General features: G+C 71.5%; 53 protein-coding genes, 1 pseudogene and 1 riboswitch (1 of these 55 running past the window's edge). Of the genes and pseudogenes, 25 read left to right on the top strand and 29 right to left on the bottom strand.

Features of this window, described 5'->3' with window-relative positions:
- Positions 1-123, top strand: partial view of a cupin domain-containing protein gene (locus ABN273_RS45635; RefSeq protein ID WP_349455839.1) — the 3' end only. It extends 240 nt beyond the left edge of the window; 123 of the gene's 363 nt are visible here — the last part of the coding sequence; its start codon lies beyond the left edge, outside the window; its stop codon occupies positions 121-123.
- Between the two features lie 56 nt (positions 124-179).
- Here ABN273_RS45635 and ABN273_RS45630 read toward each other — a convergent pair whose 3' ends face one another.
- Both ABN273_RS45630 and ABN273_RS45625 read right to left on the bottom strand, forming a co-directional pair.
- A complete protein-coding gene (locus tag ABN273_RS45630; protein WP_349455838.1) occupies positions 180-1,607 on the bottom strand; it encodes an N-acetylmuramoyl-L-alanine amidase in 1,428 nt (475 codons plus the stop codon).
- Positions 1,608-1,613: 6 nt separating this feature from the next.
- Positions 1,614-2,615: a M23 family metallopeptidase gene (locus tag ABN273_RS45625; RefSeq protein WP_349455837.1), complete on the bottom strand. Its 1,002-nt coding sequence runs from the start codon at positions 2,613-2,615 to the stop codon at positions 1,614-1,616.
- Positions 2,616-2,824: 209 nt separating this feature from the next.
- Between ABN273_RS45625 and ABN273_RS45620 the strand changes: the two genes are divergently transcribed.
- Positions 2,825-5,728, top strand: coding sequence for an AfsR/SARP family transcriptional regulator (locus ABN273_RS45620; RefSeq protein ID WP_349455836.1), 2,904 nt, complete (start codon positions 2,825-2,827; stop codon positions 5,726-5,728).
- Positions 5,729-5,738: 10 nt separating this feature from the next.
- Here the strand turns inward: ABN273_RS45620 and tenA are convergent, their stop codons facing one another.
- Positions 5,739-6,422 (bottom strand): thiaminase II, encoded by a 684-nt coding sequence (tenA, locus tag ABN273_RS45615; protein ID WP_349455835.1) that lies wholly within the window; start codon positions 6,420-6,422, stop codon positions 5,739-5,741.
- A riboswitch (TPP riboswitch) is annotated at positions 6,414-6,509 on the bottom strand. (Overlaps the previous gene by 9 nt.)
- Before the next feature lie 106 nt (positions 6,510-6,615).
- Positions 6,616-7,020 (bottom strand): RidA family protein, encoded by a 405-nt coding sequence (locus ABN273_RS45610; RefSeq protein ID WP_285775450.1) that lies wholly within the window; start codon positions 7,018-7,020, stop codon positions 6,616-6,618.
- A 128-nt stretch (positions 7,021-7,148) separates the two neighbouring features.
- Here ABN273_RS45610 and ABN273_RS45605 point away from each other — a divergent pair, with 128 nt between their 5' ends.
- Positions 7,149-7,529, top strand: a complete 381-nt coding sequence (locus ABN273_RS45605) for a winged helix-turn-helix transcriptional regulator (protein WP_349455834.1) — start codon at positions 7,149-7,151, stop codon at positions 7,527-7,529.
- 47 nt (positions 7,530-7,576) lie between these two features.
- Here the strand turns inward: ABN273_RS45605 and ABN273_RS45600 are convergent, their stop codons facing one another.
- Together ABN273_RS45600 and ABN273_RS45595 are read right to left on the bottom strand one after the other, a co-directional pair.
- Positions 7,577-8,728 carry an MFS transporter gene (locus ABN273_RS45600; RefSeq protein WP_349455833.1) on the bottom strand — a complete coding sequence of 384 codons (1,152 nt, stop codon included), beginning with the start codon at positions 8,726-8,728 and terminating at the stop codon, positions 7,577-7,579.
- 162 nt (positions 8,729-8,890) lie between these two features.
- A complete protein-coding gene (locus ABN273_RS45595; RefSeq protein WP_349455832.1) occupies positions 8,891-10,657 on the bottom strand; it encodes a hypothetical protein in 1,767 nt (588 codons plus the stop codon).
- Between the two features lie 209 nt (positions 10,658-10,866).
- Between ABN273_RS45595 and ABN273_RS45590 the strand changes: the two genes are divergently transcribed.
- On the top strand, positions 10,867-11,010 hold the full coding sequence (locus tag ABN273_RS45590; RefSeq protein WP_349455831.1) for a hypothetical protein: 144 nt from the start codon (positions 10,867-10,869) through the stop codon (positions 11,008-11,010).
- A 57-nt stretch (positions 11,011-11,067) separates the two neighbouring features.
- The gene (locus ABN273_RS45585) at positions 11,068-11,544 is read left to right on the top strand and encodes a MarR family winged helix-turn-helix transcriptional regulator (RefSeq protein ID WP_349455830.1); all 477 of its coding nucleotides are present in this window, start codon (positions 11,068-11,070) and stop codon (positions 11,542-11,544) included.
- 139 nt (positions 11,545-11,683) lie between these two features.
- Here the strand turns inward: ABN273_RS45585 and ABN273_RS45580 are convergent, their stop codons facing one another.
- The 4 genes from ABN273_RS45580 to ABN273_RS45565 form a co-directional block, all read right to left on the bottom strand.
- Positions 11,684-11,923, bottom strand: coding sequence for a hypothetical protein (locus tag ABN273_RS45580; protein ID WP_349455829.1), 240 nt, complete (start codon positions 11,921-11,923; stop codon positions 11,684-11,686).
- 207 nt (positions 11,924-12,130) lie between these two features.
- Positions 12,131-13,576: an aldehyde dehydrogenase gene (locus ABN273_RS45575; protein WP_349455828.1), complete on the bottom strand. Its 1,446-nt coding sequence runs from the start codon at positions 13,574-13,576 to the stop codon at positions 12,131-12,133.
- 19 nt (positions 13,577-13,595) lie between these two features.
- Complete coding sequence (locus ABN273_RS45570) at positions 13,596-14,696, bottom strand: NAD(P)-dependent alcohol dehydrogenase (protein ID WP_349455827.1); 1,101 nt, start codon at positions 14,694-14,696, stop codon at positions 13,596-13,598.
- A gap of 66 nt (positions 14,697-14,762) precedes the next feature.
- Entirely contained in the window at positions 14,763-16,433 is a 1,671-nt protein-coding gene (locus ABN273_RS45565) for a sigma-54-dependent Fis family transcriptional regulator (protein ID WP_349455826.1), read from the bottom strand.
- A gap of 95 nt (positions 16,434-16,528) precedes the next feature.
- On the opposite strand from ABN273_RS45565, the gene ABN273_RS45560 reads away from it, so the two are divergent.
- Genes ABN273_RS45560 through boxB form a run of 3 tightly spaced genes read left to right on the top strand, consistent with a single transcriptional unit; the run spans position 16,529 to position 20,434 of the window.
- The gene (locus ABN273_RS45560; protein ID WP_349455825.1) at positions 16,529-17,392 is read left to right on the top strand and encodes a 3-hydroxyacyl-CoA dehydrogenase family protein; all 864 of its coding nucleotides are present in this window, start codon (positions 16,529-16,531) and stop codon (positions 17,390-17,392) included.
- The gene (gene paaZ, locus ABN273_RS45555; protein ID WP_349455824.1) at positions 17,389-18,927 is read left to right on the top strand and encodes a phenylacetic acid degradation bifunctional protein PaaZ; all 1,539 of its coding nucleotides are present in this window, start codon (positions 17,389-17,391) and stop codon (positions 18,925-18,927) included. The genes ABN273_RS45560 and paaZ overlap by 4 nt, the downstream gene beginning before the upstream one ends.
- A 28-nt stretch (positions 18,928-18,955) precedes the next feature.
- Positions 18,956-20,434 carry a benzoyl-CoA 2,3-epoxidase subunit BoxB gene (boxB, locus tag ABN273_RS45550; protein ID WP_349455823.1) on the top strand — a complete coding sequence of 493 codons (1,479 nt, stop codon included), beginning with the start codon at positions 18,956-18,958 and terminating at the stop codon, positions 20,432-20,434.
- On the opposite strand, the gene ABN273_RS45545 is transcribed toward boxB, so the two are convergent.
- Complete coding sequence (locus ABN273_RS45545; protein ID WP_349455822.1) at positions 20,431-21,312, bottom strand: PaaX family transcriptional regulator; 882 nt, start codon at positions 21,310-21,312, stop codon at positions 20,431-20,433. The two genes, boxB and ABN273_RS45545, sit on opposite strands and share 4 nt — an antisense overlap.
- A gap of 214 nt (positions 21,313-21,526) precedes the next feature.
- On the opposite strand from ABN273_RS45545, the gene boxC reads away from it, so the two are divergent.
- Genes boxC through ABN273_RS45510 form a run of 7 tightly spaced genes read left to right on the top strand, consistent with a single transcriptional unit; the run spans position 21,527 to position 28,015 of the window.
- Positions 21,527-23,173 (top strand): 2,3-epoxybenzoyl-CoA dihydrolase, encoded by a 1,647-nt coding sequence (boxC, locus tag ABN273_RS45540; protein WP_349455821.1) that lies wholly within the window; start codon positions 21,527-21,529, stop codon positions 23,171-23,173.
- A gap of 1 nt (position 23,174) precedes the next feature.
- Positions 23,175-24,758 (top strand): benzoate-CoA ligase family protein, encoded by a 1,584-nt coding sequence (locus ABN273_RS45535; protein WP_349455820.1) that lies wholly within the window; start codon positions 23,175-23,177, stop codon positions 24,756-24,758.
- Complete coding sequence (locus ABN273_RS45530; protein WP_349455819.1) at positions 24,755-25,744, top strand: NAD(P)/FAD-dependent oxidoreductase; 990 nt, start codon at positions 24,755-24,757, stop codon at positions 25,742-25,744. Before ABN273_RS45535 ends, ABN273_RS45530 begins: the two co-directional genes overlap by 4 nt.
- A gap of 11 nt (positions 25,745-25,755) precedes the next feature.
- A complete protein-coding gene (fdxA, locus tag ABN273_RS45525) occupies positions 25,756-26,085 on the top strand; it encodes a ferredoxin (protein WP_349455818.1) in 330 nt (109 codons plus the stop codon).
- Between the two features lie 5 nt (positions 26,086-26,090).
- Positions 26,091-26,939, top strand: coding sequence for an amidohydrolase family protein (locus tag ABN273_RS45520; protein ID WP_349455817.1), 849 nt, complete (start codon positions 26,091-26,093; stop codon positions 26,937-26,939).
- 3 nt (positions 26,940-26,942) lie between these two features.
- Positions 26,943-27,470 carry a gamma carbonic anhydrase family protein gene (locus ABN273_RS45515; RefSeq protein ID WP_349455816.1) on the top strand — a complete coding sequence of 176 codons (528 nt, stop codon included), beginning with the start codon at positions 26,943-26,945 and terminating at the stop codon, positions 27,468-27,470.
- A gap of 11 nt (positions 27,471-27,481) precedes the next feature.
- The gene (locus ABN273_RS45510; RefSeq protein WP_349455815.1) at positions 27,482-28,015 is read left to right on the top strand and encodes a DUF6158 family protein; all 534 of its coding nucleotides are present in this window, start codon (positions 27,482-27,484) and stop codon (positions 28,013-28,015) included.
- A 23-nt stretch (positions 28,016-28,038) separates the two neighbouring features.
- On the opposite strand, the gene ABN273_RS45505 is transcribed toward ABN273_RS45510, so the two are convergent.
- From ABN273_RS45505 to ABN273_RS45495, 3 genes are all read right to left on the bottom strand, one after another.
- Positions 28,039-28,773 (bottom strand): enoyl-CoA hydratase/isomerase family protein, encoded by a 735-nt coding sequence (locus tag ABN273_RS45505; RefSeq protein WP_349455814.1) that lies wholly within the window; start codon positions 28,771-28,773, stop codon positions 28,039-28,041.
- Positions 28,774-28,960: 187 nt separating this feature from the next.
- On the bottom strand, positions 28,961-29,839 hold the full coding sequence (locus tag ABN273_RS45500) for an ABC transporter ATP-binding protein (RefSeq protein ID WP_349455813.1): 879 nt from the start codon (positions 29,837-29,839) through the stop codon (positions 28,961-28,963).
- A 12-nt stretch (positions 29,840-29,851) separates the two neighbouring features.
- Positions 29,852-30,472, bottom strand: coding sequence for a TetR/AcrR family transcriptional regulator (locus tag ABN273_RS45495; protein WP_349455812.1), 621 nt, complete (start codon positions 30,470-30,472; stop codon positions 29,852-29,854).
- A 160-nt stretch (positions 30,473-30,632) separates the two neighbouring features.
- Between ABN273_RS45495 and manA the strand changes: the two genes are divergently transcribed.
- Positions 30,633-31,805 (top strand): mannose-6-phosphate isomerase, class I, encoded by a 1,173-nt coding sequence (gene manA, locus ABN273_RS45490; protein WP_349455811.1) that lies wholly within the window; start codon positions 30,633-30,635, stop codon positions 31,803-31,805.
- A gap of 55 nt (positions 31,806-31,860) precedes the next feature.
- On the top strand, positions 31,861-32,259 hold the full coding sequence (locus ABN273_RS45485) for a flavin reductase family protein (RefSeq protein WP_349455810.1): 399 nt from the start codon (positions 31,861-31,863) through the stop codon (positions 32,257-32,259).
- Positions 32,260-32,280: 21 nt separating this feature from the next.
- Here the strand turns inward: ABN273_RS45485 and ABN273_RS45480 are convergent, their stop codons facing one another.
- Positions 32,281-33,885, bottom strand: coding sequence for an FAD-dependent oxidoreductase (locus ABN273_RS45480; RefSeq protein WP_349455809.1), 1,605 nt, complete (start codon positions 33,883-33,885; stop codon positions 32,281-32,283).
- Between the two features lie 94 nt (positions 33,886-33,979).
- On the opposite strand from ABN273_RS45480, the gene ABN273_RS45475 reads away from it, so the two are divergent.
- Positions 33,980-34,558, top strand: a complete 579-nt coding sequence (locus tag ABN273_RS45475; protein ID WP_349455808.1) for a helix-turn-helix domain-containing protein — start codon at positions 33,980-33,982, stop codon at positions 34,556-34,558.
- A gap of 132 nt (positions 34,559-34,690) precedes the next feature.
- Here ABN273_RS45475 and ABN273_RS45470 read toward each other — a convergent pair whose 3' ends face one another.
- From ABN273_RS45470 to ABN273_RS45435, 8 genes are all read right to left on the bottom strand, one after another.
- The gene (locus ABN273_RS45470) at positions 34,691-36,112 is read right to left on the bottom strand and encodes a serine hydrolase domain-containing protein (RefSeq protein WP_349455807.1); all 1,422 of its coding nucleotides are present in this window, start codon (positions 36,110-36,112) and stop codon (positions 34,691-34,693) included.
- 214 nt (positions 36,113-36,326) lie between these two features.
- Positions 36,327-36,803, bottom strand: a complete 477-nt coding sequence (locus tag ABN273_RS45465) for a VOC family protein (RefSeq protein WP_349455806.1) — start codon at positions 36,801-36,803, stop codon at positions 36,327-36,329.
- Positions 36,804-36,906: 103 nt separating this feature from the next.
- Positions 36,907-37,800, bottom strand: a complete 894-nt coding sequence (locus ABN273_RS45460) for an ABC transporter permease (protein ID WP_349455805.1) — start codon at positions 37,798-37,800, stop codon at positions 36,907-36,909.
- Entirely contained in the window at positions 37,797-38,390 is a 594-nt protein-coding gene (locus tag ABN273_RS45455; protein ID WP_349455804.1) for a TetR/AcrR family transcriptional regulator, read from the bottom strand. Before ABN273_RS45455 ends, ABN273_RS45460 begins: the two co-directional genes overlap by 4 nt.
- 63 nt (positions 38,391-38,453) lie before the next feature.
- Positions 38,454-39,281, bottom strand: a complete 828-nt coding sequence (locus tag ABN273_RS45450; protein ID WP_349455803.1) for a hypothetical protein — start codon at positions 39,279-39,281, stop codon at positions 38,454-38,456.
- A 130-nt stretch (positions 39,282-39,411) separates the two neighbouring features.
- Positions 39,412-42,363 (bottom strand): pyridoxamine 5'-phosphate oxidase family protein, encoded by a 2,952-nt coding sequence (locus ABN273_RS45445; protein WP_349455802.1) that lies wholly within the window; start codon positions 42,361-42,363, stop codon positions 39,412-39,414.
- 86 nt (positions 42,364-42,449) lie between these two features.
- On the bottom strand, positions 42,450-43,571 hold the full coding sequence (locus tag ABN273_RS45440) for an esterase-like activity of phytase family protein (protein WP_349455801.1): 1,122 nt from the start codon (positions 43,569-43,571) through the stop codon (positions 42,450-42,452).
- 155 nt (positions 43,572-43,726) lie between these two features.
- Complete coding sequence (locus ABN273_RS45435; protein ID WP_349455800.1) at positions 43,727-44,560, bottom strand: putative protein N(5)-glutamine methyltransferase; 834 nt, start codon at positions 44,558-44,560, stop codon at positions 43,727-43,729.
- Positions 44,561-44,792: 232 nt separating this feature from the next.
- Here ABN273_RS45435 and ABN273_RS45430 point away from each other — a divergent pair, with 232 nt between their 5' ends.
- Positions 44,793-45,656, top strand: coding sequence for an SMP-30/gluconolactonase/LRE family protein (locus ABN273_RS45430; protein WP_349455799.1), 864 nt, complete (start codon positions 44,793-44,795; stop codon positions 45,654-45,656).
- 4 nt (positions 45,657-45,660) lie between these two features.
- Here ABN273_RS45430 and ABN273_RS45425 read toward each other — a convergent pair whose 3' ends face one another.
- Positions 45,661-46,152 carry a DinB family protein gene (locus ABN273_RS45425; RefSeq protein WP_349455798.1) on the bottom strand — a complete coding sequence of 164 codons (492 nt, stop codon included), beginning with the start codon at positions 46,150-46,152 and terminating at the stop codon, positions 45,661-45,663.
- A 78-nt stretch (positions 46,153-46,230) separates the two neighbouring features.
- Here ABN273_RS45425 and ABN273_RS45420 point away from each other — a divergent pair, with 78 nt between their 5' ends.
- The 4 genes from ABN273_RS45420 to clpX all read left to right on the top strand — a co-directional run bounded on the left by ABN273_RS45420 (position 46,231) and on the right by clpX (position 49,995).
- Complete coding sequence (locus tag ABN273_RS45420; protein ID WP_349455797.1) at positions 46,231-46,836, top strand: TetR/AcrR family transcriptional regulator; 606 nt, start codon at positions 46,231-46,233, stop codon at positions 46,834-46,836.
- Positions 46,820-47,326 (top strand): FBP domain-containing protein, encoded by a 507-nt coding sequence (locus ABN273_RS45415; protein WP_349455796.1) that lies wholly within the window; start codon positions 46,820-46,822, stop codon positions 47,324-47,326. Before ABN273_RS45420 ends, ABN273_RS45415 begins: the two co-directional genes overlap by 17 nt.
- Positions 47,327-47,591: 265 nt before the next feature.
- Positions 47,592-48,755, top strand: a complete 1,164-nt coding sequence (locus ABN273_RS45410) for a cytochrome P450 family protein (RefSeq protein WP_349455794.1) — start codon at positions 47,592-47,594, stop codon at positions 48,753-48,755.
- Position 48,756: 1 nt separating this feature from the next.
- Positions 48,757-49,995 (top strand): ATP-dependent Clp protease ATP-binding subunit ClpX, encoded by a 1,239-nt coding sequence (clpX, locus tag ABN273_RS45405; RefSeq protein ID WP_349455793.1) that lies wholly within the window; start codon positions 48,757-48,759, stop codon positions 49,993-49,995.
- Positions 49,996-50,037: 42 nt separating this feature from the next.
- On the opposite strand, the gene ABN273_RS45400 is transcribed toward clpX, so the two are convergent.
- Positions 50,038-50,937 (bottom strand): EamA family transporter, encoded by a 900-nt coding sequence (locus ABN273_RS45400; protein ID WP_349455792.1) that lies wholly within the window; start codon positions 50,935-50,937, stop codon positions 50,038-50,040.
- Between the two features lie 73 nt (positions 50,938-51,010).
- Here ABN273_RS45400 and ABN273_RS45395 point away from each other — a divergent pair, with 73 nt between their 5' ends.
- Complete coding sequence (locus ABN273_RS45395) at positions 51,011-51,517, top strand: MarR family winged helix-turn-helix transcriptional regulator (RefSeq protein ID WP_349455791.1); 507 nt, start codon at positions 51,011-51,013, stop codon at positions 51,515-51,517.
- A 199-nt stretch (positions 51,518-51,716) separates the two neighbouring features.
- Here the strand turns inward: ABN273_RS45395 and ABN273_RS45390 are convergent.
- The 4 genes and pseudogenes from ABN273_RS45390 to ABN273_RS45375 form a co-directional block, all read right to left on the bottom strand.
- Positions 51,717-52,496, bottom strand: a pseudogene (locus tag ABN273_RS45390) (pentapeptide repeat-containing protein); the annotation flags it as partial.
- Positions 52,497-52,571: 75 nt separating this feature from the next.
- On the bottom strand, positions 52,572-53,324 hold the full coding sequence (locus tag ABN273_RS45385) for a GNAT family N-acetyltransferase (protein ID WP_349455790.1): 753 nt from the start codon (positions 53,322-53,324) through the stop codon (positions 52,572-52,574).
- A 1-nt stretch (position 53,325) separates the two neighbouring features.
- Positions 53,326-54,102, bottom strand: a complete 777-nt coding sequence (gene uppS / locus ABN273_RS45380; RefSeq protein WP_349455789.1) for a polyprenyl diphosphate synthase — start codon at positions 54,100-54,102, stop codon at positions 53,326-53,328.
- A gap of 60 nt (positions 54,103-54,162) precedes the next feature.
- Positions 54,163-55,296 (bottom strand): small ribosomal subunit Rsm22 family protein, encoded by a 1,134-nt coding sequence (locus ABN273_RS45375; protein ID WP_349455788.1) that lies wholly within the window; start codon positions 55,294-55,296, stop codon positions 54,163-54,165.
- A gap of 82 nt (positions 55,297-55,378) precedes the next feature.
- Between ABN273_RS45375 and ABN273_RS45370 the strand changes: the two genes are divergently transcribed.
- On the top strand, positions 55,379-55,858 hold the full coding sequence (locus ABN273_RS45370) for an alpha/beta fold hydrolase (RefSeq protein ID WP_349455787.1): 480 nt from the start codon (positions 55,379-55,381) through the stop codon (positions 55,856-55,858).
- Positions 55,859-55,991: the final 133 nt, after the last annotated feature.

Here is a 55,991-nt window from a genome sequence, read left to right as displayed (position 1 = left end):
GGGCCCGGCGACGTCTTCGTCTGCACGCCCGGGCACGACGCCTGGGTCGTGGGTGACGAGCAGTGCGTGGTCTACGACTTCGCGGGCGGAGCCGCGCAGTACGCCAAGGAGACAACCGGCTGAACACGGCTGTGGCCGGATCGCCAGCCCGCGCGATCCGGCCACAGGTCAGTGGGTTGTCATCCGCAGTGTTCGAGAGGGCTGTCGTACGTTCCGGCGCCCGCCTTGCCGCCCCACCTGACGCACTTGTCCGGGGCGGCGGCCCGTACGGGGCCGGCGTAGTACTCGAAGTTCCCGGTGTCGGTGACGCGGTCCTTGCCGTCGACCTCCAGGTAGGCGGTGGTCGCGGTGGCCTTGCCGAGCGAGGTCTTCTTGATCGTGGCCACGCAGTTGGTGCCGTTGGCGGAGTTGTAGAGCAGGAAGACCGTGCCCGCCGTGGCGAGGGCGGCCGAGTCGATCACCTTGTAGCCGCTGCCGCACACCGACTCCGGCGTGTGCGGGTTGGTGCCGCCGCCTCCGCCGCTGCCGGTGACGTACTGCATGTACTTGGTCCAGTCCCAGTAGCGGCCCGGGTCGGTGTGGTCGGCGCCGGGGACGTTGTTGTGGCCCACGATGTGGGTGCGGTCCTTGGGGATGCCGTACCGGTCGGCGATGTTGCGGGTCAACGCGGCCGACGAGCGGTACATCGCGTCGGTGAACCACGTCGCGTTGTCCACGAAGCCCTCGTGCTCGATGCCGACCGAGCGCCGGTTGTAGTTGCCGGCGTGGAAGGCGCGGTCCTTCTCCCTGACCATCTGGGTGATGGCGCCGTCGGAGGAGCGCACGACGTAGTGGGCCGAGGTGGGGTTCGGCCTGGGCCCGGTCTGGAACCAGGAGATCGTCCCGGCGTAGGAGCCCTGCGTCACGTGGATGACGATGCGGTCGATCGCGTCGCTGGTGGGCCGGTTGGAAACGGCGTAGTTGCTGCTGTGCGCGGGCACCCACGCGGCCGACGGGTAGTCCGTGCCCGCCGCGAGCGTGCTCGGCTTGTCCAGGTCGTCCACCTTGGCGTACGAGCCCCGGTCCGGCGTCACGGTGCGGGACGGCACGGTCACGGTCTCGCCACCTGGGGTGGTGGCGCGGATGCCCTGGGCCAGCAGGTCGTAGACGGTGTCGGCGTAGAGCCGGGCGACCTCGGGTGAGGAGGCGCCGGCGTACTTGGCCACCGCCTGGTACCACTTGCCCGCGTCCTTGCGGGCGGTGGCGTCCAACTTGAGCTCGTCGGCGTAGGCACGCAGCACGGCCGCGCCGCCGGCGATGTTGGCCGCGTCGTCCGACTTCAGCGCCGATAACGGCTTCTTGACCAGCGTGGCGGCCCGGTCCAGGGTCTTGGCGGCGACCAGGTGCATCACGCCGTACCCGCCGCTCGCGCTGGGCTCGCCCTTGTGCCCGTCCAGGTGGGTCTCGGAGTACGCCACCGACACCAGCAGGTCACGCGGCACCTCGTACGTGGCGGCCGCCTTGGCGAACGCGTCGGCCATCGGATCGGCGGAGGCGGCCGTGGCGGGCTGCCCCGCGACCAGCGCCGCGGGGATGACGGCGCCGGCCAGGAGGATGCGAAGGTTCACAGGGGTTCAGCTCCCGCAGTGTTCGGACGGGCTGTTGTACGTGTTGGAGCCGACCTTGCCGCCCCACTTGACGCACTTGCCGGAGGCCGAGCCGCGGACCGGTCCGGCGTAGTACTCGAAGTTGCCGGTGTCGGTGACGCGGGCCTTGTCCTCGACCTCCAGGTAGGCGGTGGTCGCGGTGGCCTTGCCGAGCGAGGTCTTCTTGATCGTGGCCACGCAGTTGGTGCCGTTGGCCGAGTTGTAGAGCAGGTAGACGTTGCCGTTCGAACCGAGGGCCGCGGAGTCGATCACCTTGTAGCCGCTGCCGCACACCGACGTCGCCGTGTGCGGGTTGGTGGAGCCGCCGCCACCGCACTTGTTCTTCGAGGTCACCGTGGCGATCGGGTAGCCGAAGGTGACGCCGTTGAAGACGGCCTTCTTGATGTTGCTCGGGTAGCTGGTGCCGTTGCGCACCTCGTAGTGCAGGTGGGGGCTGATGTTGTTGCCCGGCTTGCTGGTGTTGCCCAACGTGCCGATCTTCTGGCCCTGCGCGACCTGCGCGCCGGCCGAGACGGTGCGGGAGTTCAGGTGGGCGTAGAACGTGGTCCAGCCGCCCCCGTGGTCGATCTTGACCAGGTTGCCGTAGCCGTTGGCCGAGCCCTGATGGGCGGAGATGACCACGGTGCCGGCCGCGGCGGCGACCACGGTGTCGCCCTTGTCGGCGTCGGCCGTGCTGCCCCGGTTGAAGTCGATCTCGTACGCCCTGTGAGCGCTGCTCGCGCTGTTGTTGCCCGTCCAGGTCTGGCCGCAGGGGAACGGAAGCTGGAAGCTCGGCGCGGCCAGGGTCGACACTGGCGGGACGTCCACCTGGTTCGGCGGGTCGCCCCCCTCTCCCTCGTGCTCGTGCTCGTGCGTGGACGACGGCGTGGGAGACGGGGTCGGGGCGGCCCATGCCGCCGACGCGATCGGGCCCGACGCGAGGCTGAAGAGCAGGGCGAACCCGGCCGTAAGCACCCCTCTGGGTCTCATGCGGATACCTTTCTGCGCGCGCCGGAGGGGCGATGCCCAGCCGGCGCCGCGAACTGTCCGTTGGATCTCTCGAAGCGCTCTTGCTGGGGATCAAGATTGCGAATACGGCATACAAATAACATCCAAAATCGGTATAAAGGCCCTTCCAGCTTGAACGCCCAACCGATCGGGCGCCCCGTCCGGCGCCCAGCTCAGGAGAACGCGCGGTCATGGTGGTTGAACAGCCCGTATTCAGTGTTCTGGGGCCGTTACAGGTCCGGGTCCCGGAAGGGCCCCTCCGGATCGCGGGCAGGAAGCCCAGGCTCCTGCTCGCCTCGCTGTTGCTGGACGCCAATCAGGTGGTCAGCTCCGACGTGCTCGTCGAGGTGTTGTGGCCGCGGACGCAGCCGTCGTCCGCCGTGGCCAACGTGCGCACGTACGTGAGCTCGCTGCGCTCGGCCGGCGTCCAGATCGTGGCCCAGGCCTCCGGCTACGCGATCGAGCTCGACGCGGACCGGCTGGACGCCCTGCGGTTCGAGGACCTGGTGGCCAGGGCACGGGCGGCGGGCCGTACCGAGGAGGCCTTCGAGCACTTACGCGGGGCGCTGGCGTTATGGCGCGGGACACCGCTCGGCGACCTGCCCGCCAGCCCGCTCTGGGACGGACGGCTGCGCGCCCTCACCCAGGCCAGGCTGGCCGCGGCTGAGGAACTGGTCGAGTTGAAGCTGGCCCGCGGCGAGCACGCCGGCGCCATCGACGGCCTGCGGGAGCTGATCGGCGAGCACCCCTACCGGGAGGATCTGTGGCAGCGCCTGATCCTCGCCCTGCACCACAGCGGCCGGCGGGCCGAGGCGCTGCACGCCTACACCACGATCCGGCGGCAGCTCGTGGACGAGCTGGGCATCGAGCCGGGGCAGGATTTACGTGACGTGCACGCCTCCGTGCTGGCGGGCGACCCTCCGCCCGTGCCCGTGCTGCCGGTTGATCAGCCCCCGGCGCCGCACCAGCTCCCCGCGCACGTGCTGCCGGGCGATCGGCCCCCGGCCCCGCACCAGCTCCCCGCGGACGTGCCGGACTTCACCGGCAGAGCGGCGGACGTGGCGGCCCTGACGCGCGCACTGTCGGCCGAGGAGCGGCGGCCGGACGGGCCGCCGTCGATAGCCGTGGTGACCGGGCCGCCCGGCGTGGGCAAGTCGGCGCTGGCCGTGCACTGCGCGCACGCCTTGCGCGCCGAGTATCCGGCCGGGCAGCTCTATCTGTGCCTGGGCGGCACCGACGCGGACCCGGCCGACCCCCTCGACCTGCTGGCCGAGGCGCTGCGGGCGCTCGGCGTCGCGGAGCCGGCCCTGCCGCCCACGCTGCGCGAGCGGGCCTCACTGTATCGATCCTTGCTGGCCGAACGGCCCATGCTGGTCTTCCTCGACGACGCCGCCGACACCGCGCAGGTACGCGCCCTGCTGCCCGGCAGCGGCTGCGGGGTGCTCGTCACCAGCCGGCTGCGGATCGCGGAGTTGCCCGGCGCCCTCCAGCTCGAGCTCGACGTGCTGCCGCCCGCGGAGGCCGAGCAGCTCCTCGGCAAGATCGTCGGCGTCGACCGGGTGGCCGGGGAGCGCGAGGCCGCCCAGGCGATCCTGCGCTCCTGCGGCCACCTGCCGCTGGCCATCAGGGTGGCGGGGGCCCGGCTGGCCGGGCGGTCCGGCTGGCCGCTGAGCGTGCTGCAGCAGCGGCTGGACGACGAGACGAGCCGCCTCGACGAACTGCGCGCCGGCGACCTCGAGGTACGCGGCTCGTTCGAGCTCAGCTACCGCCGGCTGCCCGGTGACGCGGCCCTGGCCTTCCGCGCGCTCGGCCTGCTCGGCTCGCAGTCCGTGCCGGGCTGGGTGGCCGACGCCGTGCTCGACCGGCACCGGGCGGACACGGTGGTCGACACCCTGGTGGACGCGAACCTCCTGCGCCTGGCCGGCACCGACCCCGTCGGCCAGCCCCGCTACCGCCTGCACGACCTGGTCCGCTGCGCCGCGAAGGAGAAGGCGGGCGGGCCGACCGTCGACGGGGCCGAGCGGCACGCGCTCGTCAGGGTGCTCGGCGGCTGGCTCACCGCCGCCGAGCACGCCGCCACGCGGCTGCCGACGACCCTGTTCGGGCTGACGTCCGACGGGGCGCCCCGCTGGAGCCTGGCGCGGGAGACCCTCGGCCGCCTGACCGCCGAGCCCCTGTCGTGGTTCGACGCCGAGCGGGAGTCCCTTGTGGAGGCGGTACGGCTGGCCGCCGGCGCGGGCCTGGCCCAGTCCGCGTGGGGGCTGGCCGCGACGCTGGTCCCGTACTTCGACCTGCACTGCCTCCTGGACGAGTGGCAGGCCACGCACCGGATCGCCCTGGACAGCGCCCGCGCGGCCGGCGACCGCCACGGCGAGGCGGCCATGCTCCGCGGCCTGGCCCAGGTCTGCGTCTACCAGGACCGGTACGCCGAGGCCGGCGAGATGTTCAGGCGGGCGCGGGCCATCTTCCACGAACTGGGCGACATCCGGAGCGAGGCGATCTCGATCTGCGGGCTGGCGGCGGTCAACCAGTTCTCCAACCGGCACCTCAAGGCGCTGGGGTCTTTCAGGCACGCGCTGGCCATGTTCCTGGCCATCGGCGACAGGAGCGGCGAGGCGTACGCGCGGCAGGCGATCGGGCGCGTCTACCTGTCGCTGCGTGACGTGCGCCAGGCCTCGCGGTGGCTCGGGGACGCGCTGCGGCTGGCCGAGGAGCTCGGCGACGCCCACCGCGAGGGCTGCGTGTCGATACAGCTCGGCCGCCTGTACGACCTGGTCGCCGAGTCCGAGCGGGCCATGCGCTACCAGGGGCACGCGCTGGACATCTTCGAGTCGCTCGGGGACCGGCACTGCGGCGCGTACGCGATGCGGAACCTCGGCGGGCTCCAGGTGGCCAGGGGCGACCGGTTGGACGGCTCCGACCAGCTGGAGCGCTCGCTGATGATCTTCCAGCAGCTCGGTGACCGGAGCGGGGAGGCCGACACGTACCAGACACTGGGCGAGCTGTACCGCTCGTCCGGGCGTGCCGCGCTGGCCCGGCACTACCTGCACCAGGCCCTCGAGCTGCGCAGGGAGCTCAGCGACTCGTACGCGTGACGGCGGGGTGTCAGGCGAGCCACTGCGCCGTGGGCCAGGTCTCGAGGCGCCAGGCGCTGTCCCAGAACATCCACTCGTACTCGGTGGCCCGGCAGAACGCCTCCTCCATCGCCCCGCGCGTCCCCGGGTCGGCGAGCTCGGCCAGCCGGTCCACGAGCGCCTTGGCCTGCTCCACCGAGGCCGCGAAGGACGGGTCGGAGTAGGTGGATATCCAGGTCCGGTACGGGTGCCCGGCGGCACCCGCCGTGCGTTCGAGCAGCGCCGCGCCGACGTCCTGGTACACCCAGAAGCACGGCAGCACGGCGGCGGCGAGCACCGGCAGCGGGGCGGCGAGCGCCGTGGCCTGGAGGTAGGAGGAGTAGGCCAGGCAGGTCGGCGAGGTGGCGATGCCCGCCGTCTGCTCGGCCGTCAGCCCGAACTCCTCGAGGTAGCCGGCGTGCAGGCCGCGCTCGACGACCAGCGCCGTGTGCGCGCTCTGGGCGAAGAACGCGGCGTCGGCCGGGTCGGTGGCGCGGGCCGAGGCGGTCGCGAGCACCTTGGCGTACGCCACCAGGTAGCGCCCGTCCTGGACCAGGTAGAACGCGAAGCGGTCCCGGTCGAGGGTGCCGTCGCGCAGCGCGGTGTTGAACGGGTGGTCGTGGATCGCCTCGAGCAGCGTGGCCGTGCGCGTCCAGATCTTCTCGGAGAAGGTCACCGATGACGTCCCTTCGCTAGTGCGAACTAGATCAGGTTCGACGGGTGTGATCTCAGCCCGGCGCGCCGGGCACCCCGCGTCGCGGGCAACGTTAGCAGACGGCGAGATGACCGGCGCTCGCGGCCGGCCTCCGTGCCCAACGGCACCAAGCCGGGCATCGGATCCCCCACTACTCGCACCTGGTGTGACCGCTTCAATCGATGATCGCGGTGACTTCGGCCTCGATGAGGATGCCGGGCTCGAAAAGCACGTCCACCCCGATCAGCGCGGCCGGCGGCGTGGCGATGTCGAACTCGCGGGCCGCCTGTTCGATGCCCGCGTTGAAGGCGTCGTACATCTCTCTCTTCCAGCCTGCGGCGTACCACGTGAAGCGGACGACGTCGTGGAACGTCGCTCCGGCCGCGTCCAGCGCTTTGGCGACGTTGCGGTAGACCTGGGTGACCTGCCCTGCGAGGTCGCCCGGTGCCACGAGCTCGCCGTTCTCGTCCCAGGCGACCTGTCCCGCGATGTGGACCTGCCTGCTCCCCCTCGCCACCGCGACGTGGTGGTAGAGCGGGACTTGGACATGCCTGTCAGGGTTGATGAGCGAAACAGCCACGAGATCTCCTGATCGGTTAGGTGATCGAGGCGCCGGAGGGCGCCCGTGCTCTCTTGCGGTTACTCAGAAACCATAGGAGAGTGTTCGCTGACGTGGAAGAACGCACTTTTTAGAGACTGGGGAACCTGATGGTGACCAAGCAGTTCGCGGGCACGGCTGACGAAGCGGACCTGAGGCGCGCGGACTCCCTGGCGCGGGAGATCTTCTCTGATGTCGCCAACAAGTGGGCGTTGCTTATCATCGAGACTCTCGGTGAGCGCACCCTCCGCTTCATCGAGCTGCGCGACGAGGTCGAGGGCATCAGCCACAAGATGCTCACCCAGAACCTGCGCATGCTGGAGCGCAACGGCCTGGCCGAGCGGAAGGTGCATCCCACTGTGCCGCCGCGAGTCGAGTACACCCTCACCGAGCCGGGCCAGGCCCTGCGCGCCACGGTTGATCTCATCTGCGGCTGGACCCACCAGTACTTCGGCCACATCGAGACCGCCCGCCGGCGCTTCGACGCCTGACGGCTCCCCCACCCCGACGCCGGTGCCCCTAGCAAGATCGGCGTCCATCATCGGCGTGTTGAGCGTTCTGGACGACGGCGCCCACGTAGCAGTTCGCCGCCGAGCAGGGCCGCGCACGCCCCGGCAGTCAGCAGCCCACCAGCGAGGAAGGTGCCCCGTACATCGGCGAGCGGCAGGACCAGTCCCCCAAGCGCGGCACCCGCTGCGATGCCGGCGTTGTAGGCACCGGAGTTCGCTGCGAGCGCGATGTCCGTGCGGCCCGGGGCGCAGTGCAGCATCGCGTTCTGCGTGGTCATGAACACCGGCCCGAGTGCACCGCCCATCAACACCAGGAACACCACCGCCGCCACCGGATGAGCGCCGAACGCGTACAGGCCGAGCATCCCCACCGCCTGCGTGGCCACGGCGGTGGCCAGCGCGGACTGCGCAAAGCGGTCCAAAAACGCCGCGGTGATGCTCACTCCGGCCAGACACGCGACACCGAAAACCACGAACAGGGCGCTGACCGCGCTCGGGGAGAACCCGCTCACGTCGCCCAGGAACGTCACGATGTAGGTGTATCCCGTGAACGCCCCGGTGGCGGACAAGGTCCCGGCCGCCAGCACCGTCCAGAACCGCCACACGTCGGGACTGGTCGCGTAGGCGGCTGGCTCTTCTTCCGGACGCGAAGTCGGTAGCAGAACGGCGATCGTCACCAAAGAACAGAGCCCCAGAGCCGCCAGCATGGCGATGGGCACCTGCCAGTTACTCTGCTGGCCCAGCCAGGTCCCAGCGGGAACGCCCAGCACGAGAGCGAGCGAACCAGCGACGGACAACGCCCCGATCACACGCCCCCGGACCTCGGGCGCGAACAGGCCCACCGCGACCGGCCCCATTACGGCCCAGAACAGCGCCTGGGCGAGCGCGGTCAGCAGCCGCGCCACCAGGAGCAGCCAGTAAGAGGGGGCCAGCGCCGCAACAAGACTGGACACCACGAGCGCGGCCAGCAGTCCCGTGAGCACATAACGTCGGGGCACGGCCCGCACGACGTGGGCGATCGGCACCGATGCGACGGCCACCGTCACGCCGTAACCGGTGACCAGGAGACCGACCGCTGACAGGGACACCCGCAGGTCTTCGGAAATGAGCTCCAGGAGGCCGACCGGCAGGTTCTCCGCGGTGTTGAAGGTGAGGGCGGCCAGCATCAGGGCGCCGAGCACCGCCAGCCTGTGCCATGGAGCCGGTTGTCGGGGGATCGTACGGTCTCTTCCTGTCCTCGCCCGTTGCACCTGCTCAGTGGCACTGTCCATGCACGTACCTCAGCAGGCTCACCAGTCCCGCTGCAACAGGATTCAGAGGGCCGGCGGATCAGTCTTCCCTGCCTATGGCTGGGGCAACGTCAGGCATTTCTGTGTCCCCCGATCGGTGAGCGGATAAGGCACGTGATTTTCGTCCACCGCGACGATCGCTCCGCCGGCCGGGAAGCAGTCCTGAGTCACCGACCCCACGCCTTGGGCGCGGTTGTAGTAGACCCAGAGGGGACGGGCGGGATCTTCCGTATCAGTGCGGTAGACGTTGTCGGCGAGTTTGATGGACTTCCCGCAGTAGTTGATCTGGCCGTAGGGCTGACCGGTGGGTGCGGCGCGCGGGATGAAGATGTCGTTGCGTTCGATGGTGATCTCCTTCCCCCATGCGTTGGTCGTGCTGCACAGGGCGTCAGGCGTGCCCGAGAAGACGATCAGGTGGCCGAAGGTCGGGTAGTACGTGGTTTCCGGGGGTGCCGGGAGCAGGGTGCCCTTGATCTTGTTGTCGGTGATCCTCATCACGGGCGTCGCGTCCTGGCACAGGAATTTCGGGCCCTGGCCTTTGATGGTGTTGCGCCGCACGGTGCTGGAGAAGGTCGGATCGGTCTGCCGGTGGACGCCCCGGGCGACCGGAGAGGGGTCATTGGCCAGATCTCGCAGATAGCGCTCCCAGATCGGCGAGGTCAGCTGCACCGCAGAGCCTCTGGTGGCACAGGCCACAGCGAATCCGTTCTGGCCATCGAGCACAGAGTCCTCCACGACCCCGCCGACGATGCCCATGTCCACCACGTCGCCGCTCTTGCCCAGCGGATTTCGCAGGAAGGAGTGGCGTACCGTCACGTTCGCCGAGCTTTCGCCGTGCGGCATGGCGATCCCGCCGCCGAGGTTGCCGGTGACCCGCACGTGGTCGAACAGGATGTTGCCGGTCATCCCCACCGCATCGTTGCAGGCATCGACCTGCCGGCCGCTCTCGTACTGGCCCCATTCGGCGTCCTTGGGGGTGCACTCGGGCTCGATGTCCACGCCTCGCCCAGGAGAGTGCAGAGGGTAGCTGTCAGGGCTGGTGCCCACCACGCCGGTATCGCGGAAGGTGCTCTGGGTGACCAGCACATTGCGGCCCTGTCCGATGGTCAGGCCCTGACGGATGTTGTTGGCGCTCTGCACATGACGGATCGTGATGTCCCTGCCCGACCCCAGCAGGATGCCGTCGGCTGCCATGTGGTGGAGGTGAAGGCCGGTGAGCGTGATGTTCTGGCTGGCGTGATTGACGCTGCCGCCGATGTGGACCGCGTGCTCCGAGGCCTCGGCCAGGCGTCCCCCTTGCGGAACTGACTGCGTCATCTTTTCGACGTTTCCGTCGATCTCGAATCCGGACAGCTTCAAGCCGCGGGCGTCCTGAAAGTAGAACGGCGTCGTCGCCATCTTGTCCGGGGCGAACAGGTTGTCTCCATAGCTGCCTGCCGCTGTCTTCGTGAAGTCGCCCTTGACTTCGATTTTCGCGTGAATACCGGCGATCTTCACGTTTTCACATTTGTCATACAGAATCGTCCACGTCCTGGGATCGGCCGTGAGATCCGCGGTGTTCACGACCCTGTCGACGTGGTAAACACCCGGCGGGTAAACCAGTGTCGTGCCCGGGTGCGTACACAGGTAGTCGGCGGCCTTCTGCATGGCCGCGGTGTCGTCCCTGCGGTCGTTCGGAACGGCCCCGAATCCGAGGACGGTCACTTTCCTGGGCTGCGCGAATGGATTCGTGTCGGCTCCGGCCGCGGCCGCGTTGCCGCCCAGCGCCAGGCTCGTCACCGTAATCAGCGACAGCGTCCGCCGCCCGCGCAATGCACGCATGCCCGCTCCAGGCGCCTTTGGATCGCCCGATGTCTCCCTCACGGCCGGCCTTTCTTCGAATTCGCCGATTAATTGTTCGTTGGGCCCAGATGCGAATCGTAGTGGCCGTGCGTGTCGTCCAGCGCGAAGCAGCCGTCCATATTTCCGGAGGCTCATTCTCAAGGCTGATTCAAATTCCTTGCGGTCACGTACGCGGATGACGTGGGGCCATGAACGCCCCGCCGGTCGCCGTGCTGACAGGCCACGGACCTGGCGATCGTCCGGTGCACGTTCCCGACGCCGACACGGCGCTGGTCGTGTGCACGGCACCGGGCGGGCGCTGTGACCTGCTGGTGGCCGGGCCGCCTACCTGAACTCCAGCCTTGCTAGACTGATCGTTCGCGTTCCGAATCAATCCGGGGGTCGGCGACATGGTCAAGGCAACGGGTGAGCACATGGGGGTCGTCTCCGCGCTGGTGCGCGCCTCCTTCCTGGTCAGCGCCGTGTACGCCGAGTCGGCGCGCGAGTACGGCATCACCTCGCAGCAGGGGCAGCTGCTGTGCGTGCTGATGGCGCAGCCGTACGGGATGAGCGAGCTGGGCGGGATCCTGCACCTGGCCAAGTCCAGCCTCACCGAGCTGGTCGACCGCAGCGCCCAGCGCGGCCTGGTGCGCCGCGAGCCGGACCCGCGCGACGGGCGCGCCGTGCGGGTGGCGCTCACCGAGCAGGGCGGCGAGCTGGTCGAGTCGTTCTACACCGAGACCTGCCGCCGGATCGACGAGCTCCCCTCGGGCCTGGCGGCGGACGAGCGCGCCGCGCTGGCCGGGCTGCTGGGCCGCGTGGTCGAGGACAACCAGGTCCCGCAGGTCTTCATGGAGCCGGGCGACGCCGCCTCCCCCAACCGCTGACCCGCCGGGCAGCGCGAGGCCGCCCGGCGTACTCTTCGTCGAAGAGATCACCGCACTGGACGGATGCCGGCGCGCTGACCCCAGGTGCTGTCTACGGGACGACGCGGGCCAGCGCGCCCGCCGAGCAGGCAGAGGCTCGTCAGGCGACTTTCCGAAAGACGACGGTCGCGCAGTAGTGGCCCTCGCGCTCCTGATCCGGCTCGGCCTCAGCGCTGATCACGTCCAGCTCGGTACCCGAACCGAAGAACTCAAGGGCGCGCGCCACCGCCGTCGTCCTGATGTCGTCCGGAGTTGCTTCGCTCACCGTAACGCGCAATGTGAGCGGGAAGGATCTCACCGTCACTGTGATCTCCTTTCTGAAGGCAATCACTTCGAGCATAAGCCGATTGCTGAAGCGGAAATTGCCTCCCGAGATCGCGTGCGACGCTCCGAGACCCCGTCAAGCACCGGTAGAACTGGCCCGCGAGGGCGCCGTGCAGGGCGAGTGCGACAAGAGCCAGAATCAACATGGTCACATCGTCGCTTCCGCTGATGAGACGGTCCATGCATCTTCCGCTCAAACACATACGAGAACGTCTATAGCGAATCACACATAGACGGTCTGGATCTGCTGGTAGGCCGCCAGGCCCTCCGGCCCCAGCTCGCGGCCGAGGCCGCTGGCCTTGACGCCGCCGAAAGGAGCGGCAGGGTCGGGGATGTAGCGGTTGACGCCGATGGTGCCGGTACGGACCCGATGGGCGACGGCCGCACCCCGCTCCGCGTCGGCGGTCCACACCGTGCCGCCGAGCCCGAAGTCCGAGTCGTTGGCGATGCGCACGGCGTCGTCGACGTCGTCGTACGGGATGAGGGACAACACCGGGCCGAAGATCTCCTCCTGCGCGATGACCGAGCCGTTGTCCACGTCGGCGAACACGGTGGGCTCGACGAACCATCCTCTGTCCAGGCCCGCGGGCCGCCCGCCGCCGATCGTGAGCCGGGCCCCGTCGCCGCGCCCCTTGGCGATGTACGTCTCGACGCGCTCACGCTGCCGCGCGGTCGCCATCGGCCCGATCTGGGTCGCCGGGTCTCCGGCGTCGCCGACGGTCAGGGAGCCGGCCAGCGCCGTGAAGGCGTCCACGACCTCCGCGTAGCGGCTGCGCGGAGCCAGCACGCGGGTGCCGAGGAAGCAGGTCTGGCCGTTGTTGAGCAGCGTGGAGCCGAACAGCCCTTCGCCGATCTTCGCCAGATCCAGGTCCGCGTCGTCGAGGATGATCGCCGCGGACTTGCCGCCGAGCTCCAGCGTGACCGGGCGCAGCAGCCGCCCGCAGGTCTCGGCGATGATCCGCCCGGCGGCGGTGGAGCCGGTGAAGGCCACCTTGTCGACGCCCGGATGGGCGACCAGGTACGCGCCGACCTCGCGCCCGGCCGGCACGATGTTGACGACCCCGGCCGGGACGCCGGCCTCCTCGATGGCCTCGGCCAGCAGGTACGCGTCCAGCACGGTCTCCGGCGACGGCTTGATGACGAGCGTGCACCCGGTCGCCATCGCCGGAGCGAGCTTGAACATGGACAGCGCCTGCGGGAAGTTCCACGGCACGATGCCCGCGACGACGCCGACCGGCACCCGGCGGACCTGGATCGACCCGCCGAACAACCCGGGGCGCGTCTCGTCGAAGGCGGCCTGGCGCGCCAGCCCGGCGTAGTACCGCAGCACGGCGCTCGGGTAGCCGGTCTCGAGCTGCCGGGCGACCGCGACCGGCATGCCGTTCTGGGCGCTCACCCGCTCGACGAAGCCGTCGGCCCGCCGGTCGATCGCGTCGGCCAGGCGGTCCATCACCTCGGCCCGCCGCGCGGGCTCCCAGCTCGCCCAGCCGGACGGGTCGTCGAAGGCCTGGCGCGCGGCGGCCACCGCCGCGTCGATGTCGGCCTCGGCGCCCTCGGGCACCTGGCCGAGCCGCTCTTCCGTGCTGGCGTTCACCGGGGTGATCACGCGGTCGGTGGCCGGGCGGACCCACGCGCCGCCGATGTAGAAGGTGTCGTAACGCAGTTGCATGACAGGGCTCCTTGGTCGCTCAGGCGAAGGTCAGGACGGGCTTGAGGGTGGTCCCCTTCTCGGAGTCCTCCACCGCCTGGTTGATGGCCTCGAAGGCGTAGGTCTTGATCAGCCGGTCGAACGGGAATCGGCCCTGCAGGTAGAGGTCGACGAGCTTGGGGATGAACAGCCGCGGCACGCTGTCGCCCTCGACGATCCCGCGCAGGACGCGGCCGAACAGCAGCGCGGACATGTCGATGGAGACCTCGGTGCCGAGCGCGGCGGCGCCGATCAGGCCGCAGGTGCCGCCCTGGTTGAGCGCGTCGACCGCCTGCCGCAGCACGGCAGGGACCGCGGTGGTCTCCACGGTGTAGTCGACGCCGAGCCCGCCGGTGAGGTCGCGGAGCGAGGCCACCGTGTCGCCGTCGGCCGCGTTGATCACGTGCGTGGCGCCCAGTTCCTTGGCCAGTTCCAGGCGCTGGTCGTTCAGGTCGATGGCGACGACGGTGGTGCAGCCCGCGACGACGGCGGCCATGACGGCGCTGATGCCGACCGAGCCCGCGCCGAAGACCGCGATGCTGCTACCCGCCGGAGGCTTGAGGGAGTTGAGGACCCCGCCCGCGCCGGTCTGGATGCCGCAGCCCAGCGGGCCGAGCAGTTCCAGGGGCGCGTCCCGGTCGACCTTCACCACGTTGCGCTCGGTGGCGAGGGCGTAGGTGGCGAAGGCCGACTGCCCGAAGAAGACGCCGTGCACGTCGCCCGACTCCCGGTGCAGGGTCATGCTGCCGTCGAGGCGCGAGCCCGCGAAGTTGCAGGCGAAGAACTGGTCGCAGTACGCCTGACGGCCCTGGGCGCACATGCGGCAGCCGCCGCACGAGCTGAACGTGAGCACGACGTGGTCGCCGGGAGCGACGTAGGTGACCCCGTCGCCGACGGCCTCCACGACGCCCGCACCCTCGTGGCCGAGCACGGCCGGCAGTGGCACCGGGTACCACTGGTCGCGGACGATCAGGTCGGTGTGGCATACGCCGGAGCTCGCCATCCGCACAACGACCTCACCCGGCCGTGGGTCGTCCAGTTCGAGGGAGGTGAGGGCGAAGGGAGCGCCTTGGGTCGCGGTGAGTGCCGCCGTGATTCGCACGTTACGACTCCTTTGCCGGTGGGTTTCTCATCGGCAAAATATGGCGGCGCGTGTCCGGCGTACTGTTCAACTACTGGACACTGTGATCTGCAGCGCCCGCATCCGGTTGTAGAGCGTCGTCCGGCTGATCCCGAGCCGCTGGGCGGCGCGCAGCTTGTTGCCGTCGTGCTCGCGCAGCGCGGCCGCGATGGCGTCGTGCTCGGCCCGCTCCAGCGGCGTCATCCTGCGCAGCCGGGGGCTGACCTGGTAGCTCGGGGGCAGGTCCCGGGGCGTCACGTCGCCCGCCGAGCGATGCGCCAGCACCGTCTGGAGCACCGTACGCAGCTCGCGCAGGTTTCCGGGCCACGGGTGACCGGCCAGGGCCGCGAGGGCCGCGGGCGTGAACCGTACACGATCGCCGGCGCCCAGGTCGTCGAGCATGGCCCGGACCAGCCCCGGCAGCCCTTCGGTACGGTCCCGCAGGGCGGGCAGCTCGATCCGGACCGGGCAGTCGGCGGCGAGCGTGGCGGCGTACCCGGTCAGCTCGGCGACCGGGGCGCCGGTCAGCGCGATCCACGACCCGGCGCGTTCCATGAGGCGCCGCAGGTGGACCGCACAGGCGTCGGGCAGCAGATGGGCGTCCTCGACCAGCAGCAGGCCCGGCTCGCCGGCCACGGCGGCGTCGAGGGCGGCCAGCCACCCGGCCTCCCCTTTGGCGGCCGCCTCGGAGGCGTCGAGCGCGAAGATCGGGCGTTCCCCGGCCAGTGACCGCACCGCCGTCGTGCGTCCGGTTCCCGGGGCGCCGCCGACGTACACCGGCGTGCCCGGGTGAGGGGGCTCGGCCGGGCCCCGGTGCGGTACGTGGCGGGTGCCCTCTGGATCCGTGAACTCGAACAACACCCCGTCCGCACCGGGGGCGACGGCCTGGAACCGGACCGCGAGCCTGCGCCCCGAGGACAACTCGAGGGAACGCGCCGCGCCGCCGCGGCCGCCGAGGTCGGCGGCCAGTTCGCGCAGCCGGATGTGGTCGACCGGGTCGAGCAGCTCCACGGCCGGGGAGTTGGCGAGCACCACGCCCTCGCCGAGCACCAGCACCGGCCGGTTGTGTCCGGCCGCGGCGGCCTGGAACGCGGCGAGCATGCGTTGCTCGGCGCGGCGCGCGGTGCGCAGCAGCCGCTCCGCTATGTCGCTCGCCGCCCGGGCCAGGAACGGGCCGAGCAGTGCGGAGTCGTTCTCGGCCAGGCAGGTGATGTCGAGGACGCCCTCCAGCCGGTGGGTCACCGGGTGGATGATCGGATGCCCGTAGCAGCTGAACCGCTTGAAGGGCTCCAGGTAGTGCTCCTCGCCTCGCACCGCTAGGCCGCGGCGCAGCTCGTACACCGTGGCGATCGAGTTGGTCCCGGTGGTCTCCTCCATGAACACGCCGCCGGCGACCGCGCCCAGGCCGGTCAGCATGCCGCGCAGTTTGCGGGCTCCGATGGGCACGTCCACGAGCCGCGACTCGCGGTCGGCGAGCATGACGGAGTAGCCGGTGTCGCCCAGTTGCTCGGCCAGTTGTTCCAGGACGGGCTGGGCGGCGGCGACGAGGCGGCTGCGCCGGTCGACCTCGTCCGGCTCGAAGCGGAGGTCGGGCGCCGCGGGCCCGAGGCCGCTGAGCCGGCAGCGCCGCCAGGACAGCTCGATCTCTGGGCGCAGCTGGGTCTTCGGTGTCATGTCGCCGACCTCCGCCAGGTGGTACATGTTCGCGGGTATGCGCATGGTAATCACGCGTGTCCGGATGTGTGAACCCGGTCACCCATAAATCTGCTACATCTGTCTTCCGTTGCGCAATGAGAATGTGGCAAGTTTGGGGAATGACCGAGACCACCGGACTACCCGGACGCTGCGGAGTCGTGGGCGGCGGGCGGATGGGCGCCGGCATCGCCCACGCCCTGCTCCTCGCCGGATGCCAGGTCACGCTGGTGGAACGCGACGAGGAGGCCGCGGCCGCCGCACGGGACCGGGTGGCCCGCGCCGTCGCGGGCAGCGTGAAGCGGGGCCTCGTCGAGGAAACGGACGAGGTGATGTCCCGCCTCGTCACGGACACCAGGACGGCCGGGCTGGCCGGAGCCGGGCTGGTGATCGAGGCGGTGCCCGAGGACCTCGACCTCAAGCTGGCCACGCTGCGCGCCGTTGAGGACGCGGTCGAGCCCGGGGCCGTCATCGCCTCCAACACCAGCAGCATCTCGCTCGACACGCTCGCCGAGGCGCTGGCCAGGCCCGAGCGCCTGCTCGGCCTGCACTTCTTCAACCCCGTCCCGGCGAGCAGGCTCGTCGAGGTGGTCATCGCGGCCGCCACCGATCCCGCCCGCCGGGACCGGGCCGTCGCCTGGGTGGCGGCGATCGGCAAGACCGCCGTGGTCGTCCGCAACGCGCCCGGCTTCGCCAGCAGCAGGCTCGGCGTCATCCTCGGCCTGGAGGCGATCCGCATGGTCGAGTCCGGCGTCGCCGCACCCGAGGACATCGACGCCGCGATGACGCTCGGCTACGGCCACCCCATCGGGCCGCTGAGGCTCACCGACCTCGTGGGCCTCGACGTGCGGCTGGGCATCGCGCGCTACCTCGAACGCGAGCTCGGCCCCCGCTTCGCCCCACCGGCCCTGCTCGTCCGGCTCGTCGAGCAGGGCCACCTGGGGCGCAAGACCGGCAAGGGCTTCTACGACTGGAGTGAGGCATGACGTTGCGGAGCTATCTCGAAGGGTCCTGGCGCGCCGGCACCGGCGAAGGAGTCCCGGTCGCCGACGCGGTGACCGGCGAGATCGTCACCCTGGTCACCAGCGAGGGGCTCGACCTCGCCGCCGCGGTGACGTACGCCCGCCGCACCGGCCTGGCGGCGCTCGGCGAGCTGACCTTCCCGCAGCGGGCCGCCGCGCTCAAGGCGGCCGCCCTGGCGCTGCAGGAGCGCAGGCAGGAGCTGTACGACCTGTCGGCACGGGCAGGGGCCACGCGCGGAGACGCCGCGGTCGACGTGGACGGCGGCATTGGCACGGCGCTCGTCTACGCGAGCCTCGCCCGCAAGGGGCTGCCCGACCACACGCTGATCGCCGAGGACGACCCGGTGCCGCTGGGCAAGGGTGGCACGTTCGCGGGCCGCCACATCCTCACCACCCCGCATGGGATCAGCCTGCAGATCAACGCGTTCAACTTCCCGGTGTGGGGCATGCTGGAGAAGCTCGCGCCCGCGCTGCTCGCCGGGCTGCCGACGATCGTCAAGCCGGCGACCCCGACCGCGTACATCGCGGCGCACGCCGTGCGCATCATGGAGGAAGCGCTGCCGCCCGGCGCGATCCAGCTCGTCGCGGGAAACATCTCCGGTCTGTTCGACCTACTCGGCGGGCAGGACCACATCGGGTTCACCGGGTCGGTGGCCACGGCCGCCCGGTTGCGGTCCGACCCGGCCGTCACGCGCCGCTCGGCGCGCTTCAACGCCGAGGCCGACTCGCTCAACTGCTCGGTGCTCGGCCCGGACGCCGTGCCCGGGCAGCCGGAGTTCGACCTGTTCGCCGACGCCCTCATCACCGAGATGACGGTCAAGGCGGGGCAGAAGTGCACGGCCATCCGGCGCGCGTTCGTGCCGGCGAACCTCATCGACGCCGTCACCGGAGCAGTCGAGGCCAGGCTGGCGCGGGTCGTCGTCGGCGCGCCTGGCGCCGGCGGCGTCACGATGGGCGCGCTCGTCGGCCTCGCCCAGCGCGAGGACGTCCGGGCCGCCGTCGCGCGACTGCGCTCGGCAGGCTCGCTGATCCACGGCGACCCGGACAAGGTCGAGGTGGTGGGGGCCGATGCCGAGCGCGGCGCGTTCCTGTCGCCGCTGTTGCTGCGGGTGGACGACGTGGCCCGTCCCGAGCCCCACGAGGTGGAGGCGTTCGGCCCGGTCAGCACGCTCATGCCGTACGGCGACATTGCGGACCTGCCCGAGCTGATCGCCCGAGGCAAAGGATCCCTGGCCGGGTCGGTGGTCTCCTACGACCGGGACTTCGTCCGGCAGATCGTGCTCGGCGCGGCCGCCCACCACGGTCGCATCCTCGTGCTCGACCGCGACAGCGCAGGGGAGTCCACCGGGCACGGCACGCCCATGCCCCAGCTCGTCCACGGCGGTCCCGGCCGCGCGGGCGGCGGCGAGGAGGAGGGCGGGCTGCGCGCGGTCTACGCCCACCTGCAGCGCACCGCCATCCAGGGCGGCCCGGCGGCACTCGACTCGATCGTGAAGTAACGGCCCGCAAACGTATTGGAGAGCAGACATGAGCACCGATTCCCGTACCGGCGCCGCACCCTCGCCCACCGGCCCCCTCAGCCAGGTGGACTACAGCGAGCGCATCCCGAACAACGTCGACCTGGCCGGCGACCGCCGCCTGCAGCGGGCGCTGGAGGGCTGGCAGCCGAAGTTCCTCGACTGGTGGCGCGAGCTCGGCCCGTCCCTGCCGACCAGGGACGTCTACCTGCGCACCGCCATCGCCGTGGGCCGCGACGGCTGGGCGCACTTCGCCCATGTCCCGATGGAGGAGTACCGCTGGGGCATCTTCCTGGCCGAACGGGACCCCGACCGCAAGATCAACTTCGGCAAGCACAAGGGCGAGCCCGCCTGGCAGGAGGTGCCCGGCGAGCACCGGGCCGACCTGATGCGGCTGATCGTCATCCAGGGTGACACCGAGCCGGCCTCGGTCGAGCAGCAGCGCATCCTCGGCCACACCGCACCCAGCATCTACGACCTGCGCAACCTGTTCCAGGTCAACGTGGAGGAGGGCCGTCACCTGTGGGCGATGGTCTACCTGCTGCACGCCTACTTCGGGCGGGAGGGCCGGGAGGAGGCCGAGCAGCTGCTCAAGCGCAACTCCGGCGACCTCGACGCGCCGCGCATCCTCGGCGCGTTCAACGAAGAGACCACCGACTGGCTGCAGTTCTTCATGTTCACGTACTTCACGGACCGGGACGGCAAGTACCAGCTCGGGACCCTGAAGGAGTCGGCGTTCGACCCGCTGGCGCGCACGTGCGAGTTCATGCTCAAGGAGGAGGCCCACCACATGTTCGTGGGCACCACCGGGGTCCAGCGGGTCCTGGAGCGCACCGCCGAGCTCATGAAGGAGCACAACACGCCCGACGTCTTCCCGCATGGCGGCATCCCCCTCGACGTGATCCAGAAGTACCTGAACTTCCAGTTCTCGGTGTCGATGGACCTGTTCGGCTCCGAGCAGTCGACCAACGCCGGCAACTACTACACCTCCGGGCTGAAGGGCCGGTGGATGGAGACCCGCCGCAAGGACGACCACGTGCTGCTGGAGGACACCCGCGAGCTGCGCTACGTCGAGGACGGACAGATCAGGACCAGGACCGTGCCGATGCTCGGCGCGCTCAACCTCGACCTGCGTGACGAGTACGTCGCCGACTGTGCCAACGGCGTGCGCCGCTGGAACCAGGCGCTGGAGGACGCCGGGCTGACCGAGCGGCTGTATCTGCCGCACGAGGGCTTCAACCGCAAGGTCGGCGTCTACGCGGGCCACCACGTCACCCCGCAGGGTGAGGTCGTCGACGAGGCCGCCTGGCAGGCCCTCGTCACCGAATGGCTGCCCACCCCGCAGGACCGCGAGCAGGTCGCCGCCCTCATGGTCCCCGAGTACGAGTACGGCAAGTTCGCCGGCTGGATCGCCCCGCCGAAGACCGGCATCAACGACCAGCCGGTCGAGTTCGACTACGTGCACCTGGCCGACGAAGGGCTGCTCTAGTTGCGGGCGGCGGCGTCCTCGTCCATGCGGTCCCACTCGGCCTGGGCGCGCCGGTGCCACCGGTTGTGCAGGTCGTGGAAGACGGCCGCGGCCCGGGGCCCCGGCCAGTCGTGATCGAGCAGCTCGGCCGGCAGGTCGGGGTCGAGGAACGGGAAACGCCGCCACTCCTGGATCAGCAGCACCTGGCCGGCGAACGCCTCCCGGCCGGAGGCGGCCGTCATGCCCTGGAAACGCTCGATGAAGCCCAGGTAGCGCTTCTCCACGTCGTCGAGGTCCCAGGCGGCCGTGATCAGCTTGGCGGTGTCGCCGATGCCGGCGGACGGGCCCGTCCACGCATAGGCCCGGTCCTCCAACTGGAGCTCGCGGACGACGTCGCGGACCGCGGCCTCCTTGGCGGCGTCGGGGATCACCCACAGGCCGGGAGAGGGCGAGCCGAGCCCGAGCCAGGTGAGCTTGGTACGCAGCCGGTGGCGCAGCCGCCGCTGGGTCTCCGGCACGCCGGCGGTGAGCACGAGCCAACGGCCGTCCCAGTCGCGCGGCCCGCGCATGAAGCCGTAGATGCGCTCGGTGCCCTCGCGTAGCAGCCGGTCGCCGGCCTCCGTCAGGCTCCAGCGCACCTTGCGGCCGTGCCGGACCGAGTCCAGCAGGCCCTCGGCCGCCGTGCGGGCCAGCGCCTGCCGCGCGGACTTCTCCTCGATGCCGAGCGCGCCCAGCGCGTCGACCAGGGTGCCCGTCCAGACCTCGCCCCGGCGCGGGAGCACGAACTCGCCGAGGATCGTCAGCAGGACCGAGCGGGCGCTGGCGGACGCCTTCTCACGCTGACGTTCCACGGGCTCCGCCGGCTGGCGGGTCTGGGTGCGCGGTTCGCGCGGGGCCACGTCTGACCTCCTGTCGTTCAACATGTTCTTGACGCGCATTCTGTCAGGCCGGCCACCCCGTACGCCGCTCACCTCCCGGTTCACGATAAATACTACAAAGCCTTGACGCTACATCTAAGATGCGTCGAATATTAGGCACTAACGTCCCTCCGCCTACCTCCCAACGGAGCGCGCCTTGACTGTCACAGCTGAACCTTCGCATTCGGCTCCGCCGGTGGTCCGCTTCGCGACCTCCCCGGACCGCTACCGTCACTGGAAACTCGAGGTGGACGGGCCGGTGGCCACCGTCACGCTGCGCGTGGACGAGCACGGCGGCCTGGTCCCCGGCTACGAGCTCAAGATGAACTCCTACGACCTCGGCGTCGACATCGAGCTGTACGACATCGTGCAACGACTGCGCTTCGAGCACCCCGAGGTCAAGGCGGTCGTGATGACCGGCGGCCTGGACCGGATGTTCTGCGCCGGAGCCAACATCCGCATGCTGGCCCAGTCCACGCACGCCTGGAAGGTGAACTTCTGCAAGTTCACCAACGAGACCCGCAACGGCATCGAGGACGCCACCGAGCACTCCGGCCAGACCTGGATCGCCGCGCTCAACGGCACCGCCGCCGGCGGCGGCTACGAGCTGGCGCTGGCCTGCGACCAGATCGTCCTCGTCGACGACGGCTCCTCAGCCGTGTCCCTGCCCGAGGTGCCGCTGCTCGGCGTGCTACCGGGCACGGGCGGCCTGACCCGGGTGGTGGACAAGCGGCACGTGCGCAGGGACCGCGCCGACGTGTTCGCCACCAAGTCGGAGGGCCTGCGCGGCCGTACCGCCGTCGAGTGGGGCCTGGTGGACGCCACCGTGCCCCGCAACGCCTTCCGCGAGGAGATCACCAGGCGGGCCACGGAGGCCGCGGCGACGTCTGGGCGGCCCGCGGCCGCGCGAGGCGTGCCGCTGACGCCGCTGGAGCGCAAGGACGACGGCGACACCATCACCTACCCCTTCCTGTCCGCGCGCATCGACCGGCCGCACCGCCGCGTCGAGATCACCGTGGCGGGCCCGCACGACGCCCCACCCGCCGCGCCGCAGGACCAGGGCGACGGCTACTGGCCGCTCGCCGTCACGCGCGCGCTGGACGACCTGATTCTGCACCTGCGCACCAATGAGCCGGAGCTGGGGATCTGGGTGCTGCGCGCCGTCGGCGACCCCGAGCGGGTGCTGGCCTACGACGCCCAGCTGCGCGAGCTCGCGGACGACTGGTTCGTCAACGAGGTGCGGCACTACTACAAGCGCACGCTCAAGCGCCTGGACGTCACCAGCCGCAGCCTCATCGCGGTCATCGACCCGGGCACGGCCTTCGCCGGGTTGCTGACCGAGCTGGCTCTGGCCGCCGACCGACAGTACATGCTGGAGGGCGTCTACGAGGACCGCGACGACACCGCCGCCCCCGCCGCCATCATCCTCACCCCGTCCAACGACGGTGACTTCCCGATGGGCAACGGCCTGTCCCGTCTCCAGTCCCGCTTCTGGGGCAACGACGAGGACCTGCAGGCCGCCCGCGCCGGCATCGGCGAGCCGCTGGACGCCGCCGCCGCGATGCGGCTCGGCCTGGTCACCCTGGCCCTGGACGACATCGACTTCGAAGACGAGCTCCGCATCACCCTCGAAGAACGCGCCTCGCTGTCGCCCGACGCGCTGACCGGCATGGAGGCCAACCACCGCTTCGCCGGCCCGGAGACCGTCGAGACGAAGATCTTCGCACGGCTCACCGCCTGGCAGAACTGGATCTTCATCCGCCCGAACGCCTCCGGCCCCAACGGCGCCCTGCGCCGCTACGGCACCGGCCGCAAGGGCGACTACGACATCGAGCGGGTGTGACATGACCGAGTTCAACGCCGGAAGCTGGCTCGTCCACCGCCACGTCCACGAGGGCCACGGGGATCGGATCGCGGTCCGCCGCGGCGACACCACGCTCACCTACGCCGAGCTGTCCGACCTCGTCGGGACCGCCACCGCCGCCCTGCGCGCCCTCGGCCTGCGGCGCGACGACCGCGTCGTGTTCGTCACCAACGACGACGTGCCCATGTTCACCGGAATCCTCGCGGCCTTCTGCGGCGGCTTCGTGGCCGTCCCGGTCTCGACCATGCTCGGGGCGAAGGAGCTCGGCACGATCATCGCCGACTCCGGCGCCGCGGTCGTGATCGCGAGCCCCGACTACGGCCCCCAGGTCCATGAGGCGCTCACCATGGCGCCCGAGGTGCGCCACCTGGTGTGCGACGGCGCCGCGCCGCTCCACGCCCCGAGCTCGGTCACGTCCCTGACGTGGGTGGACCTGATCGCGGCGGGGGAGCGGGAGCCGGTCGAGCCCGCCGCCACGCTTGAGGACTCCTGGGCCCTGTGGCTCTACACCTCCGGCACCACCGGCGCTCCCAAGGGCGCCATGCACCGCCACGCCAGCATCCGGCACGTCTGCGAGACCTACGGCGACCAGGTGCTCGGCATCACGGCCGACGACGTCTGCTTCTCCGTCGCCAAGTTGTTCTTCGCCTACGGCATCGGCAACTCGATGTTCTTCCCGCTCTCGGCCGGGGCCGCGACCGTGCTGGAGCCGCGCCGCCCCGCCCCCGCCGTGATCGCCGAGCGCATGGCCGCGGACCGGCCCACCCTGTTCTTCGCCGTCCCCACCTTCTACGCCGCGCTGCTCGCCGCCGATCTGCCGGCCGACACCTTCACCTCGGTACGGCTCGGCGTGTCGGCCGGGGAGGCGCTGCCCGCGCCGCTGCAAGAGAGGTTCACCCGGCGCTTCGGCGTCGAGATCATCGACGGCATCGGCTCCACCGAGGCGCTGCACATCTTCCTGTCCAACCGGCCCGGCGAGATCCAGCCCGGCACGACCGGCCGCCCGGTGCCCGGCTACGACATCGAGCTGCGCGGCGCCGGGGGGACGCCGGTGCCCGACGGCGAGCCCGGCTCGCTCCACGTACGCGGCGCGTCCATCGCCCTGGGCTACTGGCGGCGCACCGACGCCAGCCGCGCGGTGTTCCTGGGCGAGTGGCTCAACACCGGCGACACCTATGTACGTTCGCCGGAGGGCTTCTACACCTGCATGGGCCGCAGCAACGACCTGCTCAAGGCGGGCGGCATCTGGGTGTCGCCGGCCGAGGTCGAGAGCCGCCTGCTGGAGCACCCGCACGTCGGGGAGGCGGCCGTGGTCGGCATGGCCGACGAGCACGGGCTCGACAAACCCATCGCCTGCGTCGTCGCCAAGGGAGACGTCACCGCCGAGGAGCTCATCCAGTGGTGCCGCGACGGGCTGGCCGCGTTCAAACGGCCCCGCCAGGTGGTCTTCCTCGAGCAGCTGCCCAAGACCGCCACCGGCAAGATCCAGCGCTTCAAGATCCGCGAACTCCTCGCTGACCACGGGGGCGACGACGAGCTCCTCGCGGAGGGGGTGAGCGGATGAGCGCCCTCGACGTCGACGTACTGATCGTCGGGGCGGGGCCGGTCGGCCTCTTCGGGGCCTACTACGCCGGTGTGCGCGGCCTGCACACCGCCGTCGTCGACTCGCTCAGTCAGGTCGGGGGCCAGGTCAGCGCGATGTACCCGGAGAAGGAGATCTTCGACGTGGCCGGGTTCCCCGCGGTCACCGGCCGCCGCCTCATCGCCAACCTGGTCGCGCAGGCGGCGCCGTACGAGCCGGCGTACCTGCTCGGCGAGGAGGCCCAGCGGCTCGACCGCGTACCCCGCGACGGACGGCCCGACCTGCTGGTGGTGAAGACCAGCGCCGGGACCGAGATCACCGCCGGGGCGGTGATCGTGACCGGCGGCATCGGCACCTTCACACCCCGCCCGCTCCCGGCCGGGGAGGAGTTCCTCGGCCGCGGTCTGGAGTACTTCGTGCCGGACAGCGCGGACTACGCCGGAAAGGACGTCGTGGTCGTCGGCGGCGGCGACAGCGCCGTGGACTGGGCCCTCATGCTCCAGCCCATCGCGAAGACCGTCACACTCGTGCACCGCCGGGCGGCCTTCCGCGCCCACCACGGCTCCGTCGAACGACTCAGGGCCTCCTCCGTGGAGATCGTCACCGACGCCCAGGTCGTCGCCACTCTCGGCGGCCACGGGCTGGAACGGATCGAGCTCAGCACGGGGCACACCCTGCCGTGTCAGCGGCTCGTCGCGGCCCTCGGCTTCACGGCCAACCTGGGCCCACTCCGCGAGTGGGGGCTCGACCTGCACGACAACCGCCACCTGGTGGCCGACTCCGCGATGCGCACCAACGTGCCCGGTATCTTCGCCGCCGGCGACATCGCCGGCTACGACGGCAAGGTCCGTCTGATCGCGGTCGGCTTCGGCGAAGTGGCGACGGCCGTCAACAACGCAGCGGTGCACCTCGACCCCGCCGCCCAGCTTTTCCCGGGGCACTCGACCGACGGTCCACCCCCGGCCTGAAGGAGATCCACATGCCGTACGTCATCGCCGCACCCTGCATCGACGTCATGGACAAGTCGTGCGTCGAGGAGTGCCCGGTCGACTGCATCTACGAAGGGGACCGCAAGCTCTACATCAACCCCAAGGAGTGCATCGACTGCGGTGCCTGCGAACCTGTCTGCCCCGTCGAGGCGATCAGCCAGGACCGGCGGGTCGACCCCGAGCACGCCGGCTTCGTCGAGGACAACCGCCGGTTCTTCGTCGAGGTCCTGCCGGGCCGCGACGCGGCGCTCGGCGCGCCCGGAGGGTCGCACAAGACGGGCCGCATCGGCGTGGACACCCCCATGGTCGCGGGCAGGTAGGGGGCATGCTCGACGGCATCCGGCTCATCGACGCACACGTCCACGTGCCGCTGCTCGGCACACTCAAGCCGGCCTGGCTGAGCTGGGCCCGCGACTTCGGCCAGGACGGCATCATGGAGGACGTCTGGGACGCCGGCGGCAGGCCCCGCCCGGCCCGCCTGGACGAGCTCTTCGCCGCCCAGGGCGTCGACGTCGCGCTGCTGTTCTGCGAATACAGCCCCAAGGCGACCGGCATGCAGGCGTTCGAGGACCTGCTGCCGATCGTCGAGCACAACCCGGACCGGTTCCGCCCGGTCGCCAACGTCAACCCGCACCTGCACTTCCCCGTAGCCGCGGAGCTGCGCCGCCAGCTCGACCTCGGCGCCGCCGCGCTCAAGCTGCACCCCGTGCACGGCGGGTTCCGCTGCGACGACCCGGCCCTGTACCAGGCGTACCACGTCCTCGAGGAACGCGGCGTCCCGCTCGTCGTGCACTGCGGCACCAGCTCCTTCCCCGGCGCCGCGAACGAGAACGCCGACCCGCGCTTCCTCATCCCCGTGGTGCGCGACTTCCCCGGCCTCAACGTCGTGCTCGCCCATGGCGGGCGCGGCTGGTGGTACGACGCCGCCGCCTTCCTCGCCCTGTCCAACGACACCGTCTGGCTGGAGCTGTCCGGCCTGCCGCCCAAGCGGCTGCCCGAGTACTACGCGCGGCACGACCTCGCCCGCCTGGCCCGGAAATGGATCTTCGGTACCGACTGGCCCGGCGTGCCCGGCATCGCCGCCAACGCCCGCGCCGTCGCGGGCCTGCTGCCTGACGAGGTGGCCGCGGCCGTGCTCGCCGGGAACGCGACCCGGGTGTACGCGGGGGTATGACAGATGCCCGTCTACGCCCTCGGCGACCAGGTGCCCCGGATCCACCCGGACGCCTACGTGCACCCGGACGCCGTCGTCATCGGCAGCGTCACCATCGGCGCGGAGTCGTCGGTATGGCCGACGGCGGTGCTGCGGGCCGACTTCGGCCGCATCGAGATCGGCGAGCGCACCTCCGTCCAGGACGGCACCGTCCTGCACACCACCGAGCAGTGGCCCACCGTGATCGGCAGCGACTGCGTCGTCGGGCACAACGCCCACCTCGAAGGCTGCGTGGTCGAGGACCGCTGTCTCATCGGCTCGGGCGCGGTGGTCCTGAACCGCGCCGTGGTGCGCACGGGCTCGGTGATCGGCGCCCAGGCGCTCGTCCCCGAGGGCTTGGAGGTGCCGGCCGGCCACATGGCCCTCGGCGTGCCTGCCCGGCCCAGGCCGTTGGACGACGACGTGCAGAGCGAGTGGATCGATCACGGCGTGCGCGAGTATCTCGGCAACGCCAAGCGCTACCGGCACGAGCTGCGCAGGCTCGATGGTTAAGGAATGACACCATGACTGACGACGTCCACGGCCGGCCGGCCGCCGAGCTCAGCGACGCGGAGCTGGAACGGCAGGGGACCCAGGCGCACGCCACCCGCAACTGGGTCTTCCTGCACGGCAGCGCCGAGCAGTTCGCCCGCCACACCACCCGCATGCTCGAACTCGAACGGGAGTACCTGCGCCGCCATCCGAAGCGGACCTGGCAGGGCTCTGGCGGCGCGGGAGGCAATCGCGACGCCACGGCCGACGCCTGGCGCGAGACGGTGCTCGGCATCATCGAGCAGCTCACGATGCTGCTCGAACGGCCCGGCCCGCAGCATGACAGCGGCCCGGCCGCGGCCGACCCGGTGCAGGCCTTCCTGCGGCGCATCGCCGACTGCGGCGGGCGGATGCACAAGCTGGAGGCGCACCAGGCGGCCCGCGAGGCCGGGCTGGAGCGCGCGGCGGTGGCCGACCTGTACAAGGCGGACCCGCCGCTGCTCATCACCGAGGGTCACGACCGGGTGCTCACCGACGCCGGCCGCGCCCACCTGGGCACCGCCTGATCGCCTGCGATCAGGCGACGTCGTCAGCGGCGCCGCTCCAGGAACGCGGTCATGCGCTCGTGCTTGTCCTCCGTCTCGAACAGCACGGCCTGCGCCACGTCGTCGAAGCGAGGATGGGCGCCAGGCGGCGCGGCGAGGGCGAGCTTGGTCAGGCGCAGCGCCAGCGGCGCGTTCCTGGCGATACGGGCGGCCAGCCGGTCCGCCGCCGCCAGCAGCTCCTCCTCGGCGACCAGCTCGTTCACCAGCCGGACGGCCAGCGCCTCCTCGGCGGACACCACCTTCCCCGCGAGCAGGACCTCCTTGGCCAGTGGCTCGCCCACCAGCTCGCGCAGCCGCCAGCAGGCCCCGGCGGCGGCCATGATGCCGAGCCCCGCCTCCGGGTTGCCGAACCGGGCCCGCGGGGTCGCGATGCGGAAGTCGCAGGCGTACGCCAGCTCCGCGCCGCCGCCGAGGGCCGGGCCGTCGATCGCGGCGATCGTGGGCAGCGGCAGCCGGGCGATCCGGTCGAACAACCCGCTGTTGATGCCGGCGAGGGCATCCTCGCGGCGGCGCTCGCGCAGCTCCCGGATGTCCGCGCCCGCGGCGAAGACCCCGTCGGACCCCGTGATCACCATGATCCGCGGCCGCCGTTCCAGCTCGGCGCACACGTCATGTAGGTCGGCGACCATCGCCGCGTCGATCGCGTTACGAACGTGCGGGCGGTCCAGCCGGACCAGCATGCGATCCGGCCCGTCCTCCACCTTCAACGTGTCGTTCATCGCAGGCTCCTCCGGTCCAGAGATGCACTACACACTCGTAGCGCTTCGGAGCATAAGCGTAGAACAAATCATGGCTCACCACCCCTGTCCGCGCAGAAAGGCGGCGCACCGCCGGGTCCAGTCGCCCACGACGGGGTCCGATTCCGCCAGTCCCAGCCCGTGCCTGCCGCTGGGATAGACGTGCAAGTCAACGCGCGGTCTCGTAGTGGCGCAGGAACAGCTCCTCCAGCGTCGGCGGCCGACTGACCAGGCTGCGCACGCCCGATTCCGTGAGCCGGCGCAGCGCCTGGTCCAGCGCCGGGCCGTCCACCGTGAACCGCACCCGCCCGGCATCGGCGCTGAGGTCGTGCACCCCGGGCAGCCCGGCCAGCCCGTCCGGCGGCCCCGCCAGCTCCGCCTCGATCGAGGTGCGGGTCAGGTGCCGCAGCTCCGCCAGCGTGCCCGTCTCGACCGTCCGGCCGTCACGGATGATCGTCAGCCGGTCGCACAGCGCCTCCACCTCGCCCAGGATGTGGCTCGACAGCAGCACCGTACGCTGCTCCTCCCTGACGCACTCCCGGAACACCTCCTCCATCAACGGGTCGAGACCGGAGGTGGGCTCGTCCAGGATCAGCAGTTCCACGTCGGAGGCCAGCGCGGCCACGAGGGCCACCTTCTGCCGGTTGCCCTTGGAGTACGTGCGCGCCTTCTTGCGCGGGTCCAGGTCGAACCGCTGCAGCAGGTCCGCCTTGCGCCGCTCGTTCAGGCCGCCGCGCAACCGCCCGAGCAGGTCGATCGCCTCGCCGCCCGACAGGTTGGGCCACAGGGTCACATCGCCCGGCACGTACGCCAGGCGCCGGTGCAGCTCGGTCGCCTCCGACCACGGATCGCCGCCCAGCAACCGGGTGGTGCCCGCGTCGGCCCGCACCATGCCCAGCAGGATCCGGATCGTCGTGCTCTTCCCCGCCCCGTTCGGACCCAGGAATCCGTGCACCTCACCGGTGCGCACGGTGAGATCGAGGCCGTCCAGCGCCCTGGTCGCCCCGAACGTCTTCACCAACCCCTGCACAGCGATGGCGTCCGCCATGGTGATGCTCCTTCACGTGATCTGGCCCCGGTCGAGGGCCGTCCTGGCCTGTGCGGCCTCTTCGGGGCTGAGCAGGGCATGGGAGTAGATGTCCAGCACCACCCGCATGAGCTTGACCTGCCCCTCCGGGCTGGCCAGGTCGACGCCGAGGCCGCGCTCGACGTGCTGGCGGAGGACCGTGGGCGCCAGCGCCATCGCGGCGATCATCGTCGAACGTGACCGCGCGTCGACATCCGGCGGTTCTTGGCGGCTCTTGTCGGCCTCCGCGATCCACTGCTCGCCGATGTCGACCATCTCGTCGAACAGCGGTGCCGCCCAGCCCTCCGTCAACGCCCGCGCCAGATAGGGCTGGTAGGGCCCCATCACCGCGACCGGGTTCAGGCCGCCCCGGGGGTCGCGCGCGGCCTCTTCGTGCAGCTTGCGGATCACCTTGATCAGGTGCTCGTCACACGCCTCGCGCAGCGCCTGCTTCGAGCCGAAGTGGTGGCGCACCAGGCCCAGCGACACGCCCGCGGCCTCGGCGATCTCGCGAATCGTCGCCCGTTCGAAGCCGTGCTCGCCGATATGCCGCATCGCCGCGTCCCTGATCCGCGCACGCGCCGTGAGGTCTTCGGGGTCCGGTACGGTCGTCATCCCATTCCTCTGTATAGCCAACTGTTCATACGCAAAGCAGACTATACCCATGTATAGCGGCGCTGCAACGTGCCGTCACCGGCGTCGCGAGCAGAGGCCCCGACTACGCACATCAGCCCGTCCCGCTCTACGCTCCATGACGACGATTGGAGCAACCCCCGTGCCACAGCCCGACACCCCACCGGCCCCCGCGCCCATGCGCCTGACCACCGCCATCCGCCCCTACGACTGGGGCTCGGTCACGGCCCTGCCCCATCTGTTCGGCACCGAGCCCACCGGCCGGCCGCAGGCCGAGCTCTGGATGGGGGCGCACCCCGGCGACCCCTCCACCGTCGCCGGCACCCCGCTGAACGAGCTCATCACCCACGACCCCACCGCCACCCTCGGCGAGCCCACCGCCGTCCGCTTCGGCCCTGCACTCCCCTACCTGCTCAAGGTCCTGGCCATCGAACGCCCCCTCTCCCTCCAGGTCCACCCCACCACCGCGCAGGCCGAGGCCGGGTTCGCCGACGAGAACGCCCGCGGCGTCCCCATCGACGACCCGGCCCGCACGTACAAGGACGCCTCGCACAAACCCGAGATGGTCTGCGCGATCACCCCCTTCCACGGCCTGTGCGGCTTCCGCGACCCCGCCACCACCGCCGAACTCCTCGACCGCCTCGCACTGCCGGACCTTCGCCCCTGGACCGACATGCTTCGTGCGGGCAAGCTCCGGGAGGTGTTCGCGCAGATGCTCGACGACGCCAACCGGCCGCTCCGCGCCCAGGTCGAGCAGGCCCTGCTCGCCCTTGACGACGACCCCGACCTGGCCGGCTACGGCGACCTCGCCCGCGCCTGCCCCGGCGACCCCGGCGTCACCGCCGCACTCCTGCTCCACCACGTCAACCTGCTCCCCGGCCAGGCCCTCTACCTCGGCGCCGGGGTCCCCCACGCCTACCTCGGCGGCATCGGCGTCGAGATCATGGCCAACTCCGACAACGTGCTGCGCTGCGGGCTCACCACCAAACACATCGACGTGGCGGAGCTCATGCGCATCGTGGACTTCACCCCCTCGCAGCCGCACCTGGTGCGGCCGGAGGAGGACGCACGCGGCGAGCACCACTACCGGCCGCCGGCCCCCGAGTTCGCCCTCACCCGCTACGACCTGGAGACTCCCCATTCGGTGCCCGGGGGCGTCCCCCAGATCGTCGTCTGCATCGACGGCGAGGCCCACCTCGGCGACCTGACCTTGCGGCCGGGCGAGTCGGCGTTCCTCCCGGCGGCCGTCGCCTCGGTGCGGCTCTCTGGCAAGGGGACGGCGTATCGCGCCCTGCCGGGCGCCTTTACAATGTAGATCTGCCGGTACGTTTCGCTCATGGTTTGAACGTCCCGTTCCTAGGCTCCCTGGTATGAACGCCGTGACTGCCGCCACTCATGTGACCATCGAGCTGAGCATCCTGTACTTCGGGACGCCGGTCGTCCTGCTCTCCACGGAGAACCCGGACGGGACCTTCAACCTCGCCCCGATGTCCTCCGCGTGGGCGCTGGTGCGGCCGCCGCGCGTCGCCGAGTGCCCGATCCAGTTTGAGGCGCGGGCGGAGCGGGTCGGGCATGACGTCTCGGGGTCGTTCGTCATCGCCGAGGCCGTCGTCGGGAAGGTGCACGCGGACCCGCGCATCGTCGTGCCGGGCACGCAGCACGTGGATCCGGGTGCGTGGAGCCCGCTCATCTACAACTTCCGCCACTACTTCGGCCTCGGCCCCGAACTCGGCCACTCCTATCGCAGCCAGACGCCCCGTACCCGGTAGGGACGCGCGGGCGGGGACTGCTCAGCGCGGTTCGCCGGGCAGCCGCCTGATCTTGAGCACGTTGTCCATCCGGGTGCCGGGGTGGCCCTCCGGCCCGTTCAGGGTGCGCTCGTACTCCTCGCTGACCTGCACCTCCCACTCCCCCTCCGGCAGCTCGAGCGCGTCGAGAACCTCCCGCGGCGTGGGGAAGTGCACGTCGAAGGGCGGATTGTGCTCCCAGGACGGCCATCCCGCGTGCCCGACCACCAGCAGCACCCCGCCGGGGGCGACGGCCGACGCGGCGGCGCGCAGGATCTGCTCGCGCGGCAGGTCGCGGGGAGAGTGCAGGAAGCAGGCGGAGACGAGGTCGAACGCGCCCTCGGGGAAGGACACGGCGAGGTCGTGCCGCTGCCACTCGATGCGGCCGGCGACCCCCGCGCTCGCGGCGTGTCCGGCGGCGCGTTCGAGCGCCACGTCAGAGACGTCGACCGCGGTGACGCGCCACCCCCTCCCGGCCAGCCAGACCGCGTCGGCGCCCTCGCCGCACCCGAGGTCCAGCGCCGTGCCGGGCTCGAGGTCCGTCGCCTCGCGGACCAGCATGACGTTGGGGTTCCCGCTCCATATCTGCACGCTCTGGGCGTAGCGAGCGTTCCAGAACGCCTTGTCGGACTCGTACGACTCGTGGGAGCCGTGGGACCGGGCCCGGGCGGCGACGGCGTGGCGGGTCTCCTCGGCGATCAGGTCGGCGTTGATCGCCGCCGCCGCCCGTACGGCCGCCGCTGCGGCGCCGATGACCTGCTCGGTCAGGTTGGTCACGTTCCCGGCCACCCACACCCCCGGCACGCTGGTGGCGCCCGAGGGGTCGGCGGGCACGCGGGTGCCGATCACGTACCCGAACGTCTCCTGCTCCTCCACCGCCAACCCCAGCCCCGCGAGCAGGCCCGCGCGGGCGGTCAGCCGGGTGGCGGCGGCGAGGGCCCGGCACGGAACCACCCGGCCGTCGGCGAGCCGCACCCCGGCGAGCCGGTCGTCCGTCACCTCCAGGCCCGTCACCTTCCCCTCGACCACGGTGACGCCCCTGGCGGCGAGCTGCTCGCGCTGTTCCGCGTCGAGCTCGGGCGCGGTGTGCAGGAAGAGGGTCACGTTCGTGCTCCACTGCCGCCACAGCAGCGCCTGGTGAACGGAGAGCGGACCCGTGCCCAGCACCCCGATGGCCTGGTCGCGTACCTCCCAGCCGTGGCAGTACGGGCAGTGCAGCACGTCCCGCCCCCACCGCTCGGCCAGGCCCGGCACGTCCGGCAGCTCGTCCACCAGTCCGGTGGTCACCAGCAGCCGGTCCGCCTCGACCGCGGACCCGTCGTCCAGCACTACGCGGAAGCCCCCGCTGTCGAGGCGCTCGGCGGTCTCGACGGTGCCCGTCACGATCTCGCCGCCGTACCCGATCACCTCCTCGCGACCGGCGGCCAGCAGCTCAAGCGGCGAGACGCCCTCGCGCGCCAGGTACGTGTGCACGCCCTCGGCGGGCGCGTTGCGCGGCCGCCCCGCGTCGACGACCAGCACCTTCCGCCGCGCCCGGCCCAACGTGAGCGCCCCGCTCAGCCCGGCGGCCCCGCCGCCGACGACCACCACGTCGTACTTCGCGTCCATCACGCGTCTCCTCTCGCTCGTTGCGACTGCGCCACTGTCCGCGAACGACCGCCAGGTTGACAAATAACATTGCCGAAATGGCAAAGTGGGTCGCATGGACCTCGACGACGTGCTCCAGTCCGTGGGCCCGCGGCTCCGGGCGCTGCGCCAGGAACGCGGGGCGACGCTGACGCAACTGTCCAGCAGCACCGGCATCTCCGTCAGCACCCTGTCCCGCCTGGAGTCCGGTCAGCGCAAACCGACCCTGGAGCTGCTCCTGCTGCTGGCCCGGGCGCATCAGGTGCAGCTGGACGAGCTGATCGACGCGCCCGTGACCGGCGACCCCCGGGTGCACATGCGCCCGATCAAACGCCACGGCATGACGTACATCCCGCTGAGCCGCCGGCCCGGCGGGGTGCAGGCGTTCAAGCAGATCCACCCGCCGCACTGGCCGGGATACGAGCCCCAGCAGCAGGTCCACGAGGGTTACGAGTGGCTGTACGTCCTGTCGGGGCGGCTGCGGCTGCTCCTCGGGGAGCACGATGTGATCCTCACGCCGGGCGAGGCGGCGGAGTTCGACACGAGGACGCCGCACGCGTTCACCAACCCCGACGGGGAGCCCACGGAGGTCCTGGCGCTGTTCGGGCCGCAAGGGGAGCGCATGCACGTCCGTGCCCGCCCCGCCGCCCGCTGAACCCACTCCTTCGACCACCATTCCGTCCGGCAGGTGGTCCTGGTCGGCGTGGGAGGATCACGCCCGCGGGTCCGGAGTCCAATGAGTACGGCACGGCTGGCCACCGGGCCATGGCTGAGGCCGTCGACCGGTCTACGAAATGGCGGTAGCCGCTCGCATGACCGCCGCTGCCAGCCGGTTGTTCTCAGGGGCGTAGAAGCCGAAGGCGGCCCGGCGGCGGGTGTAGCCGTAGGCGACGCCGCCGCGCGGATCGGCGAACGCCTCCGATCCCGCCGAGCCGTCGTGGCCGAAGGCGTTTGCGCTGAGGAACGGGTAGGACAAACCCTCGGCCTTGAATCCGACAGCGTAGTGCGCCCGATCCCCGCCGACGAGGTCCTTCCCCGTGGAGTGGATCATGGAGAACTCAGCCAGGGTGTCCGGCTTCAGCAGCGGTGCCCGACCATCCACCTCGGAGATGGCGGCCGCATAGAGCGCCGCCAAGCCCCGGGCGCTGCCCACGCCGCCGCCCGACGCCTGACCGAGCGCCCGCACCACCCGGTGGTTGGGGAAGTCCAGCACGTCCGCGACCTGGAAGACGCTCAGGTTGTAGGACATGCCGCCGATGCTGTGCGGACTCGGCGTGTTGTTCGCCGCGAACGCCTCCAGCATCTCGGGCGTGGCCAGCCACGGCAGCACGTCCAGATAGCGCTCTTCGAGCGCTTCTGGCAGGCCGAGATACAGATCCAGCCCGTACGGCGCGCGGATCCGCTCCTCGTAGTGCTCCTGGATCGACTGGCCGGTGACCCGCCGCACCACCTCGCCGACGATGGCGAAGGTCACGAAGCCGCCGTAGCCGTAGGCCGTACCGGGCCTCCAGAGCGGCCGCTGTCCCGCAATCCGCGCAGCGATCACCCGGTCGTCGGCGATCTCTTCCAAGGGGAGCCCGCCCTCCACGCCGACCAGCCCGGAGCGGTGCGTGAGCACGTCCCTGAGCGTGATCCCGCCCTTGCCTCCTGCCGTGAACTCCGGCCACGAGCGGGCCACGGGCTCGTCCAGGTCGAGCACGCCATCCTGCACCAACAGCGCCACCGTCAGCGTCGCGGCACCCTTGGTCGAGGAGAAGACGCCGGTGAGCGAGTCGCCGGTCATCTCCTCGCCCGCCCACAGGTCAACCACCTGCCGGCCATGCACGTAGGCCGCCAACTGCGCGCCCGGACCTCCCGGTTCCTCAGCCACGACTGCGGCGAACTCCTCCCGCACCTCCTCGAAGCCCGCCGCCACGCTTCCCTGGACCAGTATCTCGTTCAATGTCGTGCTCTCTCTTGTCGATCGATTACGACGCCATCCCCCAGGGGGCGCGTCCCTCACCGCACTGACGGAACGCGGCCAGAGAACGTGACCGCTGCTGAGCCCCTTTTCCGACGGCGGCGGGATCATCTCGACGGCCCCGTTGACCACCATGCGACGGAATGCGTCCCCGCGCACATGCACCGACCTGAGCAGCCGCTCGGCCAGCGCCTGCGCGACGGTGGACTTGCCGGTGCCGACCAATACCGAAATCGCATAACCAGACATGCCCCAAGTCAACGGCCTGCCCAGGTCACGGACCCTACCTGTGCCGCTCGCGGCCATTTCTCAGCGTCTATGGTGAGAGGGATGGACGTGTTCGCCCGCTTGATGGACGGGGTGCGGGCGCGGGGCGCCCTGTTCGGCCAAGCGGTGCTGGAGCCGCCGTGATCGCCGCGGGCGCCCCGCGGGGGGTCATGGGCCCGGGGCGCCCGGACGGGGGTCATGAGTCCGGGAGCTGGTCTGCTTCGGTGCCGAAGCCGTCGAGCGTCTGGCGGTCCTCGAGGGTGCGCAGTTCCTGGAACACCGTGATGTGCAGGCCCGCGGGCGCGTCCAGCCGCGAGTTCAGCGACTCCCAGGGCGTGACCGTGGGCGGCGCCACCTCCGCCGCGCCCGCCGACACCAGTCGCCCGGTGGTGGCGCGCGCGTCGTCCACCTCGAACGCCACCCGGATCTTCGGCGCCACCTGACGTCCCACCTCGACCTCGTCGATCATCTTCTTCTGCGCCGGGTTCGCGATCTCGAGCGTGGCCCGCCCGGCGTCCAGGATCACCACCCGCGCACCGTCCCCGCCGGAGAACGCGGCCTGCTCCGACAGGCCCAGCACATCCCGGTAGAACGCGACCGCGGCCTCGTAGTCCTCGGCCTCCACCACCAGCCGGAGCTGGCGGACCGGGCGGTCTTCGTTGGGCGTGGTCATGGCATCTCCTCCGGGGAAACAGGGACGTTCGTTCCTCTGCTCCAACCCACCGGCCCCGCCCGTTCATCCGTTGCTCGCGGCCCTCGTTTCACTTCCGGTCCGCTCAGCCTCGCCCGTAACGGTCTTCAGCCCACCAGAAGTACCAGAACCCGACGATCAGCGCGAACACCGCCCAGAACACGCACGACACCCACACCGTCCGCGGCGGGTCGTGGCTCTCGATGAGGAGGTCACGCATCCACTCGATGTAGGAGGCCGCCGGGTTCAGGTACATCACCGTGGCCACCCATTCCGGCAGGCCTGCGCTGTTGACGACTTTGTCGTGGATGGCGAAGAACACCCCGGACGCGTACAGCCACGTGCGCATGATGAACGGCAGCAGCTGGTTCAGGTCGCGCAGCGAGGCGCCCACCCTGGCGAGCACCAGCCCGGCCCCGATGTTGAACGACGTCTGCAGCAGCAGCACGATCGGCATCATCAGCCAGAACCACGTGAGCGGCTCCCCGGTGAGCAGCACGATCAGCAGCAGCACGCCCATGGAGATGGCCAGCTGCTGCAGCTCCTGGATCGTGTACGCCAGCGGCAGCGACGCCCGCGGGAAGTGCAGGGCGCGGATCAGCGACAGGTTCCCGGAGATCGACTTGGCGCCCGCGGTGACGGTCCGCTGCGTGTACGTGAAGACGAACATCCCGGTGAGCAGGAACGCCGGGTAGTTGTGCACGTTCTTGCTGCCGCCCAGGATGAGACCGAACATCACGTAGTAGATGGCCGCGTTCAGCAGCGGGGTGATGACCTGCCAGAGCTGCCCCAAAGCCGAGCCCGAGTATTTGGAGACGTTGCGCGAGGTCGCGTACGTCAGGACGAAATGCCGCCGCTCCCACAACTGGCGCGCGTACACGGGGAGCCTTGGCCGCGCGATGGCGGGGCGCAGCCCGTACCTCCTGGCGAGCTCGGCCAGCGACCCGCTCTCCGGCGAGGCGTTCTCCAGTTCGCTCATGAGCACCTCGTCTCGTGGGGCCGCAGTGTCTCGTCGAGGGCCTCGCGCATCGCGTCGGGCAGCGGCCTGCCGCCGGTCAGCGCCCACAGGATGAGCACGCCGTTGTAGGTCACCTGGACCGCGCGGGCCAGCCTGGGGACGTCCGGCCGGCCCGCCAGCTCCTCCGCCGCCACCGCCTCGGCCAGCAGGCCCGAGATCTCGTCGCACGTGCGGCGGGCGTGGGCGGCGGCGTGCTCGCGGAACTCGGGGTCGGTCAGGTCGAGTTGCAGGAAGCCGAGGCTGTTGGCCAGTTCCTCGGGCGTCGCCACGCCTTGCGAGAGGCTGACGAGGGCGGCCCGCAGCGCCTCCAGGGGCGAGTCGTGCTCCTGGCGGGCCCGCTGGAACGGCAGGCCGGCGGTCTCGGCGGAGTGCGCCGCGAACGCCAGCAGCAGCCCCCGCTTCGACCCGAACCGCTGCACCAGCGTGGCCGGGGACAGCCCGGCCTCCTGGGCGACGGCGGCCAGCGTGAGCCCCTGAGGGCCGTGCCGGCCCAGCGCGCGGGCGGTGGCCTGGAGGATCGCCTCGTCGCTGGTCGTACGCGGCCTGCCCATGCTGGTGCCTCCCGACAGTTAACGAATGCTCGTTCATAAACTAGCGGGTCGCGAGCCGCGCATTCAGGACATTGCGAGGGTCACGCCGGTCACCGCGAAGCGTTCGACGGCCGCCAGATGTCCGCCGGTGGAGGCCACGATGGTCAGCGTCCGGCCCGGCGGCGCCGTGAAGGAGACCCGGGCCGACCACGGCGAGTTGTTCCCTCCGGCGCTCACGCAGCACGTCTCCCCCACCGGCGAGGCCGAGCCCGGCCGGCGCACCTGGACCCTGATGCTCTCGTCCACGCCCGAGATCCGCCCTCCCACGGTCAGCGGGGACCGCACGGCGGCGCCGTATCCGGGCCTGGTGAGCGAGAGCGAGGTGTCGTCCGTGCCGACCACCTCCCAGGGGGCGTCCCTGCCCGAGCCGTACCTGACCAGGTGCACGACGGCCGCGACCAGCGGTCGCGGCCCCTCCTCGCCGCGGTAGGCGACGTGCACCCGCGCGTGGGCGCCCTGCTCGACGGTCTTGGCGACCCGGTCGATCTCGGCGAAGCCGAGGTAGTCGCGGGTGAAGGCGAGCGCGGTACGGCGCGCGTCGAGGTGCCACGCCTGACGGCCGTCCTTGCGGTACGCGCGCCGCCACGCCGCCACCTCGTCCGGGTTGGAGAACGGCCACAGCGGCTGGTAGCGACCGGCGACCAGGCCGTCGCGGGGGCGGGACGCGCCCGTCGATCCGGTGGGCGAGGCGGTGGGCGCGGGCGGCGACATGGTGGTGCTGGTGGAGACCGTGGCGTTGGTCGGGGCGGTGGCGGTGGTCGTGGCTCGCTGTGCTCCGGCGTCCCCGCAGCCGGCGGCGGCCAGCCCGAGCACGACCAGCACCGGCAGGACATGCCGGGCGAGGGGTTTCATATGGCGCCTCCTGGCAGTGCGATCATGCCCACTGCAGAAGGAAGTACCCCGCCGGCCGCCTCTCTGACATGGCCTTTTCGTCAGGGGTCGATCTCCGGCAGCGGCCCGGCGGGAGCGCCACGGCGGGCCGCTAGATGCAGTGGATGCGGTGGCCCGCGATCTGGGCCGGGACGATCCGGATGTAGAGGTGGCGCTCGCCGCCCGCCCACGGCGTGACGCCCGCGTCGGCCACATCGCCCATCTCGTCCGGCGCCACATGGTGGGCGGGCCCCTGCACCAGGACGCTCCACCCCTCGCGGTTGGTCTCGTCGATCTGGTCGATCTCGAAGGCGATCTTGATGTCCACTCCTTCCAGCCCCGTACGGAGGTCCCGGTCCATCGAGCCGCCCGAGGCCGTGCGGAAGACGATCGCGCCGTGGTGCATCTTGTAGTTGACGGGCAGCACCATCGGCCCCTGCGAGCCGTAGAACGCGACCCGCCCGATCCCGCCCGGCTCGATCAGCCGCAGGCACTGCTCCCGGTCCAGCACCTCCAGCGTCGGGTTGGCCATGGCGGGCCCGTGGCCGGGCGGGCGGTCCCGGTCGCCGCCCAGCAGTTCGTGCACCGTGGTCTGCAGGGCGTCGGCCAGGCGGTAGAGGGCTCCGGTGTCGGGCATGTCGGGGTTCTCCTCCAGGTATTGGAGGTAGCCGGGCGACATGTCCGCGTGCTCGGCGACCTGCTCGCGGGTCAGGCCGAGGCGTTCGCGGTAATGGATGATGCGGCGTCCGAGATCCCCTGTGCGGGTCATGATGGCGTCTCCTCGCGTATAGGTACGGCGCGCGGTGCCGTTCACGCGTGCCTCGTGGTGGTCGGCGTCGATGAATATCTGGCGCCCGTGGTAGCAGATCGGCATGGACAGCACGCCGAGCCGGCCGGGCAGCAGCGGGTCCAGCCGGAGCCCGTCGGGGCGCAGCTCCATGCCGAGGTAGCAGCGTTGGAGGAGGTCGAGCGTGCCGCCCATGGCGCCCAGGTGGATGCCCTCCGGGGTGGTGCCGCCCTGGACGTCCTTGATGTCGCTGTAGAGGGCCTCGGTGAAGAACCTCCAGGACTGCGCGCGGTTCGACCGTGCCAGCACCCAGGCGTGCACGACGGCGCTGAGGGTCGAGCCGTGGCTGGTGCGGTCCAGGTAGTAGGAGACCGTACGGGGGATCAGGTCGCGTTCGACCTGGTAGCCGAGGCGTTCCAGGATGGCGAGCAGCTCGGCGCCGGTCAGCAGGTAGCAGAGCATGAGCGTGTCGGCCTGCTTGGAGGCCTTGTAGCGGTTGACGTCGTCGCCGCCGGCCTCCAGCGCCCGGTCCAGGCGTCGCACGCCGCGGTAGCGCCCCCAGTCGAGCTCCAGCAGTTCCGCGTACCCGGTGAACTGGCTGATCACGCCGTCGTGGAAGTCCACCCGCAGCCGGCGGCTGATGTCGTCCCAGCGGGCCAGCTCCGCGGGGGCGGGCGCCAGGCCGGGCGCCAGCGCGGCGGTTTCGCGGGCGCGCATCAGCAGCCACACGGTCATGACGTTCGTGTACGCGTTGTTGGCCAGCCCCGGCACGGCGGCGCCCGGGTAGCTGTCGTGGTACTCGTCGGGCCCCATGACACCGCGGATCTCGTACCGGTCGCCGTACCGCACGGCCAGCGAGGCGAAGAACCTGGCGATGTCGAGCAGCAGCTCCGCGCACCACTGCGGCATGGAGCCGGTGGCCAGGTAGTGCTGCCACACGTTGTAGGCGATGGCCAGGCCGACGTGGCGCTGCAGCCGGGTGTGGTCGGGCAGCCAGCGTCCCGAGATGGGGTTGAGGTGGAGGGTCGGGGTCTCCTCGCGGCCGTCGCTGCCGCTCTGCCACGGGAACATCGCACCGTCGTACCCGGCCTCCCTGGCGGCGTCCCTGGCCTCGGGCAGCCGCCGCCAGCGGTAGCGCAGCAGGCCGAGCGAGATCTCGGGGAAGCGCAGGCTCATCCACGGCTGCACGAACAGCTCGTCCCAGAACACGTGTCCCCGGTACGCCTCCCCGTGCAGGCCGCGGGCGGGCACGCCCGCGTCGAGGTCGGCGGTGTGCGGCGAGAGCGTCTGAAGCAGGTGGAAGATGTGCAGGTGGACGGTCCTGGACAGCCTGGGGCCGCCCACGTCGAGCCGGGCGCGCCGCCACAGCCCCTCCCATGCGGCGCGGTGGCGGGCCAGCAGGTCCTCGAAGCGGGGTGCGCGGCGCACGTGCCTGAGCGCCGACGAGCGGGGGTCGTGGGTGGCCGGGTCGCGCGAGGTCGTCAGCGCCACGATCTTGGTGAGCGTCGCGGGCTCGCCCCGGGCCAGGTGGAGCACGTGGTCGGAGGACACGTAGTCGGGGCCGGGAGACGGTCGCGCGCCCGGCGCGCCGGTGTCGATCCTGGCGGCCAGGGCCACGTCGATGGCCGAGCAGCAGGTGCTCGCCGTCAGCCAGGCCAGGTCGTCCTCGGAGCCGGCGGCGTGCCCGGTCAGGTGGTCGCCGCGCAGGGCGCGGTAGCGGGCCACGCCCCGGTTCGAGACCCGCCCGTCCAGCGTGGCGCGCACGCGCATCGGCCCCGCCCAGTTCTCTGCGGTGAACGTGGTCTCCAGTGCCGCCAGGTACGGGTCCGCCATGGACACCAGGCGGCGCTGCCGTACCCGCGTGATGCGGCCCTCGCCGTCGCGCCAGCGCAGCTCGCGCACCAGCACGCCATGCCGCAGATCGAGCTCGTGCCGGTACGCCGCCAGCTCGGCCCGCTCGGGCCGGAACCATTTGGACCCCGGCGTCGCGAACGTCAGCGGCAGCCAGTCGGGCATGTTGACGATGTCCTCGTTCGTCACGGTGCGCCCGGCGATCACGGAGTCGAGCCGGTCGTAGCAGCCCGCCACGTAGGTGCCCGGCGTGCGGTACTCGCCGTCGGGGGTGGCGCCCCGGGTGGCAAATCTGCCGTTGCCGAGCGTGCACAATGTCTCCCGCAGCCCCTCCCCTGCGGGGTCGAGGCCGTCGTACACGAGCGTCCAGGCGTTCATCGCCACCCCACGGGCACGCGGGGGCCTGGTCAGGCCGAAGGTGCCCACACCCGGACGCTACCCACGCACGCCCCGGCCAGCCCTCGCCTGAGCCGGCCGGACGCGCGCGGCCGCCGCCTTGAGGCGGCGCTCGGTCAGGGGCAGCCCGTCGCGCCGAAGGCCAGGAACTTGGTCGTCTCGCGCTGGTCGAAGTTGTCGTCCGAGCCGATCACGAGCGTGCACTCGCCGCTTGCCAGGCGCGGCCCCCAGGCCATGCTCTCCAGGTTCTGGACCGGCGGCCGGAATGCGCCGAGGTCGCGGACCAGCCGCTTGGTCACCGGCCGGTACGGCCCGCCCTGCGACAGGTCGTCCCTGTTCAGCACGTTGGTGGCGGCACGCAGGTCGATCTCGTAGAGCTTCACCCGGTAGTCCACGCCCTGGATCCAGGACCGCTCGAGCGCCAGGTAGCGGTGGTCGTCGATGGCCAGGATCTCCGACACCCCGGTGTCGGCCGCCCCGTCGGGCGGGATCGGCGCGACGGGCAGCGGGTCGAGCGGGTAGGCGTACTGGCCGCGCACGGAGCCCCTGCGGCTCCACACGGTCAGCCGCGCGGGCGCGCCGCGCTCCACCGTGGGCACCGGCCCGTCCTCGTAGCGGGGGCCCTCGGTGACGGCGGCGATCCCGCGTGCGGTGACGGCCAGCCCCTCGAAACCGAAATTACGCCGCGGCCCGCTCTCGGTGTCCGTCAGCCGCAAATTCGCGGGCACGCGCAATTCGCCGACATTACGCCCCTGAATGTCCGCCGATCGCACCCCGGAGGGGGAAATCGGAATGGTCGGACTCCTGGTGTCCGGCCTGTCTCCTTCGTCTCCCCACAGCAGCTGCCGCCGCCACGGGTCGTACCTGATCGACTCGGGATCGGCCGACCCCGGCTTGCCGTATGCCGGGTACGGCGTGCCGTCGGCCCTGGTCAGCGTCGTGACCCCGGTCAGCCGCACGCCGGTGAACTCCCCCGTCTCCCGGTCGATGTCCAGCAGGCCCGTGTAGAAGCGGGCGGGGTTGTAGCGCCACCGGTCGTCGGAGACGAAGTACCACGTGCCGGTGGCCGGGTCGCGGTCGATGCCCGACAGCCCGCCCACGGTGGTCTCCTCGAACCGCATCAGGTGCGGCAACCGCTGCTCCCCGAGAAAGCGCGTGATGCGCACGGGCTCCGCCCGCGCCGCCGAAGCGGGCGGGGCGGCGCCCGCCACCATCGCGAACACGACGGCGATTTCCATTGTTCTCCGCGCACGAGCCATATGATCCCCACAATTCCCAAGGACCGGAACCGACGGAGAAAATGAAAGCGCGGATCACCGGCGAAGTCCACGGACAAATAACGGCACGCCGCCCATCAAAAGGGTCAAATCATTCCAAGAAAAGCGCGCGTTATTCACGCGGGCGGCGCCGCTGGAGCCGCCGCCCCGCTGAAGCCACGCCGCTGAGGACGGGTGCCGATGACCGCCGTGGCGTCCAGTTCCGCCGAGCTCGCCACGCGGGCGGCCAGCCCCGCGCGGGCGACGGTCTCGGCGGTCGCGGCCGCCTGCCGCTCGCTGGTCTCGACCAGCAGGTGGCCGCCGGGCGCGAGCCACTGCGGCGCTCCGGCGATCACCCGCCGCACGACGTCGAGCCCGTCGCCCCCGCCGTCGAGCGCGACGAGCGGCTCGTGCAGCCGGGCCTCGGCAGGCAGCAGCGCGACCGATTCCGAGGGGACGTACGGGGGGCTCGCGATCACGATGTCCACCCGGCCCCGCAACGAGGCGGGCAGCGGCTCGTACAGATCGCCCTCGTAGACGTGGCCGGCGCCGAGGTTGCGCCGGGCGCAGCGCACGGCGGCGGGGTCGAGGTCGGTGGCGTGCAGCTCGGCCCGCTCCAGCTCCGCGGCCAGCGCCGCCCCCATCGCGCCGGTGCCGCAGCACAGGTCGAGCACGACCGGCGTCCCGGCGACCCGGCGGGCCAGCGCGACGGCCTCCTGGATGAGGAACTCGGTGCGCGGCCTGGGCACGAACACCCCGGGCGCCACGGCCACCCGCAGCCCGCAGAACTCGGCCCAGCCGAGGACGTATTCGAGGGGCTCGCCGGCCACCCGCCGCTCGACCATGGCGGCGAGCTCATCAGGGGTGGCGGCGGTGGAGACGAGCAGTTGGGCCTCGTCCTCGGCGAACACGCAGCCGGCGGCGCGCAGCCTGGTGACGAGGATAGGGACAGATGACGAAAAAACCGACATGACAGCCTTTCGGGACGCCCATGGGCGCTCCCGCGATCACCTAGCCCCGGTCACGGGGAGGGAGCACCCAATCTGACACAGCGTTGATGGGTCTCACCTCCTCAGGACGAACGTCCCGAGAGCGTACCAGAGCCCTTTCGCCCGCTCCTGCGGGGCACCCGTGCACCCCGGCCGGTACCAGGCGACTGCCGTTAGAGTCTGGATCACGACCCTGCGACCCCAGGAGAGCGGCATGAGCATCGCCCCGTACACCGTGACCGACCCCGTCGCCGAGCACGGTGAAAGTCCCGTCTGGTCGAGCCGCTGGGGCGGGCTGCGCTGGGTGGACATGCTGGCCGGTGCGGTGCTCGCGCTCGACGCCCAGGGCAAGGTGCGCCGCCGCCGCGTGGGCAAGGTGGCCGCTGCCGTACGGCCGCGCGTGTCCGGCGGCTATGTCGTCGCCGCCGAGCGCGAGTTGCTGCTGTCCGACACCGACGACCTGGACGCCCCGCTGCGCTCCCTGGGCGAGGCCTGGACCGACCCCGCCGTCCGGATGAACGACGGCGGATGCGACCCCGACGGCCGCTTCTACATCGGAAGCATGGCCTACGACGAGAGCCCGGGCCGCGGGTCGTTCTACGTGGCCGAACCCGGCGGCGGGCTGCGGGTGGTGCTGCCCGAGGTGACGATCTCGAACGGCTTCGACTTCAGCCCGGACGGCACCCTGGCCTACTATGCCGACACCAGGACCGGCCGGGTCGACGTGCTCGACTACGACGCCGAGGGCGGGCTGAGCGGGCGCCGCCCGTTCGCCGTCGTCGATCCCGGGCAAGGGGCCCCCGACGGGCTGACCGTCGACGCCGAGGGCGGGGTGTGGGTGGCGTTGTGGCAGGGCGGGGCCGTGCACCGCTACGACGCGGACGGCCGGCTCGACGCCGTCATCAGCCTGCCCGTACGGAAGGTCACGGCGGTGACGTTCGGCGGCGAGAGCCTCGACCGGCTGTTCATCACCACCTCGGCCCTCGGCGTTGACCGCGCCGAGCAGCCGGAGGCGGGCGCCGTCTTCGCCGCCGACCCCGGGGTGCGGGGACGGCCGGTCCTGCCGGCCGCCCTGTGACGCCTCAGGCGGGGCGGTGGTCGCCGACGGCGCCGTCGATGAGCTCGCGCAGGATGTCCATGTGGCCCGCGTGCCGCGCCGTGTCCTCGATCATGTGGATGAGCACCCACCGCATGCTCACCGTCTCCCCCGCCCATGACGTGCCCGTCGTCTCCAGGTCCAGGGCGTTGATCGCGCGGTCGGCGGCGGCTCGCGCGCGCCGGTAGAAGGCGACGATCTGCTCGGCGCTCTCCTCGGGCCGGATCTCCATGTCCTCCTCCGGCGCGAACCACAGCGGCTCCACCTCCCGCCCGAACGTCTGGCAGAACCATCCGTACTCCACCGCGGCCAGGTGCTTGACCAGGCCGAGCAGGCTCGTGCCCGACGGTGTCATGGGGCGCCTGGCCTGCTCCTCGTCGAGCCCCTCGACCTTCCACAGCACGGCGTCGCGGTGGCGGTCGAGGCTGGCGTGCAGGCTCTCTTTTTCGCCGCCGGTCAGCGGCACTCGTCTGCTCATCCGGCGACCGTAGCACCGGCCGCAAACCTAGATGCTCTAGGATTGACACTAGGAGCCCTAGTTTAGATGGAGGTGCCCATGGCACGTGCCGGGCTGACAGCGGATCGGGTGACCGAGGCGGCCGCGGATCTGGCCGACGAGGTCGGGTTCGACAACATCACCGTGTCCGCGCTGGCACGCAGGTTCGGGGTGAAGGACGCGAGCCTCTACTCGCACGTCAGGAACCTCCAGGACCTGCGCACCCGCGTGGCCGTCCTGGCCGCACGCGAGCTGGCCGACCGGCTCGCCGACGCGACGGCGGGGCGGGCGGGCAAGGAGTCGCTGACCGGGTTCGCCAACGCCTGGCGCGACTTCGCGCTGACCCGTCCCGGCCGCTACCAGGCCACCCAGATGCCCGTGGACCCGGCCGTCGTGGCCGCGTCCCAGGGGCATCAGCGCATCATGGCCGTCACGTACGCGCACCTGAGCGCGTACGGGCTGCCCGAGCCCGACCTGACCGACGCCATCCGCCTGCTGCGCAGCACGTACCAGGGCTTCTTCGGGCTGGAGGCGGGCGGCGGGTTCCACCACGCGCGTGACCTCCAGGCGTCCTGGACGAAGATCCTCGACGCGCTCGACAACGCGCTGCGGCATTGGCAGGTTTCCGAACGACCCCCAGGAAACGATCATGAATCCGATCACTGAGCACGACATCCGCACGTCTTTCGTCAACTGCTCCAAGGGCGAGGCCCGCAGGCTCAACCTCCCGCGCGGCCTGGCCGAGTCGCCCTGGCCCGACCTCGACTTCCTGGGCTGGCGCGACCCGGGGGCGCCGGAGCGGGCCTATCTGGTGGCCGAGCGCGGCGGCGAGCTGGTCGGCGTGTCACTGCGTCCGGCGCAGGAGGTGCGCAGGAGCTTCACCAAGTCCACCCTCTGCTCGGTCTGTGTGACGCCGCACGCGGGCACCGGGGTCGCGCTGTTCGCCGCGCCCAGGGTCGGTGCCGCCGGCCGTCAGGGCAACACGGTCGGCGCCTACATGTGCGCCGACCTGGCCTGCTCGCTCTATGTGCGGGACAAGAAGCAGACAGAGCTGGGCACGCGGTTCGAGTCGCTCTCGGTCGAGGAGCGGATCGTACGGGCGGCCGCGAACCTGGACGGCTTCCTGGAGCGCGTGCTGGACGGCACCGTGGGCTGACAGGAACCGTCCCGGCTTGGCGGGGGGCGACGTTCAGCGCGTCCGCGGACGGGAAGGGCCGTCCACGGCGTCAGCCGGGCGCTCGGTGCGGCGCCGGCTGAACGTCGCCCATACCTTGGACCGCGCTCGCCCGCCCGCCGGTTCCGTCCCGGCCCGAACTCCCGTGGCCACACCCGGCCATCGTCGCCCGCGTTGCCGTTCGCCCACAGAACCGGATACCGTGAACATTCAGATGATGTCATCATCCGGATTGACAGGAGCGGCGATGACCGACGTGCCCGAGATCGACCTGACCGATCCCGCCGTGCTGCGCGACCCCTTCACGGCGTACACCGGCGCCAGGGAGCGGTCGCCGGTGGCGCGGCTGCTGGCCCCGGGGTTCGGGCCGTTCTGGGCGGTGACGCGGCATGCGGAGGCCAGGGCGATGCTGAGCGACCCGCGACTGGCCACCAACGAGCACAGTTACCAGCGGCCCGACGTGCCGGAGCACTGCCTGCCGTACATGCGGACCATGTCCGAGATGAACGGCGCCGAGCACGCCCGGCTGCGCAGACTGGTCGCGCCCGCGTTCACGCCGCGCAGGGCGGCGGAGTTCGGGCCGCGGATGGCGGCGATCGTCGAGCGCCTGCTGGACGAGCTGCCCGCGCGACCGGATCTGCTGGCGGACTTCGCCCGCCCGCTGCCGATCGAGGTGATCTGCGAGATGGTGGGCATCCCCGTCGCCGACCGGCCCAAGTGGCGCGAGTACGGCGCCGCGGTCGTGGCCGGGCACGGCGCGGGCTTCGCGGACGCCATCCCGCGCATCCTCGAAGGCGCCGAGGCCGCGGTCGCCAAGGGCCGGGAGGAGCCCGGCGAGGACCTGATCTCCGACCTCGCCCGAGTCATGGAGGAGGACGGCGACCGCCTCTCCGACACCGAGCTGGTCACCATGGTCTGGACGCTCGTCCTGGCCGGTCAGACGCCCACGAACCTCATCGCCAACGCCGTCGCCACCCTGCTCTCCCACCCCGATCAGCTCGCCGCGCTGCGCGCCGAGCCCGCCCTGATGCCGCGGGCGGTGGAGGAGCTGACGCGCTGGTGGGGGCCGCAGCTGCTGACCATCCCCCGCTTCACCACGGAGGACGTCGAGATCGGCGGCGTGCCCATCCCCAAGGGCGTGCCGGTCACGGCCTCGATCGCCTCCGCCAACCGCGACCCGCGCGCCTTCGACGAGCCGGACCGGCTCGACATCCGACGGGAGCCGTCGCCGCATCTCGGGTTCGCGCACGGGCCGCACTTCTGCGTCGGCGCGTCGCTGGCCCGCGCGCAGACCGGGATCGCGATCGGCGCCCTGCTGCGCCGCTTCCCCGAGCTGGCGCTCGCCGGGGAGATCGAGCACACCCCCGACCCGGGCACCTGGCGCCTGACGGCGCTGCCCGTCACCCTCTGAGATGGCGCGCGCCGGCAAGGACGGCGGGCTGCGCTGCTCGTTCTGCGGGAAGGGCCAGCAGGACGTGCGCAAGCTCATCGCGGGCCCGCCTTCGGTCTACATCTGCGACGAATGCGTAGTGCTCTGCACCGAGATGGTGGCCGCGGACGAGCGCGCGGAGTCCCGCCCTGAGCCGCCCAGGCCGCGAGAGATCCACGCGTTCCTCGACCAGTACGTGGTCGGCCAGGAGGAGGCGAAGCGGGCCCTCGCGGTCGCGGTCTACAACCACTGCAAACGGCTGCGGGCACCCTCGGACGAGGTAGAGCTCGGCAAGTCGAACGTGCTGCTGGTCGGCCCCACGGGCAGCGGCAAGACGCACCTGGTGCAGACGCTCGCGCGGATGCTGGACGTGCCGTTCGCCATCGCCGACGCCACCGCGCTCACCGAGGCCGGGTACGTCGGCGACGACGTCGAGAACCTGCTGCTCAAGCTCATCCAGGCGGCCGGCTTCGACATCGCGAGGGCCGAGACCGGGATCGTCTACATCGACGAGATCGACAAGATCGCCCGCAAGGGCGACAACCCGTCGATCACCCGCGACGTCTCCGGCGAGGGCGTGCAGCAGGCGCTGCTGAAGATCCTCGAGGGCACGGTCGCGAGCGTGCCGCCGCAGGGCGGCAGGAAACATCCGCACCAGGACTTCCTGCAGATCGACACGACGAACGTGCTGTTCATCGCGGGCGGCGCGTTCGAGGGCCTCGAGGAGACCATCGGGCGGCGGGTCATGCGCAGGCGCGCCGGGTTCGGCGCCGGGCCGCGCTCGGCGGAGGGGGAGCTGCTGTCCCAGGTGATGCCGCAGGACCTGGTGGCGTACGGGCTGATCCCCGAGCTCGCCGGGAGGCTGCCGGTGGTGACGGCCCTGCGGCCGCTGGATCACGCGGCGCTGATGCGGGTGCTCACCGAGCCGCGCAACGCGCTGATCAGGCAGTACCGGCGGCTGTTCGAGCTCGACGGGGTGGAGCTGGAGTTCGACGAGGGGGCCGTGGCCGCCGTCGCCGAGCAGGCGCTGCTGCGCCGCACGGGCGCCAGGGCCGTGCGCGCGATCCTCGAAGAGGTGCTGCTCAACGTGATGTACGAGGTGCCGGGCCGGGACGACGTGGCCCGCGTCGTGGTCACCCGCGAGACGGTGCTCGACCACGTCAACCCGACCCTGGTGCCCCGCGACCACGGCGACGGGGAGCGCCGCGAGAAGTCCGCCTGAGGTGTCGGCCGCCGCCCCGGCCGGCAGCGCCTTGTGCGCATGTCAGGATTCCTTTCCGACCAGGACGCGGGGCGTCGCGGTCAACCTGCGGGCGGGCTGGAACTGGGCCGCGACGAGGGCGGCCAGGACCACGACCGCGCCGAGCGCCTGGGCAGGGGCGAGCTCCTGGCCGAGGACGAGCCAGCCGAGCGCGGTCGCGACGACCGGGCTGAGCAGGCCCAGGAAGGTGACCTTGGTAGCAGTCAGCAGCCGCAGCCCACGGAACCACAGCGCGTAGGCGAGTGCGGATCCGATGACGGTGAGGTAGGCGTACCCGGCGAGGTTGGCGGTGGTCAGGGCGGCCGGCGGCGCGCCTTCGACGAGGAGCGCGACGGGCAGCAGCAGCAGACCTCCGGCCACGAGCTGCCAGCCGGTGGTGGCCAGCAGCGGCGCGGGCGACTGCCACCGCTTGCTCAGCACGACTCCCAGCGCCATCACGGCCGCGCCGCCGAGCGCGGCGGCCACTCCGACGGCGTCCAGCCGGGCGTCGGCCCGCAGCACGAGCAGGCTCACCCCGGCGACGCCCGCCACGGCGGCCACCACCGTGCGCGGGGTCAGGCGTTCACCGAGCAGCCCGGCGGACAGCAGGGCGACCAGCAGGGGCTGGATGGCCCCCACGGTCGCGGCCACCCCGCCCGGCAGCCGGTACGCCCCCACGAACAGCAGCGCGAAGAACACCCCGATGTTCAGCGCCCCGAGCACCAGGGCGCGCCACCACCAGACGCCCTTGGGCAGGCTCCGGGTGACGGCGACGAGCAGCAGCCCGGCGGGCAGGGCGCGGATCACGGCGGCCAGCAGGGGGCGGCCGGGCGGCAGCAGCTCGGTGGTGACGAGGTACGTGGTGCCCCATATGGCGGGGGTCAGCGCGGTCAGCAGGACGGTTCCCGTTTGATTTCTTAGCACTAAGACAAAGTAGCTCAGCACTAAGCTACTCGCCACGTGATTTACCTCACCGCTAAGACATCTGTAGTCTGGGATGGTGGCTGATCACGTCGACTTCATCATCGAGCAATGGGCCGCCCAGCGTCCCGACCTGGACGTCTCCCCGATGGCGGTGATCGGGCGGCTGTCGCGGGTGACGCGGCTGATCGACGCCGAGCTGCGCCGTACGTTCACCGCGCACGGGCTGGATTCGGCGTCCTTCGACGTGCTGGCCACCTTGCGCCGCAGCGACCCCCCGCACCGGCTGACCCCTGCCGAGCTGATGCGCGCGTCCATGGTCACCTCGGGGGCGGTCACGCAGCGGCTCGACCGCCTGGAGTCCAGGGGCCTGGTGACCCGCACGCCCAGCGACGTGGACGGGCGCGGCGTCTACGTGACGCTCACCGACGAGGGACGCGCCCTGATCGACGGGGCGCTGCCGGACCACTTGGCGACCGAGGAGCGGGTGCTCTCAGCCCTGCCGAAGGAGGGCCGGGACGCGCTCGCGCATGGGCTGCGCGAGCTGCTGGAGTCGCTCGGCGACACGACCGCGCCCTCCTGACCAGGCCTGGCCGAGGTCGCCACGGCCACCTCGGCCGGGGGCGTCAGCGGCGGCGCTGACGCTGGCCGGATCCGGCGCCGCGCCCCGAATCCGCGCGACGCCCAGAACCCGCGCCGCGCCCGGAACCGGCGTTTCGCGCCGAGCCCGCACCGCGCCCGGTACCCGTCCCTCGAGGCGCCCCCTCGTGGCGGGTGGCGGGCCAGTGCGCGGGGCGGGTGAGGGACGTGGCGGGCAGGCGGGTGGCGGCGTCGCCCTTGGCGGCGTTGAGCTGGGCCTGGGTGAGGAAGATGCTGCCGGTGAGGTCGGCGCCCGACAGGTCCGCGCCCCGGAGGTCGGCGCCGATCAGGTCGGACTCCCGCAGGTCGGCGCCCCGGAGGTCGGCGCCGATCAAATAGGCCCCCCGCAGGTTCGCCGCCCGCAGGTCGGCGCCCGCCAGCCGGGCTCCGATCAGGTCGGCTCCCCTGCGGTCCTTGCCCTTGCGCCCGCCCCTGACCAGCTCGCTCGCACGCAGCAGCAGCGCGTTGACCTCCGCCCGGTGCGGCTCGACGCCCAGCTTCACCAGCACGTCGGCGCTCTCCCGGGTGAGCCGCTCGGTCTCGGCGAGGGCCTGCGCCAGCTCGGCGTGGACGGCCCGGGCGGGCTCCAGGGTGAGCGCCTCGGCCAGGTACCACAGCAGCTCGTGCAGCTGCCGCATGACGGGGAACACGGCGTACATCTGCCGGGCCGTGCCCGGAGCCTCCCGCCAGCTCGTGCCGCCGAAGGTGACCTGGGAGACCTTCTGCCCCGCCCCGAAGCAGTCGAAGACGGTGCAGCCCGGGAAGCCGCGCTCCCTGAGCTGCGAGTGGATGGAGCAGCGGAAGTCGTCGCGCAGGTTGCGGCAGGGCTGCCCGGCGTCCTTGTCGGTGGCGAAGTCGGCCGAGGCCGAGAACGGCAGCGCGACGCAGCACAGCCCGAAGCAGCTCTCGCAGTCGGCCAGCAGGCCGAGCTCGCGGGGGTGGGTTCCGGGCAACGTGCTGGACTCCGATCGTGGAAGGTGCGGCCCCGTCAAGGGTACTCACTCGTGGACGTACGGCGTGGTCGTGGTGAGCGCCTCGAACCCCAGCCGCAGCAGGATGGGACGGCTCTGGCTGGAGGCGTCCACCTGGAGATGGTCGTAGCCGCGCGCGGCCGCCTCGCGGGCCCGGTGGGCGACCAGCGCGCGGTAGACGCCCCGCCCCCGCCATTCCGGTACGGTGCCGCCGCCCCACAGGCTCGCGAACCGGGTGCCCGGGTGCAGATCCATGCGGGCCGCGCTGACGGGCACGTCGCCGGCCATGGCGAGGACGGCGATGAGGTCGCCGGAGGCCAGCTGGTCGAGCAGGCGTTCCCTGATGCGGTCGCGGGTCATGCCGAAGGCGCGCTCATGCACCTCGGCCACCAGCTCCACGTCGTCCGGGCCGGTCACCGGGACCAGCCGCACGCCCTCGGGCGGTTCCCCCGCCACCGGCAGGCGCGCGACCTCGGCCACCATCAGCGTCTCGGCGGGTTCTGGGGTGAAACCGGCCGCCAGGAGGCGCCGGTCGAGGTCGGCGGGCCGGTCGTGACCGTACAGCTTCCATTCGAACGCCCGGCCCAGCTCCCCGAAGTACCGCACCTGCTCGGCGATGGCCGCGTCCGCGCTCCGCTCGTCGAGGTCGGACCAGAGGACGCCGTTCCAGCCGTGCTCGGGCCCCACCTGACGTAGCACGTTCCCAGCCCGCTCGATCCTGGAGTCCGGCCCGTCGGGACCGGCCTCCCGCCGCATCTGCCGGTCGAAAAGCTCCAGCATCTCAGCCTCCGAACCGGCGCTGCCGGGCGGCGAAGCTGCGCAGCGCGCGCAGGAAGTCGATCTCGCGGAAGGCGGGCCAGTACGCCTCGCAGAAGTACAGCTCGGAGTAGGCGGACTGCCAGAGCAGGAAGTTGGACAGGCGCTGCTCGCCGCTGGTGCGGATGACCAGGTCGGGGTCGGGCTGGCCAGCCGTGTACAGGTGGGGCGCGATGTCGTCCACGCTCAACGTCGAGGCCAGCTCCACCATGGACTGGCCGGCCTCGGCCCGCTCGTACATCAGTTCGCGCAGGGCGTCGATGACCTCCTGGCGGCCGCCGTACCCGATGGCCAGGGTGAGGTGGAAGCCGGTCTCGCACGTGCGGGTCGCCTCGACGGCGCTCTTGAGCGCGCGGGCGGTGGTGTCGGGCAGCATGTCGAGCATGCCCGCGACGTGGACGCGCCAGCGGGCGTCGGGCCGGTCGAACCGGTCGGCGACCATCTGTTCGATCACCTGCAGCAGGTAGGCGACCTCCTCGTCGCCGCGGCGCTCGAGGTTCTCCGTCGAGCACAGGAACACGGTGACGTGCTGGACGCCCAGGCCCTCGCACCACGACAGCACGTGCTCGATGTGCTCGGCGCCGTACTTGTGGCCGATGCTCGGGCTGGGCAGGCCCTGCTTCCTGGCCCAGCGCCGGTTGCCGTCGATGATCAGGCCGACGTGGCGGGGCAGCGGCCCGCCCGTGACCTGGCGGCGCAGGCGCCTGGCATAGAGGGAATGAAGGAGGTCAGTCGTCCACATCCTCCAAGGATGGCGCACCCGAGGGGCCGGAAGACGCCGGACGCGAATGTGACCGGCGTCTCATTCCGTACGCGGCCAGGCGTCGCCCCAGTCGGCGTCCCGGGCGGCGCGGTAGAGGTCGCCCTGCCGTTTGGACACGATCACGTCGCTGACCGCGTCCTCACCGGTGCACAGGCGCAGGGACACCACGCCCTTGCGCTTGACCGGGTGGCGCAGGATCCGGGCGGCGGCCCGCTCCGCCGGGGCCGTCGTGGCGGCCACGTACGAGAACTTCTCGTCCTCGAAGCTGAGCGTGCCCGCCTTGATCCGCCGGTGCAGTGAGCTCCTGGGGAGCCTGACGGAGAAGTGGCACCAGTCGCGTCCCGGCACGATCGGGCAGCGGCCGTCGTGGGGGCAGGGCGCGACGATGGTCAGGCCGCGGGCGGCCAGGACCTCCCTGGCCTCGGCGAGGGTGGCGTAGCCCGCCGGGGTGCCGGGCTCGACGACGATCACCATGGCGGCGTCCGCGGCCAGCCAGCCGACGACCTCCCGGCGCTCGGCCCGGGGCAGCTCGCCCAGCGCGTACGACATGGTCACCAGGTCGGCCGGCGGCCGGTCGAGGCCGGGGCGGACCGACGCCTGCCGCCAGGTGGCCCCACGAAGCGACTCGGACGTACGGGCGAGGCGTTTGCCCAGGTCGATGATGTGCGGGTCGTGTTCAATGACGGTGACCTGCTCGATGGAGCCCCAGGTCTGGTCCGCCGCCCAGATCGCCGCCCCGGTGCCCCCGCCGACGTCGAGGTGGGTCCTGGGCCGGAAGCCCGGGGTCAGGGTGGCGGCCTGGCGCATGGCCGTGGCGGCGGCGGCGTAGGTGGCGGGCATCCGGTAGGCGGCGTAGGCCGCGATGTCGGCCCGGGACCTGATGTGGGCGCCTCCCCTCGTGCCCGTGCGGTAGCTCTCTGTGAGGCGCGCGACGGAGTCGGACAGGTCTTGGGGCGAGTAGCCGGACACGGCCTTGTCCAGGGCGGCTCTGAGTTCGTCGGGGAGCATGTCTACCTCAGTCGATTCGTCGGGCGAGGGCGAGGGCACGCCAGGCGGCGGTCGCGGCGGCCGCCACGACCAGGGCGGCCGGCCAGTACGTGCCGCGATCCCCGTCCCCACCAGGCCGCCCACACCGAAGGTGGTGAGCAGCAACCCGTACCCGACCTCGGCCAATCCTAGGCGCTCCCGCGCGTACAGACTGCGCCCCCGGCGAACAGCCGCCTCCCCCGGCCCCGCCCCGCAGTAGCGTGCTGCCGTGATCAGCATTGACGATGTCGAGATCGCGTACGAGGAGGCCGGTCCCGCGGCGCCCGCGGGCACCGTGGTGCTGGTGCACGGCTCGGGGGCCGACATGCGTCTGTGGGAGCACCAGTTCCAGGCCCTGTCGGAGCACCACCGCGTCATCCGCTACGACGCGCGGGGCCACGGCCGCTCCGGCGACGCCGAGGGCGAGGTGTGCCACCACGAGGACCTGCTCGCCGTCATGGACGTGCTGGGGGTCGAGCGGGCGGCGCTGGCGGGCAGCTCGATGGGCGGCGCGTACGCGACCGAGGCCGCGCTGGCCGCCCCCTCCCGGGTTGTCGCGCTCGCGCTCATCGGCTCCGGCCTGGCCGGACACCAGTGGCCGCAGGAGATGCTGGACCAGGCCCGGGCACGCGTCCGCAGCTCGGTGCCCGCCGCCTCGACCTTCCCGACACGGGGCATCTGCCGCCGCTCGAACGGCCGGAGGAGGTGACCGCGGCCCTGACGGCGTTCCTGTCGGACGTCTTCACCGCTGAACGCATCCATCCCTGAGCGTCACCACGCTGAACGCATCTGCCCCAGAGCGCTACCACCCCTGAGGGCATCCATCCCCCCGGGGGGAAGCG

Origin of the sequence: Nonomuraea sp. B19D2 (assembly GCF_040137845.1) — a bacterium.
GTDB lineage: Bacteria > Actinomycetota > Actinomycetes > Streptosporangiales > Streptosporangiaceae > Nonomuraea.
Note: the sequence above shows the minus strand (reverse complement) of the source record. Positions and strands in the feature narration are given on the sequence as shown.

Bases quoted from the DNA above. Each gene is read 5' to 3' on its own strand.
- ABN273_RS45625 (WP_349455837.1), bottom strand. From the start codon at position 2,615: ATGAGACCCAGAGGGGTGCTTACGGCCGGGTTCGCCCTGCTCTTCAGC.
- ABN273_RS45620 (WP_349455836.1), top strand. From the start codon at position 2,825: ATGGTGGTTGAACAGCCCGTATTCAGTGTTCTGGGGCCGTTACAGGTC.
- ABN273_RS45605 (WP_349455834.1), top strand. From the start codon at position 7,149: ATGGTGACCAAGCAGTTCGCGGGCACGGCTGACGAAGCGGACCTGAGG.
- ABN273_RS45595 (WP_349455832.1), bottom strand. From the start codon at position 10,657: ATGCGTGCATTGCGCGGGCGGCGGACGCTGTCGCTGATTACGGTGACG.
- ABN273_RS45590 (WP_349455831.1), top strand. From the start codon at position 10,867: ATGAACGCCCCGCCGGTCGCCGTGCTGACAGGCCACGGACCTGGCGAT.
- ABN273_RS45585 (WP_349455830.1), top strand. From the start codon at position 11,068: ATGGTCAAGGCAACGGGTGAGCACATGGGGGTCGTCTCCGCGCTGGTG.
- ABN273_RS45580 (WP_349455829.1), bottom strand. From the start codon at position 11,923: ATGCTCGAAGTGATTGCCTTCAGAAAGGAGATCACAGTGACGGTGAGA.
- ABN273_RS45575 (WP_349455828.1), bottom strand. From the start codon at position 13,576: ATGCAACTGCGTTACGACACCTTCTACATCGGCGGCGCGTGGGTCCGC.
- ABN273_RS45565 (WP_349455826.1), bottom strand. From the start codon at position 16,433: ATGCGCATACCCGCGAACATGTACCACCTGGCGGAGGTCGGCGACATG.
- ABN273_RS45560 (WP_349455825.1), top strand. From the start codon at position 16,529: ATGACCGAGACCACCGGACTACCCGGACGCTGCGGAGTCGTGGGCGGC.
- paaZ (WP_349455824.1), top strand. From the start codon at position 17,389: ATGACGTTGCGGAGCTATCTCGAAGGGTCCTGGCGCGCCGGCACCGGC.
- boxB (WP_349455823.1), top strand. From the start codon at position 18,956: ATGAGCACCGATTCCCGTACCGGCGCCGCACCCTCGCCCACCGGCCCC.
- ABN273_RS45535 (WP_349455820.1), top strand. From the start codon at position 23,175: ATGACCGAGTTCAACGCCGGAAGCTGGCTCGTCCACCGCCACGTCCAC.
- ABN273_RS45530 (WP_349455819.1), top strand. From the start codon at position 24,755: ATGAGCGCCCTCGACGTCGACGTACTGATCGTCGGGGCGGGGCCGGTC.
- fdxA (WP_349455818.1), top strand. From the start codon at position 25,756: ATGCCGTACGTCATCGCCGCACCCTGCATCGACGTCATGGACAAGTCG.
- ABN273_RS45520 (WP_349455817.1), top strand. From the start codon at position 26,091: ATGCTCGACGGCATCCGGCTCATCGACGCACACGTCCACGTGCCGCTG.
- ABN273_RS45515 (WP_349455816.1), top strand. From the start codon at position 26,943: ATGCCCGTCTACGCCCTCGGCGACCAGGTGCCCCGGATCCACCCGGAC.
- ABN273_RS45510 (WP_349455815.1), top strand. From the start codon at position 27,482: ATGACTGACGACGTCCACGGCCGGCCGGCCGCCGAGCTCAGCGACGCG.
- ABN273_RS45505 (WP_349455814.1), bottom strand. From the start codon at position 28,773: ATGAACGACACGTTGAAGGTGGAGGACGGGCCGGATCGCATGCTGGTC.
- ABN273_RS45500 (WP_349455813.1), bottom strand. From the start codon at position 29,839: ATGGCGGACGCCATCGCTGTGCAGGGGTTGGTGAAGACGTTCGGGGCG.
- ABN273_RS45495 (WP_349455812.1), bottom strand. From the start codon at position 30,472: ATGACGACCGTACCGGACCCCGAAGACCTCACGGCGCGTGCGCGGATC.
- ABN273_RS45485 (WP_349455810.1), top strand. From the start codon at position 31,861: ATGAACGCCGTGACTGCCGCCACTCATGTGACCATCGAGCTGAGCATC.
- ABN273_RS45480 (WP_349455809.1), bottom strand. From the start codon at position 33,885: ATGGACGCGAAGTACGACGTGGTGGTCGTCGGCGGCGGGGCCGCCGGG.
- ABN273_RS45475 (WP_349455808.1), top strand. From the start codon at position 33,980: ATGGACCTCGACGACGTGCTCCAGTCCGTGGGCCCGCGGCTCCGGGCG.
- ABN273_RS45470 (WP_349455807.1), bottom strand. From the start codon at position 36,112: ATGTCTGGTTATGCGATTTCGGTATTGGTCGGCACCGGCAAGTCCACC.
- ABN273_RS45465 (WP_349455806.1), bottom strand. From the start codon at position 36,803: ATGACCACGCCCAACGAAGACCGCCCGGTCCGCCAGCTCCGGCTGGTG.
- ABN273_RS45460 (WP_349455805.1), bottom strand. From the start codon at position 37,800: ATGAGCGAACTGGAGAACGCCTCGCCGGAGAGCGGGTCGCTGGCCGAG.
- ABN273_RS45455 (WP_349455804.1), bottom strand. From the start codon at position 38,390: ATGGGCAGGCCGCGTACGACCAGCGACGAGGCGATCCTCCAGGCCACC.
- ABN273_RS45450 (WP_349455803.1), bottom strand. From the start codon at position 39,281: ATGAAACCCCTCGCCCGGCATGTCCTGCCGGTGCTGGTCGTGCTCGGG.
- ABN273_RS45440 (WP_349455801.1), bottom strand. From the start codon at position 43,571: ATGGAAATCGCCGTCGTGTTCGCGATGGTGGCGGGCGCCGCCCCGCCC.
- ABN273_RS45435 (WP_349455800.1), bottom strand. From the start codon at position 44,560: ATGTCGGTTTTTTCGTCATCTGTCCCTATCCTCGTCACCAGGCTGCGC.
- ABN273_RS45430 (WP_349455799.1), top strand. From the start codon at position 44,793: ATGAGCATCGCCCCGTACACCGTGACCGACCCCGTCGCCGAGCACGGT.
- ABN273_RS45425 (WP_349455798.1), bottom strand. From the start codon at position 46,152: ATGAGCAGACGAGTGCCGCTGACCGGCGGCGAAAAAGAGAGCCTGCAC.
- ABN273_RS45420 (WP_349455797.1), top strand. From the start codon at position 46,231: ATGGCACGTGCCGGGCTGACAGCGGATCGGGTGACCGAGGCGGCCGCG.
- ABN273_RS45415 (WP_349455796.1), top strand. From the start codon at position 46,820: ATGAATCCGATCACTGAGCACGACATCCGCACGTCTTTCGTCAACTGC.
- ABN273_RS45410 (WP_349455794.1), top strand. From the start codon at position 47,592: ATGACCGACGTGCCCGAGATCGACCTGACCGATCCCGCCGTGCTGCGC.
- clpX (WP_349455793.1), top strand. From the start codon at position 48,757: ATGGCGCGCGCCGGCAAGGACGGCGGGCTGCGCTGCTCGTTCTGCGGG.
- ABN273_RS45395 (WP_349455791.1), top strand. From the start codon at position 51,011: ATGGTGGCTGATCACGTCGACTTCATCATCGAGCAATGGGCCGCCCAG.
- ABN273_RS45385 (WP_349455790.1), bottom strand. From the start codon at position 53,324: ATGCTGGAGCTTTTCGACCGGCAGATGCGGCGGGAGGCCGGTCCCGAC.
- uppS (WP_349455789.1), bottom strand. From the start codon at position 54,102: ATGTGGACGACTGACCTCCTTCATTCCCTCTATGCCAGGCGCCTGCGC.